Source organism: Peribacillus sp. SRI_006, from assembly GCF_057586375.1.
The window spans coordinates 57,672-115,342 of record NZ_JBYCZT010000017.1 but is presented as its reverse complement, the minus strand read 5'-3'; the positions used below and the strand labels follow the sequence as shown (position 1 = coordinate 115,342).

Sequence of the window (57,671 nt, the reverse complement as noted above, 5' to 3'; positions counted from 1 at the left end):
TTGATCCATCTGAACGTCAACTCCTTTCAAAAATAAAGTCAAACGCCTAAAACACTTTAATTTATCTGTGTATTTGAATACTGCTCATATTATACACTTAACACTGTTAGTGAACACATGAAAAGAAAGGGAGTTGTAAAGATGAAGATTACACAAATTCGAAATGCAACGATAGTTGTAGAATATGCAAATAAAAAGTTTTTAATTGATCCTATGTTAGCAGAGAAAGGTACGTACCCGTCTTTCCCTGGTACGATTAGGCAAGATCAAAACAATCCTTCAGTGAGTTTACCAACCTCTGCTGACGATATTATTAGTGGAGTTGATGCAGTCATTGTGACTCATTTACATTTAGACCATTTTGACGAAGCAGCGCAAAGACTATTACGAAAAGATATTAAAATGTTCGTTCAAAATGAAGAAGAAGCAAAGGAAGTCCAAAATACCGGGTTCCACAATGTAGAGGTATTAACAAAGGACACTGTCTTTGAAGGCATCCAATTAGTTAAAACAAGAGGCGAGCATGGAAGAGGAGAAGAACTATTAAAGCGTATGGGGGAAGTATGCGGCGTTGTCTTTAAACATCCAAGTGAAAAAACATTGTACGTAGCTGGTGATACAGTCTGGTATGAAGGTGTACAGGAAGAATTGGATACCCATAAACCAGATATAATTGTTGTCAATGGCGGAGATAATCAATTGATAGAATATGGTTCTCTCATTATGGGAAAAGAAGACATCTATGAAGTACACAAGGCTGCTCCTAATGCTAAGGTTATTTCTGTTCATATGGAAGCTGTTAACCATTGGACACTATCTAGAGAAGAATTAAAAAACTTTAGTAAAGAAAAAGGATTCTCAAGTAAAATGTTAGTACCAGAAGATGGTGAATCCTACAAATTTTAATATGAACACCGACAAATAGTGTCACGTTCCTATTTAAAAATAAGAAATAAAAGAAGCTCATAATTATCGAAATTTAATTATGAGCTTCTTCTAATGACGATATGAAATGTTCCAAGGATGACATCCAAACATGAAAAGCTACAAGGATATTTCGTTAGGAGGTAAAGTTCATGACAATGTCAGCAAAAGATACAAATGCCTCAACACACCAGCCTATATGGCTGCAAGAATATATTGATTCACCAGAAAGACAAATACACCTTTATAAAAAAACATTAAGAATTTTGATTCTTTCACAAATCTTTGGGGGAGCAGGACTTGGAGCCGGTATAACAGTAGGAGCGCTTCTTGCACAAGACATGCTAGGGACTGAAAATGCGGCAGGAATTCCAACTGCCCTATTTACTTTAGGTTCTGCAGGAGCTGCCCTGCTTATTGGCCGGTCTTCGCAACGTTTTGGCCGCAGAGCAGGACTTGCAGGCGGTTTCCTTGCAGGTGGGTTAGGTGCCATTGGTGTTATAATTGCAGCCTTAACCAACAGCATCCCACTTTTATTTATTTCTCTTTTTATTTATGGAGCTGGTACAGCGTCTAATCTACAAGCGCGATATGCAGGGACAGACCTTGCAACAGATAAACAAAGGGCAACTGCTGCAAGCATGGCCATGGTTTCCACTACCTTGGGTGCCGTTGTTGGTCCTAACTTGGTCAATAGAATGGGGGAATTTGCTGATTCAATTGGTGTTCCAACCTTGGCTGGCCCCTTTATCTTGTCAGCAGCTGCTTTTATTATTGCCGGATTATTTATCTTAATTTTACTTCGTCCAGACCCTTTGGTTGTGTCCACAGCTATTGCGAATGCTAAGAAAAAAAGCGATAGCGTACAGACAGGGACAAACTTAAAGAATGCTACCATAAACAAAAAGGGTGTTGTTGTAGGGGCTTTAATTATGATTTTGACTCAATTTGTCATGGCAGCCATTATGACAATGACACCAATTCATATGGGACATCATGGACATGGTTTGGGAGAAGTAGGATTAGTTATAGGTTTCCATATAGCAGCTATGTATCTTCCTTCACCATTGACAGGTATACTGGTAGATAAGCTTGGCCGTATTACTATGGCTGTTGCTTCTGGTGCTACACTCCTAACCTCAGGATTGGTGGCAGCTTTTGCACCCGTAGGTTCAATGCCACTGCTTACCCTGGCGTTAGTACTGCTAGGTTTGGGCTGGAACTTTGGTTTAATAAGCGGGACTGCTCTCATTATAGATTCAACGCACCCATCTGTACGTGCAAAAACACAAGGATCAGTCGATGTACTATTTGCACTGTCAGGAGCAGCTGGTGGTGGGGTATCAGGAATGGTAGTCGCTCATTCTAGTTTTGCAGCATTATCACTCTCTGGAGCCATTCTGTCACTAGTGCTTATTCCTGTAGTTGTTTGGTCTCGGAAAAGTCCAAGCAAAGAGCTATGATAGTTAGACTAATGTAGATATATCCCTATATAGTGAAATTTAAATATTAACAAGGCAGCTTTCAGCAAGAAACTGAAAGCTGCCTTTATTCATATAGGAAGGTAACATATAAAAAACAAGCTTCTAAAGAAGCCCAGGAGCTGTATAAGAAAATGAGGTTTTATGGAATCTCTTGTTCAACTAACCCGCCCCGTTTGTTCCTTAAGAAAAAGAGCTGCCACAGCAACCCTTTTATTAATGTAAAGCACCCGTTAGCCTAGGATATTAATATTTATTGCTTGTCATCAGGTTCTTCCGCATTGCCCATTGTTTTTTGATTTTTACTAAAATGATTAGCTATATATAAAAGTAAACCAAAACTTCCGCCAACAAGTACCCCGAAACCTGAACCAACAGCTAACCATTCCAAGGCATAAAAAACTATTACTCCGAGAAGAACATATGAAAAAACTGTATCAATCTTAAGCAAATCACATCGTCTCCTTTACTGAAATATAAATTCAAAAGTGTTTTACTGTATCAAATGACCTGAAAGTAATGTATCCAAGCAAAGATACATGGAATGGAGAGATAATAAATATTCATTAAACACCCTAAAATCATTACGTACTTTATGACTCTCTTCTTAATAAGAATTGACAAATATAGTCCAATAACCGGTAATAGAATAACCGCTATTTGAATCGTTATATTTTCAAAAGTGTGCATCCCCCAAGGACTAACATTCATCAGACCCTTACTATTATGGATGAACAAAAAAGTTCCTGATAAGATCCAAATTAAACTAGTAATAAATATATATGTTACATTTCGCATCTTTATCTCCCTTTAAATTCGAATACCATATCTTCTAGTAAGACTTTAACACACAATTACATTAATTTGGTTATTTTACCTGAATCAACCTACTCTCAGCTCCACAAAAAAAGGCTGCCGCAGCAACCTTCCTTTTTAAAGCACAATGTGATCACTTCATTTTTCCAATGCCATATTAACGGATTCGATGGCATGTATGACAGCTGTATCGAATAATGGCACTTCGGAATCCTCGGGTTTTACTAGTAATCCAATTTCTGTGCAGCCTAGTATTATACCTTCCGCTCCATCATCAACTAACCCCTTGATAACCTTTTTGTAATAATCCCTTGATGATTGTTGAATTTCACCTAAACATAATTCTTCATAAATCACTTTATTGATGACTTTTCTATCCTCTTCATTTGGTATCAGGACCTTGATACCATTAGTCTCAATTCGTGTTTTATAAAAGTCTTGCTCCATCGTATATTTAGTGCCAAGTAAACCAACCGTACTGATTTTGGACTTTTGAATTTGTTTTGCCGTTGAATCAGCAATGTGCAAAATCGGTAAACTGACTTTTTCTTCAATATATCCAATCACTTTATGCATCGTATTTGTACAAATTAGAATCATTTCGGCACCAGCCTTTTCCAAAGACAGGGCTGCATCGCCTAATAATTTGCCGGAGCTTTCCCAATCCCCTTCAGCTTGGCAGCGTTCGATTTCCTCAAAGTCCACGCTATATAAAATGCATTTGGCTGAATGCAATCCTCCTAATTTGGCTTTTACCTCTTCATTGATGATTCGATAATATTCCAACGATGACTCCCAGCTCATGCCGCCAATAAGGCCAATAGTTTTCATGAACATTCCCCTTTTCATTTGAAGATGGCTTACTTATCAGTCGAAAAACTCCATATGGGCTTTTTCTTGTTTGTAGTAATCTATTCTATTTTGTAAAGTCCCTGTATGAAACTCAAACTTATGACCATCTGGATCAGTGAAATAAATGGACTTATTATCTTTTTCATCTCTTGGACGTCCTGACAGGATGTTTACATTCAATCCGATCATTTTCTCGTACATGTTCATGAAGTCGGCTTCTTCTATGGAAAAGGCGATATGTGTGTATGATTGGCTTATTTCATTACGGGGAATATCTTTTTCTTCATTCAGGGCAATCCACATTCCATTCAAATCAAAGTAAGCTGTGGTTCGTCCCTTAACTAATAATTTCGCATCAAAAACCTTTTGATAAAATTCTATGGAACTGTCTAAATCAGAAACTGAAAATAAAAAGTGATTCAACCCTTTTATGGACACATTACCACCTCATATTAAGATTTCCTTTTATTCGCCATTAAACGCTTATAGAGAGGATACCCGAACATGTAATACCCGGAAAACGAGAGCAGGATTAAGGATAAACCCGTCATTGTGAGGATACTGTATCTATACCAATCACCAAAGAAGGTTCCATCATGCAAAGTAATCAGGAACGTCGAGTAATCCGGATTTGTGGATAACACTTTTCCCGTACTCACATCCATTTGGACACCTTGACCGTTATTAAAGCGAACCTGGTACACATTTGCGCTTGGCCTATATTCGATTCTAAAAATATCTTCAACCGAATCCGCACCTGGTAGATCCTGAGACACAGCAATGGACACGACCTTCTCCATGGGTATCGCTTGATCTGGACTTGCCTCTTTCCCCGTCCTTAACTCATCAGCCACTCCGAGTGGAATCATATAAACAAGCACGAGGCCCGTGACTGCAATGAACATAAAAAAAATGGATAAAACCAATCCAGTCCATTTATGTACTTTTCGGCTTAATTGATACAACTTTACAGATTTCGACAATTCCATCACGTCCCTTGACTATTTTTCAAAAAATTTTTCTTCATGACCACCCTATCTTCGTTTACAACATAATCATTCTTCAGATAAAATGCTTCTGCAAGCCCGTCATTGGCCGTTAATAGATATAGACTTTTAATCTTTCTCTTCTGCAGTTCAGCTTCTAAAGCTCGAAGCATTTTTGAGCCATGCCCTTTTCCTTGCATTTGATTATTCACACAAAGTTCTGCCAAATAATACGTTAAACCTTGATCAGACACTTTACTATTTCCAGCAATGAAACCAACTGGTTTATGATCAATATGAAATAAAAACCCAAGAAATTTAGGTGTATGCAATAAGTCGGAAAGTCTCTCTTTAGCCGTTTCATAGGTCCATCTTTCATTCCATGGTTCACGATTAAAAACGTTCATGTAGAGTTCGATGCATAGCTCCAAATTCTCCGATGTCAGTGGTAACATTTCTGTCATATTCATGCTTCCTTTCTATTTTTCTTAAAATTATGTATATTAATCCAAATTATATCTTATCCTTGTTGAACTATCCTGTCCCTATAGGACCATAAAAGAAGAGCTGCCCAAGAAGAAGAAATGAAGGGGCATACAATGAGCAGATTAGACAATTATGAGGTTCTAAAGAGAAATATGCTATTCCGGGCAGCATTAGCAATAAATAAAACCCGCTTTAGCTGACAGTCCAGTCCTGCCTTAGTGGATTCTATAAGAAAAAGGTCGACCGGATTTTTACTGGTCGACCTTAGTTCATTGATAACTGTTTCACGAATAAAACTCTATCTTGATTATGTCCGTCATAGTCAGAGTGGACTGAAACACCATCAATGAATGTATCTCCCTCTTCCATTTCAAATCCCATCTTGGTATGATAGGCGATTGAAGATTTGTTGACTGGAGATGTTACACAACGCACAACATTGCGGCCATTTTGATAAACGACATGGAAAAATTGATTATATAACTGTCTTCCGATATCATTTTTTCTGTATTCAGGATGCACTCCGACAAAGTGAATATATGCCTCATCAGGCTGAGATTGAGATAGAATCCCTATTAGGAAACCGACTATGTTCCCTTCCTTTTCGGCTATGAAACTTGTATTTGTAAAATGATCAAAGAATAATTTCGGTAGCATATCAGACATTTGCCTTCCTCCCCACCATTCATTGATTAGCGGCGATATGGCATAGTAATCTGACCCTTTCACTGAACGAATTTCCATCCTTCTCCCCCTTTGATCATTAAAGCCATTTTCACGAATTCATTCAATAATTAACATACCCCGTTAGTTCATTAACTTTTCATACGATAAAGTTACAATTCCACATATTACTGAAACTTCGCCAAATACCTTGATAGCCCTTAATCATATTATATTTTAATGATTTAAGAGACTTCTCTTAATTCCCTTTAAAAAATGTGCGTAACTTTTAATTTTATAGTAGATAAAGTATCATTGATTTTACAAGTAAAGACTAAATATTCTTACATTTCATCCTATTCCCTGCAATCCTTAACAGGCATAGGCAATGAGAAATTCCCCATAAAAATAAATAGGAGTGACTAAAGTGAAAGCACAAATCATTCAATTTTTTGGCGATCCATCCGTATTTCAGCTTGAAGAGGTTTCAAAACCCGAATTAAAACCTGGACATGTCCTTATTCAAGTCAAGGCTTCAAGTGTAAATCCTATTGATACGAAAGTCCGTGCTGGTGCAGTTCCAGCCGTTTCACCCGAGTTTCCAGCCGTTTTACATGGTGATGTCGCTGGTTTGGTATCTGCAGTGGGAGAAGGAGTGACTGAGTTTAAAGTTGGCGATGAAGTGTTTGGATGCGCAGGTGGTTTTAAAGGGACTGGCGGTGCACTTGCAGAGTTCATGCTTGCAGATGCTGATTTACTTGCTCACAAGCCGAAGAATTTGACGATGGAAGAAGCCGCTGCTTTACCACTGGTTGCCATTACCGCTTGGGAAGCATTATTCAATCGGGCACATCTAGCCCCTGGTCAAGATATACTGATCCATGCAGCAACCGGCGGTGTAGGCCACATTGCCATTCAGCTGGCCAAATGGCAAGGCGCGACAGTCTATACTACTGCCTCTTCGCAAGAGAAGCTGGAGATTGGCACGCGCCTTGGGGCAGATGTAACGATCAATTATCGAGAAGAAAGCGTTCACGACTATGTACAAAAATATACAGATGGAAAAGGATTTGACGTTGTGTTTGACACGGTAGGGGGAGAAAACCTTGATCGCTCTTTTGAGGCGGCTGCGGTACATGGAACGGTGGCAGCCATTGCTGCCCGTTCGACTCATGACCTCTCCCCAGTGCATTCGAAGGGACTTTCCCTCCATGTTACCTTTATGTTGTTGAAGATATTAAATAAGGACATGCATAAGCAATATGGAGAGATTTTGAAGAAGGTAGCCAAGGTGGTTGAGGAAGGTAAGTTGCGCCCGCTTGTGGATCCAAACATGTTTACGTTTGATGAAGTCTCAAAAGCTCATGAGTACTTGGAGTCAGGCAAGGCGATAGGAAAAATTGTTTTGAAAAATGATTGGTAATGAATAGGCACTTTAACAACTTTATGTTCATTTAAAATAGGCGGTACGGTGAAAATCTCTAAGATTCTCGCTGTACCGTCTTCTTTTATTTAATAGGACAATACCGCCTCTGATGTTGGGTATTCTTATTTAATAGAATTGCAGAAAACGGTACTCACCCGTGTGATATAAATACCAGGTGCAATTTGGTTTAAATGATTGTTAAAAGGGAGAAAGGGAAAAAAAGGTGAGGTGATAAAATGATTTATCTGGAAATAGCAACGAAGCTGGTGATTGGGCTGGCTGGACTCCTGGCAGTGGCAAGGCTCCTTGGAAAGAAAGAAATGTCTCAAGTGACCCCCTTTGATTTTATTTACGCTTTAGTATTAGGCGGCATTCTGGAAGAAGGCATTTACGATAAAAAAGTGTCGATCTGGCAGATTCTATTTGCCATTTGCCTTTGGGGGATTTCCGTTTATATCATTGAGATTTGCGCTCAAAAAAGTGATCGCATGAAAAAATTGCTCAAAGGACATCCTTCTTTGATTATTCGTAATGGCAAATTGGATATAAAACAAATGAAAAAAAATCACCTGGAAATTGAACAGGTTCGAACCATGCTGCGGAAACAGGGGGTGTTCACTCTCCGGGAAGTGCGAGATTTATATCTTGAGCCTGGCGGGGACATCAGTGTAAAGCTTCATTCTAAGGCGGGAAGCATCACACCAGATATGTTTGACCTCAATCCTAGGGATGAAGCACCTTCTATTTTAGTAATTGAAGAAGGCAAAATAAAAGAGGAAGAACTTCGATCCGTGAAAAAATCAAAAGATTGGCTTCTGGAAGGGCTTCAGAAGAGGAATTATAAAAAAATTGAGGATATCCTATATGGAGAATGGTCAGAAACGGATGGATTCTATATACAGCCGTATCCCAAAGAAAACTCTCATATACACAAAAAAACTTGAAGATTTTTATTTTTCACACCGCTTAATTAAAGACGGTACAGTGAAAACCTCTAAGATTCCCGCTGTACCGTCTGCTTTTAAAAAACCAATAGGCCAGGTCGCCCCTCTTGTTCTTCATTCAAAGCATATTTTCTACTTCAAGAAAAATTCATTTAGTTCAATAAGATAAAAATACCTTAAAGACAGATCGTGAAAAACGTTTTTATTTCTCCCTTCTCCCTTCTCAGTTATCATCTTCTCCAAGATGACTGTTCGAAATTCTAAAAAATTCGACAACCATTTGAGCGGCTCTATCAGTTTTTCAATATGAATTTTAAGGGGTGGCTTCAGGTGTTCTTTCTCAAAAAGCGACAGCTAAATGCAGAAAGTTAATCATTAAAAAATTCCTAAACTTTTGCTCTCTGCATTATGGTTTCCAACTCTCAAAATACCTATTTTTCACAAAAATATTCATATGTAAGATGTGGGTTTTCTTAAAGTTCTCTCACCTTGTTCACACTTTAGAGAAGAAAAAACAAAAGGCAGCATATTTGCTGCCTTTCATTCAGGGTAGGTGAACTGTCTTAATATGATGAAGATTTAAATAAACAGGTTCCTCCCTAGCCGTAATAAGTTCAACAAAATTATCTTCTATCTTGTTAATTTTTCCAATTAAATTAGGGTTTTCTCCTATATTAAAAATAATTAAGCTACCGACCAGTTTTTCCACCTGTACGTCAAAGGTTCTTGCCAATGAAAGATTTGAAGGATGTACAGGAAGATCCTTATTACTTAAACCATAAGGAGTTTGATTGTCCGTATATGGGATTATCCACTTTAAATGAAATAAAGGTATATACATAGTCTTATAAACTGGTGAATAGAATTCAAAATAATTATTCATCACCTTTGTTATATAACCGTGTAAAGGCTGGTTACCAGTTACGTATATTTCCGTGAACATCCCTTTCGCAGATAAAAGAGTTTTTCGTAGTGATAATTCTTCCTCAGCTTCAATTCCAGGTGAGTCTACAGGAAGGGAAATCTCCTCGTTTTCCGTAGTATTTACTTTGCAATTTTGAATATGAATTATTGGGAGATACACAAAATCCTTTCCATTAAAGATAACCACTACATCAATTCCAGTATCAACCAGTGTACCGAAAAAGAATTTCTTTCCGGAAATTTCTATTTTAATTGTTTCTCCTCTGAGCTTTTGTAAGATTTTATTCATAATCACCCCTCCTTCCTACTTTAATAACCAAGTGGTCCAAAAATACAGCGAGATTAAACTTACGATTAACCCTATAGGGATTATCAAAAAGGTAACCCTAAGATACTTTCCCCAGGAGATATTGATGGAGTGTTTCTTCAATATATACATCCAAATTAATGTAGCCAGCGTACCAACAGGCGTTAACAAAGCACCTATATCGCTTCCAATCACGTTAGCAAGATAAGCAATTTGTACAAGGTGAGGATCCAATCCCATCTCCGTTATCGACAAAGTCCCTATCATGACTGCAGGAAGATTGTTAAATAAATTGGATAGGACCGTTAATAATATGCCCATGATCATGGTAGCGTTGAATGGGCTGTCCATTATTAAGGGTTTTAAATTGCTGACGATATAATCATTCAAGCCAACATTCTTCAAACCATATACCAGCACGTACATATTGAAAGCAAATAAAAGAACATGCCACGGTGTTTTCTTTACAATATCGCTAAGACCAGTTTTGGTTTTATACCATCTCAGTATTATTAAAAGGAACGCTCCCACCATACCGATCAATTCCAAGGGAACCCCAAATGGTGTAAGTGCGAAGAAGCTCGCCCGAGTTAAAATGACGATTGCAAAACTCATTTTAAACAATTTCCAATCATTATCTTCGGATTGTTGTTTTACATCGAGTGGATGAGTTTGTACATAGCGTGAAAAGGTATTATCCCATTTTACAGGTACACTGGGAATCTTCCTTGGAAGGTCCTTCTTAAAATAGAGATAAAGTAATAACCCGATGGTTAAAATCCCTATCATTGAAGGAACAAACATCATATTGATATAACTATTAAGGCTCAGTCCTACAATTTTTAGTGCAATCAAATTGGAAATATTGCTTACTGCTATTGGGGCACTCGCTGCCGTTGCAATTAGAGCTCCTGATATTAGAAAGGGGATTTTTTGGTGAGGTTTAATCTTTAGTAACGTTACAATGTGAATAATGATAGGTGTTGTGATAAGGATACTTCCATCGTTATTGAAAAACATGGTCATGAAAAAACATAGGAGATTAGTGTAAACGTATAATCTAACCCCTGAACCCTTAGACCGGATGATGATATTTAAAGCAATCCACCTAAAAAAACCAATGCTCTCAAGTACAATGGACATCATGATGGTGGATAATATGGTTAAAGAAGCGCCCCTGATAATATCAAATATATTTAAAACATCCATCCAAGGAACAATGCCTGCAACTAATACAGTCAAGGCACCTATTGTAGTAGGTATCGTTTCGTTAATCCCAAATGGTCTCCATAACATGAGAATAATTGTTAAAGTGAAAATTATTGTCATCAAGACAATTTGTGAACTAAGCATTTACCTCCGCCGCCTTGTTTTTGGATGGTGTAATTTTCACGGTATCAGGAGTGGTATGATTTTGAGGTTTTACAAAAAAAGAATAGAAGACTCCCCCAATTACAGAAAAAAACAAAATCATCATTCCATGTCCTCCTTTCAATTAGCCTTGAATTGTATCTTAAGGCTTTAACCGTTTTGCCTTCAATTTCCCCTGCATTCTTTCAGCAAATTTCGTTAATGAATAATATTCGTTTTTTTGATTTCCGTTGTCTGTATTCATTTTTTCAGTGGACTTCATTAATTCGTAACATTTCTTATCTATCAGTTTTCTTTTTTCTTTTAAATCATTTTTCTTCGCGGATTGTTCGTTCATTTCTTGAGGGTTTGATTCCCTGAATACTTCAGTCAGGTTTTCTTGGATTTCGTCTTTTCTATCTTTATTATTAGTTACTGAAGGGTTTTCCTTCTTACTTTCTTTTTTCTTTTTTTCACGTGATTTTTGTTTATTATTTTTATCCGTACTTTTCTTTACATCCTTCTTACTTTTATTTTTGTTTTTTTCAGTGGATTTTTGTTTCTTATATTTATTAGTACTTTTCTTTACATTGGATTGATTTTTGTTCACTTCATTTACTGAAGATTGAACAGTCGGTTCTTCTCTTACATCGGATAAAACTTCTGCATGTGTACTTCTTTCAGTTGGTGAAGCTGGTCCTTCTTTTCCAATAGTTAAAATGTCCTGTTCTTGTTTCTGTCCAACCTGCTCTTCTTTCATGACAGATAAAATTTCCGGATGTGCACTTCTTTCAGTTGGTGAAGCTGGTCCTTCTTTTCCAATGGTTAAAATGGCCTGTTCTTGTTTCTCTTCAACCGGCTCTTCCTTCTCTTTGGAATTAACTTCAGCGTCTTCCATCAGCTTGGAATCACTTTCCTTAGCTTGATCTCCTTCTGCCTGTTTACTTTCAGTTTTTTCGTCTTTATTTTCCTGCTGTTTGTTATCAGATGATTCCTTATTATCTATCCCTTTGAAAATATAAAGTATATTTGATAATTGGACATAAAGTTGCTTATCCTTATTTATTAAAACGATATAATTATTAGTTACGGTACTTAAAAATCCATCAAAGGTTAAATTATTATCCCTTTTTACTGTCACCCAATGGCCTTTGAGTTCATTTATTAATTCTGTAAAACTTTGTTTTTGTGTTGGTTCGTGGTCAAGTATTTGGGCCTGGAATTCTTTGGTGTTTTTTGATAAGGCATACACCTGATTTAAGTTAAAATAACATGGTTTATCTGGATTCATTTGAATGACAATAAAGTCACTTTTCACATCCAGTACCACCCCATCATGAACGGTTTTATCATCGGAAATGATACTTACATTAAAACCTATCAGTGAATGAAGTGCCTCTTGAAAATTTTGTTTTTTCATCTGATGTCCCCCCTTATTAGTTGGATGGTCGCTTCTGTTCAGAAGCGACACATCATTTATGGGATATACTATTTTTCTTTTTCTTCAGCTTTATTATCTTTATTTTTTTCCGATTTTCCATCGTCTTTATTATTTTTATTTTTTTCCGATTTTTCATCTTCTTTTTGTTTCTCTACTCTTGCCCCGTAACTGATACTGCGGATATGGAACATTGACAGGCGAATAACTTCTTCGTTTAGTATTAACGTTACAAATTCATCATTAATATCATGAAGTACGCCTTCAAGCTTCTCAGGACCGCCTCGGTTAATATTTACCCATTGATTTCTAAGGTCATCTAGTAAGCCTTTAAAAGTTGCAGCTGTTTTAAAAGTAAAATCTTCGGGAATTTCCAATTGAAATTGGAACCCCTTCTTTACATTCTCAGTAATACTTTTTATATGGTCGGTTTTATAGTAGATAACACCTTCTTGTTCAGTTAAAATCGATAAGTGGTCATCATATACCCCTAATAATAATCCTGTCCGAGATTCAGGCCCTCCTCTATCTACCTTTAGAACTTTCCCAACCAAATTAGTTAACCATTCCTTATTCATAATGTTGCGCCTCCTATATAATCATTTACCCTGTATGTATATGTGTCATGGAATGACATTGTGTCGTGGTAAATGTCCAACTTCTATCCATAACACTGAAATCCATCAAAAATGTGTATATACACTAACCTTTTGAATTTCCTGGGGTTACAGGACGGAAAATACTGTATGAACTCTATGTCCAGAATAATGGATAGTTAAAAAAGCACTTTATTCGAAGCAAGAACGCCTTTTAAAATAGCTGAAGTATATTGAATACAAGAGGGTAAAGAGAGTGGATCGCTGCGAATGTACCCAGAGTTACAAAAAAAAGACCCCGGCGCATAACCGGAGTCATTTTAAGCAGCAAAACTAAAAAGTGTTTTTATGGACTCTAAAAACCTGGTGTTTTGTCACCATTTTTCTATTTCATTTTTATACAACTTGTGCAAGTTTAGATTTTTGATGCCATTCATAACCGCTTTTCCCCGCTGCTCCTGAATTGACGAAGGAATAGTGAACAAATTCGACATATCTGAAGTCAGAGCTTGATGTTGGACAGAAATACCCGGAATAATTCTTGGAAGCTTGAAATGTGCTGCTAAATGAAATCCCCATAAGCCAAAAGAGGGGACAATAACATTGTATTCAAGTGTATTAAGACCGGCCTTATTAATAGTTTTACCAATACTCCAAAATACTGTTGGTGTATCTTCTGGTGAATTGGACTGACAAACTAACACACCTTGTTTGGATAATATTTTTGCTGTTTGACTAAACAATTCAATTGTATATAATGAGCTAATGACTGGGTCAACGGGATCTGGAAAATCAATAATTATTACGTTGTAGGGCTGCAATTCCCTTAAAATAAATTTCTTTGCATCTTCAAAATGAATATTTACCCTTTCGTCCAATAGAGAGCGATTATTTTGAGTTATTAATTTTGGATTTGTCTTTGCAAGTTCAATCACCTGAGGATCAATATCAACAAGATCGACATGTTTTACGTTGGGATATTTAAGAACTTCACGTAAAGCAAGTCCATCTCCACCTCCTAATATGAGAACCCGTTCATGATCAGAAGCCATCTCCATCGCAGGGAATACTAATGCTTCATGATAATGCCTTTCATCCAATGAAGAAAATTGTAACTCTTGATCTAAATATAACCGCAAGTCATTGGCCTCAACTAAAGTAATATCTTGGAATTGACTGGAACCATGATAAAGAATATTATGTTGTCCTTCCACAAGTTCTTTTAACTGTATACTATCATATGCATTTCCGCGATCATCCCGTAATTCTACAATCCTTTTACTATCTTTCTTTTTACTGCCATCATAAGTGAAAATAAGATCTTTAATGGCAGGTTCATTTTTTGATTCATGTCCGCGTGAAAGTTCATAAACACAAGCGGAACCCGCTTTCATTTCGATAAGAAGCTCTTCTAATACTGGCCATAATTCCTGATTTCCGCACGTATATAAATCTAAAGCTGCATAACGGTGTTCCGGCCATGTATGAATCGAAAAATGTGAAGTTGAGAGAATGATGGCACCCGTTACCCCGTGAGGCAAAAATGAATGGAAATGAGTATTTAAAATCTCCATTCCTAAATCAGACACCGCTTTAGTTAATAATTTTTCCAACAACTTCGCATCATTTAGAATTTCCGCCTTGCATTCCTTAGCATCTATAATGAAATGCTGTCCATATGAATCCAACTATTCCACTTCCTTTATAGGTAATGTATGGAGTTATACAGTTTATGATAGAGGGAACTGTTTCCTACCATGCTTGTATAGCTATTTTATGTTCAATAAGATAAATGGCTTGTACCATTTCCATAAAATGGTCACTATTCACTTTGGAGTGTTATGGAACCTGTCCATATCATTTCGTATTGGTTTTACATAAGTTATATAAAAAAGGATTTGGACGAGATATGAATATGAAGGCCAAAAATACAGTGATCTCCATTGTCGGAAGCGCTGGCGGAGTGGCAAAGTCATTACTCGCTATATTAAATAAATCGATACTTGATAAAAAAGACCCGATTTACGATACCATTTTTAATGACAAAATACACTTAATCGATGTGAAACAAAAAGAACTAGAGTATTACCATAATCTTTTCCCTAATTTAGTCAATAAGCTTTTGCTACACGAATTTGATTTAATGGATACGATGACATTTAAAAAACATCTGGAGAATACAAAAACAGATATTGTGGTTGATCTTTCCTATGCTGACACAGTGGAGATGCTAAAATGCTGCAATGAGCTCGGTGTGAAATATGTTAATTCTGCCTTGGAGAACACTATGATTGACGAAAATGAAGATTTGTATGCGGGATTCCCTTTGATTGAGAGAATTAGATACTTTGAAAAATTCAAAAAAGGTTTCACCAATACGTCCGCTATCGTTTGCTCCGGAATGAATCCAGGAGTCGTTCAATGGATGGCGATAGAGCTTCTCAACAAATATGCCCAAGAATCCCCAATTGCCTGCTATATTATTGAACAAGACACTTCTTTTTTTAAAGATAAGAAATTGGCAAAAAAGAACGTCATCTACACAACCTGGTCACCAGAATGTTTCCTTGATGAAGCGATTATGAGCTACCCGATGTTTATTCAGCACCACACACCTCTCTTCTTATACGAGCAAGTTTATAACCTTGAATTCAAAGTGAATTTAGGCGGGAACCAGTTTTATGGTTGTTTGATGCCTCATGAAGAAGTATATACGTTATGTCAGTTGTATGATTTGGAAGGTGGCTTTTTATATAAAGTAAATGAACATACCACTGAGTTGATCCGTTCCCATCTGGATGACGTTGATGAATTATGGAACCATGAAATGAAGGTTCTTGATCCGCTTGAGGCGCCAATGGAAGGGGAAGACTTGGTGGGGGTGCTTCTTGTGTTTAAAGACAAGGAGCGATATATGTACAATATATTAAGCAATGATGTGGTGTTTTCAGAATATAAAACCAATGCGACTTATTTTCAGGTGGCGTGCGGTATCTACGCTTCATTAACCGTACTTTTGCTGGACCAAATACCTAACGGTGTGTATTATGTGGACGAGTTATTGTTAACTACAAACAATCATTATGCTCAATATTTGACCTATTACATGACGGATTTTGTGACAGGGGAAAATGAAAATACAGATGGTTGTTTGCTAAATAGGATGAGGAAGTTTCGCGACTGAAATTACTCTTTTAGATATGGATAAAAAATCTTAGCAAAAATAAATGTGTTGGAGTCTAATCAAGTTTCGGATTTTTTTCATAAGTTAAACAAGAAAATAAATTTAATAAGATGGTGAAAAAATGAAGAAAAAATCTAATAAAAAAGATCAACCAGTGCCTGCAACTCAAGATGTAACAGAAGGAAAAAACGTCAAAGAAAAAAAAGGACCGAAAGATAGTACAGCCTCCACCGAATCAGTACAAACCGAGGAGCTCTCTGAACCTAAAGGCCATAAAGGTTCAAATGAAGGAGGAGACTCAGCGGGAACCGGTGACGTGAACAAGGACAAAGGCGCCAAAGGGAAAAAAGGGAAAAAAGGACCGAAAGATGGCACAGCCTCCACCGAGTCAGTGCAAACCCAGGAGCTCTCTGAACCTAAAGGCGATAAAGGTCCTCATGATGGAGGAGATTCAGCGGGAGCCGGTGACGTGAAAAAGGACAAAGGCGCCAAAGGGAAAAAAGGGAAAAAAGGACCGAAAGATGGCACAGCCTCCACCGAGTCAGTCCAAACCGAGGAGCTCTCTGAACCTAAAGACGATAAAGGTCCTCATGATGGAGGAGATTCAGCGGGAACTGGTGACGTGAAAAAGGACAAAGGCGCCAAAGGGAAAAAAGGGAAAAAAGGACCGAAAGATGGCACAGCCTCCACCGAGTCAGTGCAAACCGAGGAGCTCTCGGAACCTAAAGACGATAAAGGTCCTCATGATGGAGGAGATTCAGCGGGAACTGGTGACGTGAAAAAGGACAAAGGCGCCAAAGGGAAAAAAGGACCGAAAGATGGCACAGCCTCCACCGAGTCAGTGCAAACCGAAAAGCTCTCGGAACCTAAAGGCGATGAAGGTCCTCATGATGGAGGAGATTCAGCGGGAACTGGTGATGGGAAACATGGCAAAGGACCCAAAGGGAAAAAAGGGCCGAAAAAAAGATAGCATCAAAAAGAGAACCATGGGATATAAATATTTTTGTGTAAATGTGGTTTTAACCTTTTGAGCCCGGCGATGTCTTTCTTTTGGAGGGTATCGCCCAATCGCATTACGCCCACAGACATTTTTGAAGTTAGGAGCTGTCAATCAAGACAGCTCTTTCGTTATTCAATTAACACCCGTGGTTCTTCTTTGGTATTGTCATTTTTTGGAGGTAGGGATGTTTATTTTAATGGTAGTTTAATAACAGATTTCTATTTTGGTTTGGTTGGGATAATACATTGAATTAGTGATTTCAACGAATGCTACAGGCGTAAAAACATATTAAATTTCATTCGTATAACAAGCCATTTTAACTAAAAAATATTTACATACCGTTTATGATTACTACACTGAAAAGACTGATCGTAATTCCTCCATTTAAATACTCAACAAATTATCATCCATTATGTCCTTATTAAAGAAAAAGCTGCCTTAAAGGCAGCTCTGATCTTTTTTAACGTATTAAGAATTCCAGCAAATCCTACTGGACACCATTACATAACCGACCGATATTCTCGACTTCAACAACGACTTCATCACCCGACTTAATCATGCAGCTGCCAGATGGTGAACCCGTGGCCAAAATATCACCGGGCTCAAGTGTCATTACCTGTGAAAGCCAGCTGATTAAAAATGGAATGCTTAGAGACATTTCATTGGTATTTCCGTCTTGGACGACGCGGCCGTTTAAAGTGGTCACAATCCTTAAGTTTGTAGGATCTACCCCGGTAACGATGCATGGTCCCAAAGGTCCGAATGTATCAAATCCTTTGCCCCGCGTAAACTGTGGATCTTTTTTTGTAAGATCTCTTGCTGTCACGTCATTAAATATCGTGCAGCCGAATACATAATCAAGCGCATCTTCTTCTTTAATGTTTTTTCCGCGCTTTCCAATGACAAGGGCCACTTCCCCTTCAAGTTCCACTTGATTGGATAGCTCGTTTGGAGGAAGGATAATATTCTCCTTGTCTGCAATAAGCGAAGATAATGGCTTTAAAAATAGGAATGGTTCAACAAGATTTGCCTCTCCACCCGTTTCCTTCGCATGACCTGCATATGTCCAGCCGAAATTAACCACTTTCGAAGGTTTTACAGGTTCCAAGATTTTCACGTCACTATATTTCAGCTCAACCCCGTCATACTTTATTTCCTTGTTGACAAGTTCAGCAAAACTGCTAGACAGTTGTAATATCATGTCATCCTCAACAATACCGTAATGTATATTGCCCTGTTGATTCTGATAGCGAACTATTTTTTGTGTTTTTTGTAGCACATGCATTATGAATAAACTCCTTTGATGATTAAGATTACCACAGATATTATAAAATCCGGTTCTACTATACTATAACATGCCTGTTCTTTTACGGGAAAAAAGAGCTCTCGTCGCGACTCCATCTTCTACTAAACCGACCTTTAGTTCAATAAGAAATTATTTAACTATGTATTTTATGGAACCTATCATTTTTTATAATTTTATCTGTGCATTGCCTTATATAGGCTGCAATACATATTCCGATTGGCAGCCCCAGTAGTACATTCCCCATGAAATGTTTACACCCAAACTTGTATAATATTTTCTAAACAAATCCAGTATATTAAAGACTTATTGCTTATTGATTATCTCAAAATATCAAAACTTTTGTACTGGTAATTCGTCCCTTTTCAGCCAACCTGCCTTGTTAGTGCCATAAGAAAAAGTGCCAACTTCTCTTTAATAGAAATTCAGCACTTCGTTTCTTTGTATACGTTATCGAGTCGCTTTAGGCGGTTGGCACACATCGCATTTACGTTGGTTATTATTTTTAAATTTCTTAAATGTTTTTTCAAAGTTGCTTCCACATGTACATTTAAATAGTAACTTTTGAGAAAAACCATGATATTCCGTCGTCAGCAACTTACTTTCCGAATTCTTCTCAACAAATTCTTTAATTTGACCAATCGTCCATTGTTTATTCATTCTCTTACACCTCCATATTTTATCGCTATGCGGAGGCTTTTCTAGGCATCCGTTCAAAATAGTAATTTTCGTAAGTTATTCATTATAACATGAGCCGGCACTCAATCAAACAACTCGTTTGTTGCATAACCAAAAGGAGCTGCTGAACAGCTCCTGGAAATGCACCCGTTAGTTCAACAAAATCACTTAGCCTTATTATGCAATTGAAATGACTCTTCAGAACCATCCCATTTTACATTTACTTTTATAACTTCGCCTTCACCTATTATTGCTCCATTTTCTGATCCACCTCTAATTGTAAATACTTTTTCACTAGGTGGTTCTTTGTATGCCTCAGTTTTAGTTCCGCTTGAAGTGGTTGTTTCATAAGTATATTCCAGGTTTTTCATGGAATATAACTCTTTCAAAGCCCCCTTATATTTTAATACAAGTTCATAGCTATCTTTGCTAGAATGAAGCATTAACAAGGATTTTAATTCGGATAACACTAATTTGGAAACCACTAAAAAAGATACTAATTCGGAGGAAATGACTGAGTATAATTATCAATTTACAGGAGAAAGCGAACATTGGGAAGCTGTATATTTTTATGAAGGAACTGAATTATGGGGAGAGAAAAACGAACAAACCACTAGAAAAAGAGCTGCCAAAAAGCAACTCTAAAGATAAAACCTCTTTTTTGTAATTAACCAATCGTCTTCAGAATATTTTTGACTTGTACGATATTGTTCTGTTCGCCGTCGTTCATCTTATAAACGAAAACGGTATTAATGACATTGTTAAAGCTTAATTTGTAAAAGTGAATGTTTGTATAGTTATATAAATCTATAAGCTTAGTATTCAATACTGCAATGGTATTACTGATTTGCAAAAAATCTTGGATACTGCTGATTGATTTTATTTCCTTTAATTTATATGGTATTTGATTATTCATAAGCCATTCGGTCACAGCTCTTGTATACATACAACCTATACTCAATACGAGCAATGTAATAGGTGTTTTCCAATCAAAATTGATGATATGGTCCTTACTTGAAATGATCTCGAATGTTTCGGATGCAACGATGTCATAAGTTAAGTCGGGATATTTCTTAATAGGTTCACTAATGAGTGCACAATCTAATTCAGAATTGTGCACTTTTTGGTTTATGGCATTACTGGAATCTACGGTGAAATCCACATCCATTTGAATGTCGTTCTTCATATTCAAAGTATTCGCGATATGGGCACCATAGATTTTCAAGGTTGTATGTGATGTGCCAAAATCCACTTTAGAGTTAGTTTGAATGGCACCAATGTTTTGTAAAAATTCTTCGTACTCTTGTGAAATAAGTTGAAGATAGTTTTTATACTGTATTCCTACGCTAGTGATTTTCAATCCTTGGGGCGTGCGTTTAAAAACAAGTTTCCCAATTTCCGACTCTATTTTTTTCACTTTAGCCGTAAGGGCGGATTGAGTATAGTTCGTGATTTCTGCAGACTTACTTAAATTTTGACGGTTTAATATTTCAATTTTCAATGCTATTTCTTTGATGTTCATATAGTTGGCACACCCTATAAAAAAAATTTATGAACCCTATCATTTTCCTCCATTTTACGCTTCTGGGCAGTCAGAGTAAACTCTAGTTAGTTAATAAGTAAGGGAGACTAGATAATGCTAGAAGCTAAAAATAAGAATTTATCCCACCGAATTATTATTGAACGATACATCAAGCATAGGGGGAGAATTTCTTAATGCATACATATTATAAATGGTTAATCGTATTGGTGGCCACGTTATCCCAAACTGCAGCAACCTTTGTGACATATGGCATGGGACCCATCGCTGCATTTTATCAAATTGAATGGAATTTAACACCACTTCAAACAGGCTTCATTGTTTCAGCGGTCAATATTGGTCCGATGTTTTCAATGCTGGCTTTCGGTTACTTGATGGATAAAAAAGGGGAAAAACACATTATCGGGTGGGGGACCATTTTATTGGGCCTCTCAGCTTTAACGCTAGTTTTTGTTAATGATTATATTGTATTGCTGCTTTTATTATTGTTGGTCGGTATATGGTACGGAAGTGCTCAAACCGGTGGAAGCACGGCCATCGTAAAATGGTTTCCAAACGAACATAGAGGTCTGGCTCTAGGGATAAGACAGACGGGAATACCGCTTGGAGGATCTTTAGCCTCTATAGTTTTATCCTATACATATTATCATTTCAATTTGTCATCAGTACATATAGTACAAGGAATCGTAGCAATAATGGGAGGGCTGCTTTTCCTAATATTATATAACGAACCAGAAAGAACGGGTAAAACGGGATCGACCTCGGTCGGGTTCAAGGAGAAAATGAGTGTCATCAAGAATAATAAAGAGTTATATCCGATGTATATAGTGGGTGTTGTGATGATGTCATTACAGATGATTATCATTGGGCATTTTATGAGTTATTTGCATAACGAAGGGGGCTATGCATTAACAGAGGCAGGAAAATATTTAAGCGTCGTTTTAATAGGCGGTATGGTTGGACGGGTAGTCATCGCATGGGCGAGTGATCAATTCTTTGAAGGTAAAAGGGAAAGATTATTGCTTATTGTGATGGCTGTTACCGTAATTCTTACAGTGATGCTGCCACTCATCCTGACTGTTGAAATGGAAATCTTGATGCTATTATTTTGTTTTCTTTTGGGTTTTGTAGCCATTGGTTGGTATTCCATTTTTATTGCTTGTATCACAGAGCAATCGGATTCACGTTTTATAGGTTTAACGGTGAGTTCAGCATTGACATTAAATCAATTATTCATAGTCATAGCACCCTCTTTATTCGGTTTAGTCGTTAATCTATTGAACAGTTATCAACATGCCCTATATTTGGCCGGAATATCTGTAGCTTTGGGAGCGATTAATTTATACAGAGTAAAAATAAAAAAAAGAATGGATCATGGGATCACCACAAAGTTTGATCAAATTAATACAAACAACCTTGATAAATGAATAAATAGAAAGGGCATGTTTTGAAAAAAGATTAATCAAAACATGCCCTTATACTATTAATAAGATTGATCATTTTTGTGTTCCTTAATCAGCTAACGCACCTGTTAGTTCATTAAGGAAAGCGAACCTTATTCAAGAATGCAGCTGATTGATGAACAAAAAAATCCTGTGCATCAACACAGGACCTTTGATAAAACATTTTAAAAACGATCAGGCTTTATGTAGTAAACAACGTTCCATTTAGTGCTTTAACGTACCTAGTTGCAGATTTTTGAACTTGGTTATGGGCTTCTTCTTTAATTACTCGGTGAAAAGCGTCATATAACCGACCAAACTTAAATTCATTAACCCGATTTGCGATTCTTTCTACTGTTACACTGGGCATTGGGATGAAGTTTGGATAACTATACATAAAACTTACCCATTGGCGATCAGCAACAATCCGAATGATATCCCCAGTCAGTAATATTCCGTTCTGGCTGAATCCGTTTTTCCATTCTAAAACGGTGCCGCCTTTAAAATGTCCACCAATTCTCTGAAGTATGACACCTTGCTGTAATTCAAGCGATTCTCCAGACCAGAAAATGATTTTTTCGCTTGGCCTCGTTACCCAGTCTTTTTCATCCTCATGAATATAAATCGGAGCGTCAAAAGCTTCGGCCCATTCCACTTGACTAGAGAAATAGTGAGGGTGAGATAACGCTATAGCATCAATTCCACCTAAATCTTCAATTTGCGTAATCGTATCTTGATCAATATATGTAATACAGTCCCATAATAAATTAAAATTCTTATCTTTTATTAGATAAGCAGTTTGTCCGATTCCAAAATTCGGAATAGTATTTATGCTATATAACCCCTCTTCGTCAAGATTAATAGAATTTTTAAATATCCCATCTTTTTTCATCATTTCTAATGTTGTCCATGTTTGCCCTTTAGGACTAACATATTGTCTTTCTTCCCCGCAAATCAAACATTGATTAGGTACTTCTTTAGAGCTTTCATATTGGACTCCACATGTCTCACAAATATAATTAACCATAACCTTTTTCCCCCATATATACAAAATCTTAACATTAATTATTATATATGATAAAAATTTTAATTTAATGCTCAATTCCACTTCCTTTATGTTTGAGTTATATATAAAAAAAATACAAATTCTTTAATGGTCATTTATTCAACAATCTGGCCCAATTGTTGAACAAAGAGTAAACAGCTTCAATTTAATAATAAGGGTTAATTCTTGTAATTAGGCATGTTCTTCTATCTTGACATGTGTAATTACTTGAATCGTTGTTTTTTAGACTCTAGAGGATTTTTCGGAAAAACGGGTACAAACCTAAAGCCTTTCTTAAACGTGATACATAAAATACAGTACAACATCACAGGAGGGATAGATGTAAGGGGGGGACAAGAGTGGACTTGCTCAATAAACGGGTTAGGTCGTCTCATGAAAACATCATGAAAACTAGCTAGAAAGAAGGAGAAAAATATGCAACCGATGGTTTGGATAACCGTTTTATCTTTTTTGGTTACCCTCGGATTGATTCTTTGGAGGCCTAGAGGCATTAATGAAGCTATACCTGCCACGATAGGTGCGATTATTGTCATACTCAGTGGAAGTGTTTCTCTATCAGACCTGGGTTTAATTGCAGAAACGATAAGCGGTGCTGCGATAACTATTATGGCAACGATTGTAATGGCGATTGTCTTAGAGAGTTTTGGATTCTTTAACTGGGTGGCAGAGAAGCTTGCGGAAAAAGCAAATGGGTCTGGCATCAGATTATTCTGGTATGTCAATCTTTTATGTTTTCTCATGACACTTTTTTTCAATAACGATGGAAGTATCTTAATTACAACCCCAATTCTAGTCATGTTATTAAACAACATGGGCTTAAAAAACCATCAAAAAATTCCGTATTTGCTGTCTGGAGCCTTAATTGCGACTGCTTCGAGTGCTCCAATAGGTGTAAGTAACATTGTCAATCTGATCGCTCTAAAAATCGTGCATATGAGCTTGTATATGCATACGGCGATGATGTTTGTTCCTGCCACGCTTGGTTTACTACTGCTGGCTTGGCTCTTGTTCCTTCGCTTCAAAAAAGTCTTACCGAAAACCGTTCCTACTAAGATTACTGGGCGGTCACACCCTTCTTACCATCCACTTAAGCCAAGTCCTATGAAACATGGTTCAGAGAAGGAACGTACAAGGTTTATGCGAAACGTCCTGCTGTTTGTATTTGCAGTCCGTGTCAGTCTATTTGTAGCTTCGTTTCTTTCCATTCCAGTTTCTCTTATGGCTGTAATTGGCTCTCTGGTCCTTTTAGGATGGAGATGGGCTTATTTAAAAATACCTCCAACCGATATGCTGAAAAAAACGCCGTGGTATATTATCGTGTTCGCTTTTAGTATGTATGTGATTATTTACGGTCTAAATAATATCGGTCTAACAGACTGGTTGATTCAATTTATGCGTCCAATGGTTTCTGGAAGCCTGCTCAATGCAAGTGTAATGATGGGTGTACTTCTATCAGTACTCTCAAATATTTTTAATAATCACCCTGCACTCATGATTGGAACCCTAACGTTAACGGAAATGAATCTAGATTTACTCTCCTTGAAAATCGCCTATCTGGCAAACGTTATTGGCAGCGACATGGGTTCCTTACTACTTCCAATGGGAACGTTGGCTACGCTGATGTGGATGCACATTGTAAAGCGTGGAAAAGTAAGAATCACATGGTGGGAATATATAAAAGTAACAGCTGTCGTTATACCGCCTACTGTATTATTCACATTAGTGGTTTTATATTATTGGGTTTCTTGGCTCTTTGGTGGAGCACTTTAAGGATAAAGCAATATGAGGAAAAAGGAGAATAAATATGCTTTCTAATTTTGAAGATTTAATGGGAAAATATATCGAGGTGGAAATTTCCGGAGGAGAATTTCGCAAGGGAATCCTAATAGATGCTGGGTTGGACATCATTGTTTTAAACGATGGCAGGACAAATTCATTCCTCTACATTCCATTTGTTCATGTTCAAAGATGGAAAAAAGCCAGTTTAGATGAAGAATATACCTCTTTTAACCCTCCTTCAGAAAAACCAATTGAAGCTGATACCATTTCGTTTCGTAAAGTATTAACTATTGCTAAAGGTTTGTTTGTCAAAGTTTACGTCACAGGGAATAAATCCATTCATGGTTATATAACCAGCATTATGAACGACTATTTTGTCTTTCACTCCCCAGTGTACAAAACAATGTTTATTTCGATGAATCATGTTAAGTGGCTAATTCCGTATTCTCCTAATACAATACCATATTCTTTAAACAAGGAAAATCTACCCCTTGTGCCTATATCCACTCCTTTATCCAGATCCTTTTATGAACAGTTGAAAAGATTGGAAAATCAACTAGTGATTATTGATGGTGGAGACCATACTGAAAAAATAGGCTTACTCCAAAAGGTTCGAAATAACAAAATGATGCTGATAACAGCTGAAGGGGAAACGGTTTATCGGAATTTAGAGCATATCAAAACAATACAATTACCGTAAATACCTTATGTAATTGATAAGGAACTTAATAAACTCATCTTTATACAAGAATAAGTAGGTAGGTGATGTTCACATGAGCAAACAATATAAACAAAAAGAATAATCCACCCTGTTTTTGCTGACGAGGATGGATTACTCAATTACTTCTATAATTGTTTGTTGGATCGTGACGTTTGAGTCACGATCTTCTTTATGGGGTACCACATATTGTTATTATATGTTGTTTGGTTGAATTTTGTTTAAGGTAGAAAAAATTTTGTAGTTCTATTCTCATGTATTATCTCCCCTAAATTAATTAAGTCAATCTTAATTGGCACACCCAATAAAATAACTTTTGAAAATCCCTTGTATTTAAATATTTATGCATTTATTCTTCAACTAAACTCCCCCCCGATAGTTCCATAACAAAAAGCTGCCTTAAAGACAGCTCCGATCTTCAGTTAACGCAACCGTTAGGTCAATAAAAAAGCTTACCACTATGGTTGATGAGGTGTATTTTTATTTTTGCCTACTTGCTAAATTCAGCAAGTAAAATATTTTTAAAAGGATTAGGACTGTTATCCCTGCCCAAACTGTTCAAACTGACGACCAACGTATGCTTGCCTCCAAGTGTACCTCCAGCAATAGTAGAAAACCCTAGAATGCCACCTGTGTGTCCCCATATCGAGACACCGTTTGGAAGCTTGGTTTCAAATATTCCAAGACCATATCCATCAATTCCTGCTCTTCCTGTAGGAACTGTAGTAAGCATTTGTTTTAGTTGCTGTTCCTTCAGTAATTTGCCACCAAGCAAGGAAGAGAAGAATTTATTTAAGTCGTCAGCAGTAGAAATCATATCTCCAGCCGAGCTACCTGCACTTGGGTTATAATAGGTAACGTCTTTTATCTCACTTGCTTCGTCTGGTTGGGAATATCCCCGAGCGTGCTTGGTGCCTGGAATAACGCTTGAATTTCCAGGCAGGAATGTCTCCGACAATTCAAGCGGTTCAATAATCCGATTTTCAATCTCTTCCGCGTAGCTGTTTCCGGTTACTTTTTCAATAAGAATACCCAGTAATACGTATCCTGTGTTTGAATAGGACCAGCCCTTTCCTGGGTCAAAATCTGGGGGCAGTGAAATCCCCATCTTCACTAGTTCTTCAGCCGTATACGATTTTTTTGTATCCATAAAATCAGCGTCTTTTGACCTTGAGTATTCAGCGATACCACTTGTATGGTTCAATATCTGCCGGATGGTAATCTGTTTATCATTATATCCGTTTCCTTGAATGACACCAGGCAACCATTTTTCGATGGAGTCGTCTAGACTCAAGCGGTTCTCTCCAGCTAATTGAAGTACAACCGTTGCGGTGAACGTCTTCGTCACGCTGCCAATGCGAAAGCGAAAATCTGTTTTCATTGGTTTCTTGGTGCTCAGATTCGCTACCCCAGCGGCATGACCCCATGTTTTTCCATCCTCAGAAGTTTTAGCAAGTATCCCTGGGAATCCAAGTTGCAATGTATCCCGCATTGCTTGCTTGACGGAATTATGACCGCGTTGAGTGCTTGTTTGTAACGAACTAGATACATTTTGAGTAAGCTCTACTTTTGCAATTGAGGGTTGCGATGTGTATAGCAGGGAACTTCCCGTTATTAATAGGGCCAGACTTGCAAATGTAATTTGACTGCGAATTTTCATAAGGCATTCCTCTCTTTCTATTAATATTGTATGGGTGGTTGCTTGTTGTTCCATATGAATCACACAGCTATACTTTGTATAAAATGACTATCCTCGTCTTCATCTTGATACTCATCATTCTCATATTGATTTTCAATGTTCTTTTTTATAAGGAATTGCTCCATTTCTTTTACATAATTTTACCATAAAACCAGATAATTAGATTTAAATATCATTTTTCTATTCTCATGATTTAGTATTTATTGCATAGTTCGAATACAATATGCTTGATGAATATCCTGCCCCGTTAGTTCCATAAAAAAAGGTTGCCTCAGCAACCTCCTTATTGAAGTAAAGCACCCTATAGTTTAAGTATTTTTATTCACAAGATGATTCAAAAACCACTCCAAATCATATCCAATCTATTTGTTAGTTTGTCCAATCCTCTATTTAACTTTTGAATAAATTATCAAATGGAGGTGTTAAAAATGGATAACGAAGAAAGTATGGATGAATGTAAAATGAAAAATGACAAAATTGCTAAGGACAAAAATTCGTGTATTCTCGGTCCCTTACCTCCTGCTGAAAGACGCGAGGAGGCATTTGATATTCGTAAGGATGCTGCGAGATTCTATAAAAATCAGCCATTAGTTCACCATCCCTGTAATGGGGATGAAGATAGGTATCCAAATAAAATTGCCAGTTATACAAAAGCATTTCCGCATAATCAGTTAGGCGAGGTAAACATCCAAGCTTATAATAAATATTTAAAAGCATTGGAAACAGGAGACCCTAACGACTTTGAGAAGATTCCACTGGGTGGCGTTGTTAAACTAGTAAATACACAGGGTGCTTATGCATTCGAATTAGTCGGACCTGATAGTCACCAATTGGTTATTCCTGCACCACCAGCCTTTAGCAGTGCTGAAATAGCTGGAGAGATGGTTGAGCTTTATTGGCAAGCATTGGCACGGGATATTCCTTTCAATATATATAATCAAGACCCATTAACAAATGATGCTGCAAAAGAACTTTCCAGCCTGCCTGTTTTTCGGGGACCGAAAAAGAATGGACTAGTCACGACAGGTACCTTATTTCGAGGGAACCTTCAAGGCGACTTAACAGGGCCATATATTTCACAATTTTTATGGAAAGATGTCCCTTTTGTTTCAACCAAAATTATCCAGCGATACCGTACCACTGTTCCTGGGGACGACCATCTAACTTCTTACGACGGCTGGCTGGCTGTACAAAACGGCTCCAGTCCTCCTACCCCAAATCGTTTTGACCCCCTACCTCGCTATATTCGAAATGGCCGGGATTTGGGAGAATGGGTACACAGGGATAGTTCCATTGATGGCGGGTTAATTGCTTGTTACATTTTGCTCAGTTTTGGCAGACAAGCTTTGGATCCGTCCAATCCTTACTTTAACTCTGCAACCCAGGTTGGTTTCACTACCTTTGGACCACCGCATATCTTGGACTTTGTGACAAGAGCTTCGCGTCCGGCTCTTGAGGCAGTTTGGTTCCAAAAATGGCTGGTCCATCGCAGTCTCCGTCCGGAGGAATTCGGCGGCCGAATTCAAAATCAGAAATCGGGTGTTGATTACCCGATCAATCCGGTAGTTCTGAATTCGGAAGCACTTGCCGAAACTTTTAATAAATTCGGCACCTATTTGCTACCTCAGGCATATGCAGAAGGAGCTCCTGCGCATCCATCCTATGTTTCCGGTCATGCAGCACTTATTGGAGCAATGGTAACAATACTGAAGGCCTACTTTAATGAATCGTTTGTAATCCCCGATCCGGTTGTTGCCAGTTCCGATGGTCTTTCCCTCATACCTTACGAAGGTCCGCCGCTTACGATAGGCGGGGAACTAAATAAACTTGCATCAAATATTTCCATCGGCCGGTCGTTCGGTGGTATTCACTACCGCAACGATTATTTCGATGGAATTATGCTCGGAGAATCTATGGCCATTGGGATAATGAGGGATTACAGAAAAACCTATAACGAGTTTTTCAAAGGATTCTCTCTCACAAAATTTGATGGGACAAAGATAACAATCTGAGAAAATAAAAGACACCCTGTATCTTTAAACTTGGTGTCTTTTAGCTTTGTGTCCTTTTTGATTTAACTTCAGATTTGCCAACCAATTTTCACCTCCGCTTCACCATGAGAAAAGCTGTGAAAAAGGCTACCTTATTGAAGTAAAGCACCCGTTAGTTGAAGAGTGGGTAATAGATTATTAAAAAAACTCCTAATAAAATAAGACCAAAGATAATGATTAATCCACTTGTATCTAGTAAGACACCTAATATTACCCATAATAAATAGAGAATTTTATTTTTTGGACTTTCACCCTTATTATTATTTTTGTAGGCTTCTTTAATTAGCCACCCTAAAATGCTACAACCAACAACAACCAATATTATGCCAATAGTCATTATTTTCATAAATTTACCCTCGGTTATTAAATAATTTTTTTTATATTTTATTTAACTATTCTGCCCCGTTAGTTCCATAAGAAAAAGCGATCCTTCTTAATGAAGACCGCATTCGTTAGTTGAAGTTCAAGGATATGTTTTTATGTGCTTATAATTTATTAACTCACCCCTTGTATCTACAACAACCTCATCTATTCCATAACTATTATGAGCATCATAATAAGGGTGGACTTTTAGAGTTATCTCATATCCTGCACCAACTCCGTACAGTTGCTTAATTTTGATTATTTCTGTGTCATACGAAGCCCAAGTAAGATTACTTGGTGCATCTTTATCATTTTTATATATTTCAGCAATTGCTTTATCTACTGGTTGTCTAAGACTATTTATAAGTGCATATTTAAGTGTTTCACATAGTTCCGTATCAGCTTCATTTATTGTTTTTGAATAAACTGGCTTATTAGAGCTTATTAAGAATATTGCTATCAAAAGCATTACTGTGAAATTTTTCATTTCATCACCCATTTTAGTTTCCTAAGAACTGTTAAGTTTTATTCAATTATTTCCCCCAGATAGTGAATAAAGAAAAAGCTGCCTTATAGACAGCTCCGATCTGCAGCTAACGCATCTGTTGTTCAACAAGAAAATCAAATCACAAAAATCGATAGTAACTATCTAATAATTCTTCGCTTCCGTTTTCTGCTTCTTTCTCATCCATTTCCTTATCTTCTAGCCATGGATTATCTCATGAGCCATGCTGCTTAAAATTGCCCATAAAGCATCATTTTTTCCTCTTTCTGAAACTAATTCTTCATAATCACCTGTTTCAATTCTTATGTATGGTTCAACAGTTTTATCATAAGGTGCAAAAAAAGTAGCACTTGCCAGTTCTCTTGTATCTCTCGTTTTAAGTTGATAATCCGTTTTTAGATATACAACAACCCTTATAAGAAATTCCATATATGTACGCAACCAAACCGCAAAGCTTAAGCACGTCCGTCTTACTGATGGATTTACATCCTTTTCACATTTGACTCTTAACCCTGAGCGAAGATATTGCAAATCATTTGTTTTCATAATCGCTTCTGAAACCCTTCCGCGACCCGGTGACTTCAATGTTTTCCTCTCCTCTCTCTTCTAAATCCACAGATGGTATTAATTTCAATTAATCATTGCCTTAATTTATTTTGAAATCTATGTATATAACTCTTAACAATATCAAAACCTATAACCAGCAACACATTATATTCATAGGAGCTGACAACATGGCTAGAAATAACAACAATAATCAATTAGTAGTTAATGGTGCAGAGCAAGCTCTAGAACAAATGAAATACGAAATCGCTAGTGAATTCGGTGTTACACTTGGCGCTGATACAACATCTCGTGCAAACGGATCTGTTGGTGGAGAAATTACAAAACGTCTAGTGCAAATGGCTGAACAACAATTAGGCGGAAGAACTCGTTAATCGAAATCATATGTATTGTTAGGGATAGTGATTGGACTATCCCTATTTATAATTCTCCAAGTAGCCATTTACAAAAATATTAATGTCTATGTGTAGTTTTAAATCAAGATTGACCAAAATCCCCTCTTGAATGTAAAAATATTGAATAAATGAATTCTTTCCTTAGATACAATTTTTATAAAATAGTTTGATTATTTTTAGTAATCCTTAATGAACTACCAAAGTTCTCACGATAATCACCAATTCACATTTGTGTCGATGACTATATTATCATGAGATGCCTGGAACTAAATTGCCGTGGTCATACCCCTTATTCAATATGTTTTAGAAAGTCTTCAATCGTTTGTAACAACTTTTCAGGGTACCCCCCATTGATAGCATGAGAGGCGTCTTCAAATAACACCATATTACTGTATGGATTCAATCCTGCCCCGATAGTGCCATAAGAAAAAGAGCTGCCAAAGCAACTCTCTTATCGATGTAAAGCAACTGTTAGTGGGACAAGGAAGGATTAAGTGTATAGTTCTTTTTTTAAAGCCTTAATTCCATCAAGTACACTTTTTACATTTTCATCAGTATTCAATTTGTTTCTTGCATGGAGCAAAACTGGTCTAACAGATTCCACAGAACGTCCAAAATCGTACATCCATTCATATCGAGGAACCATCCAAGTATGAAAATGGTGGGTAGTATCTTCATTATAAAAGTAATAAACATGTTCTATCCCTAATACTTCCCTTTGAGCTTTTCTAATCTTAGATAATAAGTTTATGTAATCAACCTTTTCTAAGTCATTTAGCTCGTCAAAGCACTTAATATGGCGTTTAGATGCTAAAATTACTAAACCTTTAATGGGATATGCAACGTCTTGGTGAGCATGAAAATATTCAGTTTCGATTATTACACCACCATCCGGTTCTATTTCCCCACTTGTTAAAGCACAACTTAAACATTCGACTTCAACTGTTTTTCCATTAGACAAAGTAATTCCCCTCATAATTCCCTCCAATATATAAAATTATCTCTCTTAAAAAGATAAAAATAAACAAACCCTTGTTGAGCTATCCTGCCCCCGTTAGTTCATTAAAGGTAGTTTTTCACTTGAATATGAAAGTATGATAATACTAAGAATCGTATTTCAAAAGGCCGCCAATTGGCGGCCATTTAGAATTTAAACTAACTCTAAGATTTCTTTGAAGTTATTCACTACAAAATCTGCTTGTTTTAATTCATCTTCTTGAGCAAAGTCAAAGTTCACACCAACTGCAATAAGTTCATTATCCTTAGCAGCAGATATATCCGAAGACCGGTCTCCGACAACGTAACCTTTTCCAATTTGATTTTTATTTTTCACCATTTGCACTAAATCTGATTTATTCCCAGATTTAATTAGTTGGATACTATATGTATCTTGAATAAACCTATCCAAATTATAAGTTTCTACAATTGTTTGTAAATATTCTATCTGACCATTGCTGGCAATAAATAAGGGATACTTTTTACTTAACTCATTTAATGTGCTCTCCACACCAGCATATAATGCACCTTTTTGTGCTTGGATTAGTTCTATAAGCTTTTTATGAAAAATCTCATTGCTCTTTACTCGTATTTCCAGTGAGTGGTTTGGGCAAAGTGTTTCCCATACAACCGGTAGTGGCACACCCATAATTCCCCTATATTGTTCAATCGGTGTTTTTTTATCCCATAAATTTTCTTTTCGTAGTACTTCAAATGTTGCTTCTAGGGCAGGTTCTAAAATTAAATTTGTTTGGAATAAGGTTCCATCCATATCAAAAATGATTGCTTTACTCATTGAAAATTCCCCCTCAAATTATCTCTCATTAAAACATTTTTAAAAATGCTGCCTTAAAGAGTTCTGACCTTCAGCTAACGTCACCTGTTAGTTCATTAAAGCTAGTTTTTATTTGTGATTTTTTAATTTTTGAACCTCTTCTTCTAGTTTTTCGATTTTTTGTTGAAGTTCTTTCTTAGGTTCTAAAATTCTTCGACCTAATATAACGAGGAATCCGGTAATAGCAATAACTCCCCCAGCTGAAGCTATAAACAAAATCAAGGCAATGTCAAACATAAAAACAACTCCTATTTTATTTTCTATACTGCAGGTAAGCCACTTAATCACTATAACCAGGTTAATTTTACCATTAAAAACCCATTCGTTCTTAAACGATCGTGCCCCGTTAGTGCCATAAGAAAAAAGGCTGCCGCAGCAACCCTTGTAATAAGGCACCCGTTATGAATACACTAATCTTCCCTTTTCAATATGAAAGGAGCTGCGGAAGCAACCCCCTGTCCGTTAGTTTATACCGCACGCCCCAAAAGGAAAACGTTGCGAGAATGGACATATTTTCGAAAGAAAAAATGGCCATTCTTTTGGTAATATAGAGGCAGCTACTTATCATGAGGCATTTATAACATACGGAGATGATGAAAAAATGACAGGACCCGTTTTGATTTTGACCATTATTATGACGATATTTAAACTAGTTGTTACCTGCCTTCCAACCGATGTCGTCAATTGGCTTTTGAATAAATTTAAGATGCATCCAACACTTAGTGACGAGAATACCGTGATCACGATGGACGGAAAACGATTGGAAGGGGAAGAGAAGAACCAAGTGATTCAGGATGTTAACCACGCGATGATTTTGAAGAAAAATCATATATTTCCCGGAAACGATTCCTTGTTTTTACATCCAGAGAGCGGTGTTAAGCCATTGGTCATCGATACGAAAAAAGGCAAAAAGGATATTCGGTTATTGGTGTTCGTGTACGGTGACCATGTGGATGTCGTAAAACAGGACAAGAAGAAGCTCGTGGCATATAGCATGCGTTCCGAAAGCCTCCAAGACCGTTCGATGATGAAGGGAATGGATGTAAAAGAAGCATAAAAGGAAGAAAAATGAAAACCACACCATGATGTGTGGTTTTTTGATTGGGAATTATTTATTTTCTGACACGACTTCTTCTTCACTTATGAGGATGCCTTCATTTTTTGGCTCGCTCACCTAGATCGCGGTCTCATCAGTGACCATTTTCTAGTACGACGTGCACTTTAGCTGAACAAGGGAATTTTTTTTCTTGATTTTAATGTATGATACTGTAAAGAATCGTACATTTAAAAGGCCCTAAAATTGGGGGCCTTTTCATTTAATTTATTTTCTTTTTATAAATATATAATTCAATATTAGGAACGTTAATTACTTCTAAAACTACGCATTGCTCTCCGGCGGTCGTGCAGTACCATCAGGATGATTATTCCCATCATCACTCCCAAGACGCTACCTAACTCGGTGGTTAGTACATATGCAAGCGGGTTCTCTAGAGCAGGTTGTGCATCGGGGCGAGTGGCGGCCAAGCGGTTAAAGAGGTTATAAGAGAACAGCATTCCCGACGAGATCCATGCTGCTGCCATAGGAGGGAGGAACCGCTTCGACCCGCGGCGAGTGGTCAATACCAACAAACCCCACGCCCCCGCGAAGGCCCACACACCGGTACTCAACGACAATAGGTGCCACCATAAATCGCGGTTATCCAACATGGCTGGGTTGATGCCAATAGTTCCGCCAAATGCCCAGAATAGCTTAATAAATCCAAGCAGGATACAGCCAGCCGCGACAAGCCTAGCCAAGGTGATATGCAGTTTCTGGCTGTTGCCCGGGAGTAATTCAATGTCGATTGGATCAGCAAATGCCTCTGGCCAACGCGCTTTAGCGTATCCAGCTAAGGCGAAAGGTAGGCAGATGCCGACTCCAACCAGTGAGGCCATTACGAAGATCTGCTCATATACCCAAACGTTAGCAGCACCTGCCTTCTGATCGCGTATCATAGCAGCAGGACCAAGCACAGGTGCCAGCAACAGCATGGGAATAAGTAAACCAGTACCTACCCAGACGGGCAAGGCAACCAACCAGGCGGGCAGTCGCTCACCCCATGTCATGCTAAACGCCAATGCTAACAAGATACCAACTGCAGCTAGAACCATTGTTACTGCGTTTGCAGTGCGCCAACTTGGGTCGCCCATTTGTTCGGTCGGCATGAAGAAACCGAACGTCCAGGCTATTTTGATTAACAGATAAGGCATTACCGCTATAGCGGCACCATAACCCCAAAATCTACGCTTCTTCATCAAATGTGAAATTGGCTGCTTTTTCATTTCTGTCATGAGGTCACCTCGGCAGCCAGACCAGTGAGTTCGTAAATCTCTACCTCTACAATGAACAGAGCGCTCCCAATTAAACTCTCATGTTTATTTCTATTTATAACTATAAATAAACACCCCTTAAGAATTATCATTTAAACTGTTTTAGTTTTAATGAATCATAGGACTTTTCTCGAAGATAATCATTTCCCCCATTTCGCTCACCATCAATACCCTAAAAACTGCTCTGCTCGCTTTAACTTTAACATAATATTCCAATTAGAAATCCCTTATTCTAAAAAAAATTGACACAAGAAGACTGTCTTCATTGACGACCTTCTTGTGTTAATTCTTCTTGAACTATCCTGCCTCGATAGTTCAAGAAAAAAAGCTGACTTAAAGATAGCTCCGATCTTCTGCTAACGCACCCGTTAGTTCATTAAGAAAAGCGATTCTTATTAAAGAATCGCTCCCGTTGCAGAAAATATGTAACTTCCTTTTATATGTTGATCCAAAGATAGTAACAGGAAAATTATCGGTTTAAATCCATATATTATTTTCAGCAGTTAGTTTAAAATTAGTTTCACCAGTGTTGACTACACCTTTAGGCTCTACCAGCATTATATGGCATTCCTTTTCAGCATAAGGCTTATGCTCCACACCTTTTGGTATCACATACATTTCTCCTTTGGAAAGTTTAACCTCTCCATCGCGGAATGCGATGGACATCTCGCCGTCTATCACGATGAATGCCTCATCGGTGTCTTTATGATCGTGCCATACAAAATCCCCCAGAATCTTAACTAACTTAAACTGATAGTCATTCATTTCACCAATGACTTTGGGCGACCAGTGTTCACTGAATTTGGACAGTTTCTCGCTAAGATTAATAGCATTATAATTGATATAAATCCCCCCAGAACTATTCTTACCTTTATTTTACAACTCCCATAGATTAATTACTATTTTGATTAAGACCTCAAAAGTTTCTGCTGATTTTCCACAAAATGGTCCAATTGTTGAACAAAGACCAAACACTACTCTTGAATCAACCTGCCCCGTTAATGCCTTAAGAAAAAGAGTTGCAGCAGCAACCTCTGTATTTGCCCCTAGTTAATGATTGATATACTTAATGATGAATGATTCCTGCCAATGTCAAAGATGGGACTCAGACTTCCACTTTTCGCCTATCCATAAAAAAATTTTACAAAAAAAGACTTCCATACACAGTATGAAGTCTTTTTGGAAGGCTCTTTTCGTAAAGATTGATGTTTTTAAAACGAAACTATTTAAGGTTGATTGGAGCGGAAGTGCGAGACTCCTGCGGGAGCAGCGGGACAGGTGAGACCCCACAGGCGTTTACGTCGAGGAGGCTCACCGCCCGCACCAAGGAAAGCGAGCATCTGGAGGGGAAATCAACCACAACTCACTACCTGGCAAATAGCAACAAAGTATGTGAATACAGCCTTTTGGAAAGAGAAGAGTATTACGGTTTTAAAACGACTTTTATACATTCATCCTCACGATTATTAAAAATTCGATAACCATGACTCGCTTCTTCAAGGGACATTTTGTGTGTGATAATTTCTCTTGGGTCAAATTCGTTATTTGTTATTTTTTTAAACAATTCAGGCATAAAATGAATGACTGGAGCCTGTCCCATTCTAAGATTAATATTTCTAACCCAAAATGCACCTAATGGAAATAGATTATAGTTACCTCCGTAAACACCAGTCATTTGCACTGTCCCATACTTTCGGACGGCTTTAGTAGAAATTTGAATAGGCCCAAGGGTTCCGCCCTGCAGTTTGAATTTTTGTTCCAGAAACTCTAGGGGTGATTTCTTTCCATCCATACCAACACAATCGATGACGACATCTGCCCCACCATGTGTGATCTCTTTTAAATGTTCCCCCATATCAGGGTATTTTGTGAACTCAAATACCTCAACATTGTTCATCTTTTTCGCATGATTGATTCGGTAATCCAAGTAATCAACTGCTATTACACGCTTTGCACCTTCCATCCAGGCAAATTTTTGTACCATCAGCCCAACAGGTCCGCATCCAAGAACAATAACTGTATCGCCTGATTTTACACCTGCATTTTTTACACTCCAATAAGCTGTTGGCAGAACATCCGATAAAAAGAGCAGTGACTCATCCTCCAATTCGCATGACTCGGGGATAACAAAGGGAGTGAAGTTTCCAAAAGGGACTTTTAAATATTCAGCCTGACCACCTGGATGGTTACCGAACTTCTCAGTATAACCAAAGTATCCGCCAGAATCATAATGAGGGTTTGAGTTATCGCATTGGCTTTCCATTTCATGTTGGCAATAAAAGCAATGTCCGCATGAAACATTAAAGGGAACGACAACACGGTCTCCCTTTTTTACTTTTGTCACTTCAGGTCCAACTTCTTCTACAATCCCCATTGGTTCGTGGCCAATAATATATCCTGGGGGCAATGGCATGTTACCTTGATATAAATGCAAATCAGATCCGCAAATAGCAGTAGAAGTAATCTTAACTATAATATCGTCTTTTTTTTCTAATTTTGCATCCTCTACTTGGTTAACCTGTACATGATTTGGTCCTTGATAAGTTACAGCCTTCATAAATGCAGGGCCCCCCTAAATTCTAATACTGTTAACACTCTTAACTATGGTCAACAAAGAAAGTAAATAATATACTTATTCACTCTTAGCGTAATTGTTTTATGTAAGTTAAAGGAGTCGCACCTTTTTGACTACGAAGTAATGGTGCTAGCCTTCGAATTAGTTATTGTAAGTGTATATAGCGTGAATTAATTCGGGGAAATAATTACTAGTAACTGACCATTCCATAACCCTTACTGAACTGAACTAAACTGACCTGCCCCCATAGTTCAACAAGAGAAATGAACAAAAAAAGAACCCCTTTGCAATAAAGAAGTCCTTATTTATTCATTCAATTTCAGTTGCAAATTGAAACAATTCCGGGTGATCTGCCATGTCTTGCATCGCTTTTTCTCTTTGTTTTTTGGCTGTTTCAATGTCATCTTCAACTAATGTGTCATTTCCGGGTAAAAGAATAACTTCTTCATCTACTGGTACTGGCGCATTTGCTAAATCAGATTGGAAAGAAAAAAGACCTATGAAAGTTACTCCAAATAACATAAGGATTTTCTTAAATTTAATCTACCTCCTTAGGATATGTTTAATTATACCATTTCCTGGCCCTCTTATGGTGCTAACATCACCTGTCAGTTCATTAAGGGTAGCACCAGCAAAACGCTAAGTAGATGTGTAAAAAATAACCGGTTTTCACCACGGTAAAGGTGTAACCGGTACTTATTATTACTATTATGGGTTGTTCAACTGAGTAACCCTTTTTTTTGATCTAATCGATACTCAAAAAAGTAATACTTTGTTAACTTTGTTTCTCTATTTTATCTCTAATTTCCGCAATGGTTAAACCAGATTTCTTTAAACTTTTAATAGTCTCGACTCTTTCCACTGCTGCTTCTCGAGGGTAACGACGTGTTAAGTTTTCATCTAATTGTTCAAATGGAATTAAATCAGCTTCGGTATAATATTTTAATGTACTGTATCTCAAATCAGTTATTCGAGCCAGTTCACCGATAGATATATACTCAGATTTCAAAATATCTTCTAATGAACGTCTCCTTGACACTTAAATCCCCCCTTATGAACCTGCCGAAGCAGAAGCAATGATCGTAGTAATTGTGTGTGATAACGCATCAATCATTGCAAAGATTTCTTTGTTAGCCGTATCATTGCGAAGCATAGATAATTTGTCATTAAGGTCTTCTTCCTCGAATTTACTGAAATAGTTCTTCAACATACGACTGCCTATTAACAAACTTGAAAGAACAACTGTATCGGTTGAAACAGGTCCCTCTTCTAATAATTCTGCACGAATTTGTTCTACAATTAGTTTTTTTGCACCTTCACTGGGTATAAAGTGGTTGGATCGTCCTAATAGGCCAGCATTTGTTTTGGAGACCAAATCCAACTCCACTAAAGAATCACCGACCGCGTTGAACAATTCCTTGAATACATTTCGTTTAGTGACCATTCCCCTTGCTAATTTTTTCAGGGATATTGGATTATCTTCGGAAATCATATTATAGATTGAACCCAAATACTCTTTATTACTTGGTAAATCTTGTTTTACCATCACTTGATTCTCCGAAAACGAAACAATATCTTCTGCTGTAAGTTCTAAAATGCCACTTGCAACCATAAAAGCACGAACCCTCATACTACCGATAGTAGCAACACTGCCTTTATCATTTAGTGCTAATAATAAATATTTTTGCGAAATTTCCATATCCTTCATAAAGAACACCTCTCATTAGTTTTAGTCCCATTCAATAATGTGACTTACTGTTATCACTTATCACTTACCACTTATTACTTATCACTTACTACTTATGATTTAAACTATGCATTTTATTTCTTTTTGTGTCAAGTAAATTTAACATTTGGGAGCAAAAACTAAAATCATTTTTTACGATTTTTGAGACAGCCCCTTCTTTATTGATCATTAGAAAATCAGAAAGAAATGTATTTTAAATTTTAATGATCCCTGAGACCGAAAATAAAAAAATTATGAACTGATACACAAATTACTCCATAATTTTCAGGCTTAGTGATTATTTGAATAATTAAATCCCCATTCTCATTTATATCCTCAACTTACCCGCCCCTTTACTTGCATAAGAAAAAGGCTGCCGCAGCAACCCTTGTTATTGAACTAACGCACCGGTTAGGTTTAAATCAATTTATTTTTACTCTATCTATCTTCATTATTACTTCTCTCATTATTTTGAAGATAAATCTTTTTTAGAGTTGAATTTATATTATTCAATGCAATTAGAATAACCCCCAACATTACAAAGGTTACTATTTCCCCAGTAAACGTAGATACTATTCCTAAAATTACAGCATAAAGAATGAATAACCAATTACTCATTTATTCAATATCCTCCCTAATCTACATAGATAACAAATCTTACCTCAAAATTTTAATTTTCATTATGCTACTAACCTGCCACTTTGGCTGCATAATGAAAGAGCTGCCTTAAAGACAGCTCCGATCTTCAGCCTGTTAGTTCTATAAGAAAAGCAACTTAGTCAAGAATCGGGCCCGATTACTGAAGAACGAATATAAAACCTTGATACCCTATGCCTTGTCATTTTTTTATGATACGGTTCACCGAATCGAATCGAGCCGTGTTTTTTCCACTTTAATTCGATGCCGTTGAGGAAGCAGCGGCTTGATCAGCCTTCACACAATCAATTGCAACAACGAGTGCAATAATGATGGTTTCCATCTCTTCATCTATTATTTGAACCTTGTAGCTATCGCCCCAAGTGAACCACTCCTTGCCCACTTTACCTACGATTTTACCATGCTGTAAAACTTTAAATTCCATATCCCACCAATTTCCATGTACTTCAATGCCTGCTGCATCAATTGTATATCGTGCTTTTAAGAAGGAAAATTCCTTCTTTATTGTTAATACCTCTCGACCATTCACCTCGACCAAAAACTTTGGTAAAAAGCTGAACACCTTTTTCGTAATGAGTGCTATCTCATCTCTTGCTGTATTCATAATGGAGAAAGTCTTTGGAACTTGCATAAAACTTCCCTCCACGTAATATATATCCTTCTCCTGCTGATCCTTTACTGTAAATTTCCCGCTAAGACTGAATACCTTCTGCTTTATATAAAGCTGCCTCATATTATGCCTCCCAAACTTAAGTCTTTTACTTTACTTACGTTTGAAATGGACATCGGTTCCAATAATAAGCATTAAATCCCAAATAATAACTCCACTCAAAACCCTTCTTTTTGGTTCACTTTTGTAGCACTCTACAATGTACTTGCATTTATCCCATTTGGAATTTATATCAGTATGCTGAAACCAAATTGGTCTTTCTTGAAAAGGATTACAGTAATAGTAGGAGTTAGTTTGTTATTTGAAGGATTGCAATTCATCTTTGCTATAGGAGCTAGTGATATAACTGACTTTATGGGAAATACATTAGGTGGAATTATGGGAGTTGGAGTTTATATTGTTTTTTGTAAGCTGTTCAGTACAAAAGCAAATAAAATCCTTAATGTTTTAGCTTCAATCGGAACGATATGCATTGTTGCATTATTGCTGTTATTAATATATCTCAGGATTAGTGGTGTTATTATTTATAAAGTTTCCTAAGTAAACGGAGAATTGCTGTTCATGAAAATTAACAGAGGGTAAACATCAATGACTTTTATACAGCAGGTTCTTTATTTATAAAACAAGAATGACAAATATCACAAGCCGCCTATTTTAAGGGTGGTTTGTGATATCCAGTAAACAAAGTAATGTATATCCCCTACATTTCCAGTTCAAGGGTTTAAGCCCAACAACCATTAATTACCCCTAATTTATTTGATTTTCTCCGCCAACTCTAAAATAATTCCCTCTGGTCCACGACAGTAGCATAACTTATAACTATCTTCATATTGTTGTATCTCACTAAAGATTTCCGTACCTTTCTTTTTCAATTTGGCAACAAGAGCTTCAATATCTTCAACAGCAAATGCAATATGCCGGATGCCCAGGGTATTTGCAAAAGGTTGCTGACTATCTTTTTCATCTGACGGCGTATAAAATTTAATTAGTTCTATCCATGCCTGACCATCTGGCTTCCCCAAGCCTACACATGCTACTTTAACGTCATTAAGCCCACTCATCCGATCCATCAAATCTCCTTCCATTTCCCATTCCCCTTGCACTTCAAGTCCAAAATCGAGAAAAAACTCTTTAGCAGCAGAGAGATCATTTACGATTACACCTACATGATCTATTCTGTGGATCTTCATATTTCATACCTCCTTTGTTCCTGTTATTTTGCAATATCCTGTATTCTTACATTCTAATTCTCGAAAAAAAGAAAATATCCTTCTTGTTGAAGAAAGGCAAAGAGCACTCTTCAATATCCTGCCCCGTTAGTGCCATAAGAAAAAGAGCTTCTGATCAGCTCTTGATTACTTTTAGTCAAATTTTTTTGGTAAAAGAAAAAGCTGCGTTAGAACGTTTTCCCTCCCGCAACTTTTACTTTATACCATTTCGTTTTTTTAAATTCTGGGGTTAACGATGGATGTGTTAGCTTTGGTTAGTCTACCTGCTCCCCAAACTTCTTTCCGAATTCTTCCATTAAATCAATAATAGGAATGAGTTCTTCCCCTTTTGAGGATAATGAATACTCAACACGAGGAGGAACCTCTGGATAAATTTTGCGATTAACTAAACCAGCTGTTTCTAGTTCTCGAAGTTGCTTTGTAAGAGAACCTTGTGAAATATCCCCTAAAAAAGCTTTGATTTCACTATAACGGCGCTCTTTGGACTTTATAAACCAAAGAATGAGATATTTCCAACGTCCAGATAGTATGTTTTGGGTATAGGCAATGCCATATACTTCTCTCTGTTCCTTTATACACTTTTTGTCAAATCCATCCTTACATATTCTAGACATCTATTCACCTGCTTTCTACTTTTAGGTACAAAAAAATGTACTATGGCAATTTTTATTGCCTTCTTCAAAGAAATGAGAATTGGTTATATTCTAGTATATGTAATAAAAACACTCAATATTTTTAATATCGAATAGATAAAGTGGTGATATTGATTCAGATAAAAATATCATTGTTAACTTTAAGCAGAACAACTCTTTGATATACAAATTCTTTAGGAGGAGAAATGATGAAATTTGGAATTATAGGTGCTGGAACAATCGGGTCGATTATTTCTAAAAAATTGGTTAAGAATGGACATGATGTAAAAATTGCAGATGCACGAGGAATTGAACATTTAGAAGGAAAAGAGCTTGCTGGAACACCTGTCCTTATAGAAGATGTAATGACCAATATTGAAGTTCTTATAATATCTCTCCCTTTAACAGCACTGCCAAGCATTCGGAACATTATCGAGCAAGTTGGGGAGGAAGTAATCGTCGTAGATACTTCAAATTATTACCCTGGCAGAGACCAAAAAATTGCAGAAATTGAGAACGGGATGGTTGAAAGTGATTGGGTTTCCAATCAATTAGGTAAACCTATCATCAAAGCTTTCAACAACTTGTTAGCCCATACTTTAGAAAATGAGGGAACCCCCGAAGGTACTAGCGGACGCATTGCCATGGCGATTGCTGGTAATGACGTATCACAAAAACAAATAATCATGGACGTAGTAAACCAGCTAGGCTTCGACACAGTGGATAGTGGTTCTTTAAGTGATTCGTGGAGACAGCAGCCAGGAACTCCTGCATACTGCACAGAACTAACAAAAGAAGAACTAACAAAAGCATTGGAAAAAGCAAATAAAGAAAAAGCCCCATTCCTGCGGGATAAGGTAATAGAGAAGTTATCAGCTTCTAGCTTCCCCCTCGCAAATAAAGATATCGTGAATATGAACAGAGAAATATATAATTCATAAAACAAAAAGGTGCACTCAGTTTAAAGTGTACCTTTTTGTATATTGCCACCAAACAATCCACAAAAGCCTTTCCAGTCCGATCTCGATTTTTTTCATGATAAAAAGCTACCCATTAAGAGTGGGTAGCTAGTATTACATGTTATTTGAAAACAATTTGCAGTTTTCCAGATACTCTTCCAGAAGAGTATCCATCTTTCACATCTACATAAAATTTACCGATTCTCATATCTGTGAATAAGGTCTTTCCGCCAGCTAAGCTATGATAGCCTGTGCACTTTCCAGTACTGGCATTGCAGAGACGGGACCATATGTTACTATAATTAGTCAACAACTTACTTCCAGAAGAAGTCTTTAAATAGATTGGGGAAACCAGTTCTACCTGTAAGTCACTACCTCTGTTAGGATTTCCAATTTCACCATCCCATTTTCCATCTTCTGTTTGAAAAGAATACTGAGGAACACTTGCTTGTGCAGAAGAATTGCCTAATACCATTCCACCTACCAGAACTAACACAAACATACTTAAGATTGAAAATAAGTTTTTTATGTTATTTCCTCCTCCCATTTTATCCCTTTTATAATATCAGAATAAACTGATTATTAAAATGATTAAAAATGACTATACCTTCTTAGCTTCAAGCATGTTTTAAGTTTCGTCATCTTCATCGCTTTACAGTTCCAGTCACTTCGTTTTGAACGATCCTGCATCTATTTTCTTTTGGAGCGCATGCCTTTAAGTTTTGTAATGTCCTCTTGCTTAAGCAACTGGTTATACATTTCACTGTTAACATCATATATCGCAATTTTCCCTTGGTTATTATAATGAATTCCCCAACCATAATTTTTCACTAAAGGAGAAGCCCTGAAGCACGCCTTGGATTTTGAAAAGAACTGTTCTCGAAGTTCAGCTGCATTTTCGGCTTCCATTTGATTTTTGATTAAATATGTTTTGAATTGGACGTCTTCTTGTGTAAATTTATAGGGGTTATTGTTAATCAAATCATGCTCAATATAAGCAATGGTCGGTTTTTCGTTTCTGATGACAGGGACCTTTGCTGAAGAAACCTTTGAATCCTCTGAAATGGTAATAAGTGTGTTCTTATAACTCATATAACAACCTCCTTAGTCTACATACCATATCATACCATTATTTCCCTCCTCCATCCTGCCCCTTTGGCTCTATAAAAAAGCGTCGCTTCGTTATGTCTTCATAGCAATACAGATGATGAAAGGCTTACGTTAATGGGCGTTAAAGAAGGGTCACCATAACACTCATTATAGGAATTAATCCACCAAAAAAGGCTACTTAACGTAACCTTTTTTAGCACAATCATTTTCTATTTACCTTTGACTTTAAGGGCCTTAATTACTTCTTCTGTCGCCTCAGCAATAAGCTCGTCGTTATAATCAGCCTCTTTTTCATCACGACTTGAAAGTACAGCAAGAACAATAGGATCTCCTTTTGATGGCCAAATGATCGCAATGTCATTTCGCGTACCATATGATCCTGCACCAGTCTTATCAGCCACTGCCCAACCTTTCGGCACTCCAGCACGAATTAACGCATCTCCAGTAGTATTTCTCTTCATCCAATCTATTAAAAGTTCACGTTTCTCAGTTGGAAGTGCATCTCCCAATGTAAAAGCCTGAAGACTAGTAGCAAGTGCTATCGGTGTACTCGTATCATGCGTTTCACCAGGATTAACTACATTTAAATCTGGCTCGATTCGCTCAGGCTTGGTAACATTATCTCCAATTCCCTCCAGTGCTTTTTTAAATCCAGCCGGTCCCTCCAGTTGTTCAAGGATAAGGTTTCCAGCAGTATTGTCACTGTATCGAAGTGAAGCATCAGCAAGCTCCTTAAGAGTCATCCCCGTATCAACATGCTTTTCGGTAATCGGATTATAATTAACAAGATCCTCACTTGTATAGGTAATTCTTTGATTAAGGTCTTCTATTGATTTCTGGTGTAAAAGTGCCCCTACAGCCAGAGCCTTATGAGTAGATGTAAACGCAAATCGTTCGTTCTCATGAAATTCCACGGTTTTTTTCGTTCCTGTATCAATGGCATAGACCCCAAGCTTTGCATCATATTCCTTCTCAAGTTGTTCAAATTTCTTGATTGTGGCTTCTTTTGCCGTATTATTTTCCGATGTTTGGTTAGTTCCCCCGGTTTGTTCTGTTTCCGACTGTTGTACAACCTGTTTTTCCTCATCTGAGCAGCCTGCAACCATAAGCACCAAGCCTATTGGTGCCAGTATTTGATAAAACCATCTTTTGTTCATCATGTAAACCTCCTAATTATTTGATTAGACTCTTATGTACGAATTGAAAAAACAACCTCATGCAAGGAGTTTTAACAGATTACGTTTGTAGTCCGATTACATCTGTAGTATAGTATTACATATGTAATCAAAGAAAGTCAATTCTTTATTTTTTTACCATCAAGCCACTATAAATTTGCTATAAACCTGTTTTATAAATTTAAAAGTCAAGAGAGGTGGTATTGAAGGACATGTTTTTAACCTACTTTATAATAGGTCTATTGGTGTCTTCATTTTCCGTTACTGTTATCCTCCTTATACGAAAATGGTTTGGAAGACAATTAACTGCAAAATGGCACTATCATTTGTGGATGTTTCTTTTTATGGCTTTAGCACTTCCTTTCATACCTACTGATTTATATAATTTTAGTTCTCTCTTTAGCAGCGGGGACATAAATCAAATTAATGCACCCAGCTCTAATATGGAAAAAACCGGGACCGATATGATGCAGGGCCTGCACCTCATACAAGACTTTTCTGTATCGGTCAATCGGCCGGACCTGTCCTTACTTAATAGGGGAGTGATGGGTTTATGGTTGTCAGGGATGCTTTTATTTACCTTTACTATGGTTCGTGGATGGCTCACAATCAGAAGGATTAAGAATGATTCTTCTCCGTTTTCCAATCAAGAAGTCCTCGTGCTTTTCGAAGAATGCAAGAAAAGACTGCAGATAAGAAAACCAATAGAGATTGTTATTTCGAATAGAGTCCAATCTCCAATGATATTCGGGCTTTTTCAAACATATATCGTCTTACCTTCTCAGCATGAAAACTGGCTTAGCTTGAAAAATTACGAGTACATCTTTCTTCATGAACTGAATCACTATAAAAACAAGGATTTGCTGACAAATTACGTGATATTGTTCTATCAAATCATTTATTGGTTTAATCCCCTCGTTTGGCTTGCTTTTAGAGAAATGAGATTGGATCGGGAAATCGCATGTGATACATCTGTTTTACAGGTACTGGATGATCATTCCATTAGTGAATATGGAAATACTATCATTAATTTTTTGGATCTTTCAAAACGGTCAAGTAATCTACAGTTGGTGACACAATTAAACGGTTCGAAGCTTCAAATCAAAAAACGAATTGAACAAATTTCTGCCTATAAGCATTCCGCAAAAAAATCATTAAGAAAAAGCGTCTTCATTTATGTGTTGGCCAGTATCATTTTGATAATCCAATTACCTTTCGTTTCCGCATTTGCGACGGAAAACGACCGATACTATTTTAAAAATGACGGAGTAGTTCATGAGGATTTACAGCAATTCTTTAAAGGGTATGATGGAAGCTTTGTTTTATATGATCATAACGCACAGCAATATCGCATTTTTAATGAAGAGAAAAGCACTTTGCGGGTATCACCTGATTCCACATATAAAATCTATAGTGCCTTATTTGCTCTAGAATCAAATGTGATATCACCCGAAGAATCCAAACTTTCATGGGATGGGACGGAGCAACCCTATGAAGCTTGGAATATGGATCAGGATGTTTCATCTGCTTTACAAAAATCTGTAAACTGGTATTTCCAAGAATTAGATCGTCGAACAGGATTTGAAACAATTCAATCCAATCTACAAGAGATAAACTATGGGAATTCCGATGTATCTGGGGAACTTAGTGAATTCTGGAACGAATCCTCATTAAAAATTTCTCCAGTCGAACAAGTCCAGCTGCTGCAAGCCTTTTATAACAATCAATTTGGATATAAGGAAAGGCATATCCAAGCCGTGAAGGAAGCACTGCTCATAGAAAAGAATGAAGAAGCTCGCCTATCAGGAAAAACAGGCACAGGAGCAGTGAATGGAAAAAACATCAATGGTTGGTTTATCGGGTATGTAGAGACGAAGAACAACACTTATTTCTTTGCTACCAATATACAAAATGAAGATGATTCATCCGGAAGCAAAGCGGGAGAAATCACTTTATCAATTTTAAAAGATTTAGGAATCTATAATGAAAATGAAGGGGAGAAATATGGAGAAAAACATTCCTAGTATATCAGAATCAGAATGGGAAATCATGAACGTACTTTGGGATAAAGCCCCTCAAACAGCGAATGACATCATACTTTCCTTACAGGAAAGTACCGATTGGAAACCGAAAACCATACGGACCCTTCTCGATCGATTGGTTCAAAAAGATGTAGTAGGTGTCAATAAAGATCAAAGAGTTTACACCTTTTACCCGCTCTATTCACAGGAAGAGTGCCAGCGTGCCGAGACCGAATCATTTATCAAACGTATCTATGGAGGGACCATGAAATCCATGCTTGTCCAATTCATTCACGAAGATACCCTATCTGATGATGATATCAATGAACTGCGCACTATTTTAAATAAAAAACCTAAAAAGTAATTCTATTAAAAAAGTCGATTTGGAAATTAAACACCTATAAGAATAAAGAAAGCCTGCGATCCTTGTTATGTAAGGAAGGGGGCTTTCTTTTATTTCAGTTATTTTGACTTTTCTCTATTTTTCAAATGGAACTCGGGGATCTTCGTCTTTATATCGAGAATAGGTCGTGCCTGCGCTTTCCATTTCTGAGCATTGTTCATTACTGCAAGCAAACAGATAAGTTTGTATGTCAGTACGGACACTTACTCCAAAATAGTAGGGGAACTTTCCACCTTTATTTTTATCCATGTTTGCATCAATAGCGATAATATTCTCTTTTTCTGCTAACTTTTTATACTCTTTACTCTCAACTGTTTTCAGCACCATTTCACTTAAAATGACCTGTTCACTTTCGGACGGTTCATAAGCATGTTCAAAAATAAACCATCTGCCAAATAAAAACAAATTAAACCCTATACTGATTATCAATATTGTTATTAAAATCTTATTCTTCATATATCCATTCCTGTACCTCTGTCTATCTCGATAGTCCCCGCCTCCTGTAATTCATTTAAACGACTTAAACTCTCTTCTTTATTAAAAGAACTATGCCAACGATAATCATATTGATCCAATATACGGTAATGGTTACTAATCAAATTTTGTTGCAAACGAAAATCCTCTCTATACTCGATCTCTTTCCACCATATCTTACCGCCCATTGTTTTTTCTTTAGGCGTACCACCATTTTTGCTAGCAATTAACTGAACAAAATCTACTGGATTGTCACCTATTGATGATATCAACAATTCGCTATGATTAAACAAAGCACAAAATGCAACAACGGTGGTCCAATTGGCTTCTGTTCTTCTTTTTTCAATTTGAACTAGTGTTTTTTTTGAAATCCCTAGAATTTCAGACATCTTATCTTGAGAAAAACCTTGTTCAGTTCGGACAAGTTTCATTTTTTCTGATATTAAATGGATGAACTCTTCTTTTTCCATATATACTAAACACTCCTTTTTAGTGTAATTTTACACTAAAAGTGTTATTTTTCAACAAGAAATACCCTTTTTGAATAAAAAGCAACTTTAAAACACAAATAAAAAAGCAAGAAATAACCTTGCTCTAAATAAGTTTGAAATGAAAATGTTTCTTAATTAAGGCTTGTTGAACTAACCTGCACCTATAGTGCCATAAGAAAAAGCTGCCTTAAAGACAGCTCCGATCTTCAGCTAACGCACCCGTTACTTGAATTAGAAATTTAATTAGCTTTTCTTGGTCCTCTTTAAAAATAAATAACCTAAAACACCTAAAATTAATGCTATACCTCCGAAAACAATAACTTGAAATATAATATCCCCTATAAACATAACCTGTTCCTCCTGTTTCTAAAAACCATTTTCCTATATCTGTATACGAGATTTTTCCTAAAAAAGTTTCAACGGATAGTTTGATTCTAAAAGTCTTAAACTAAACTGCACCTTTAGTTCCATAAGAAGAAGAGCTCCAAAAGCAACACCATTATTGAAGTAAAACACATGATACTTTAAGAATTTATTAGGCACTAATAATACTGTTTTTATTTTTTAAGTAAATAAACAAATTAAATATGCTTAACCCTAAAATTATAAGAAATAAATATGAGGAAATAACGTCTCCTGCTAAATTTAATTCATCAGCTATGTACCCCATAATAATAAGATTAATACCAGAAACAATTATTGAAATTATCGAAGTAATACTAACTGTGAATCCATTAACTAGGTTACTTCGTTTCTTTTGAACCAATAAAATAATAGAAATTACAATTAAACTAATTATAAAAGTAATAAAAACTAATCTTAAAAAATCGTATATTTCCAACCCCTCCATAGTCACCCTCCCAATTATCCTTTTACTACTTATTTTACCACAAAAAACCATTACTCTTATTAAACTATCCTGCCCCTTTAGTTGCATAAGGGGTACTTTTTTTAACTAATTTGAGTACGATAAGTGTAATGATTGTACATTCAAAAGATAAATAAAATAAAATACAAATTTATACCTAAATGTATATATATGTTAAAATTAAAGTGATTTATATTGGATAAGGGGGAATGCATTTATGAGTAATAAAGAAGTGGAAAAACATAAAATAAAAAAAACTTCCCTAGATAGAGCAGGTCTAAGAGCTTTTATGGGAAATCCTGAGGACTTCGAACTTTCTTTTTACGGTATCTTTATGGCTTGTATCCCAATCATCATATTAGGAGTTGTAGTTTGGTACAATTGGTAACTAACCAACTTCTACCTATTATTGTTTGTTAACTTTAAACTCCATGTACTTCCACTCTTTATCCTACTAGTAATTCAATCAAACTCCACCCTTTTTCGAGGGTATTTTTTTTTAGAAGCAACCTTAATAAAAATGAATAAATAGAAAGGGCATATTTTGAAAACGATTAATCAAAACATGCCCTTATACTATTTAATTAGATTATTCTTTTATAAAAAAGATTAATCATTTTGGTATTCCTTAATGAACTAAAGCACTGTTAGTTGAAGTACATTCCTTCACAATCTTTGTAAATTGAAGGAAATATCACTCCATTTAAATTAACCTTTTATTATCTAACAATTCCTCCTCATCACATTTTATATTGATGAATTTAATTAAAGACGCAGTTACATACTTACCTTTTCGGTAAATGAATACTGTTTTGACTTTTCCGTATAGATTCGGTATTGAATGTTGTCTAATGATTCCGTCTTGTATATGCTTTGTAATCACATGAGCATCAGTTCCTCTTCGGATTCCTCTAAAAATCGCGATGCACCTAGACCTCCTACCGCGATTTTTACACAATCCGAAATAATACGATGTAGACTAAATCTTATATATATCTTCTTCGTTTGGTAGCGAAGAAATCGCTCCTACCTTTGTACACACGACGGCACCTACTTTATTTGCAAAAAGAATGATCTCTTTAAGTTTACTAAAATCACTAAGAATTGTGTCATAGGACTCAAGGTTTGCAAATTGAAATAAAGCAGCACCGACAAATGCATCACCAGCACCAGTTGAGTCAATTGAATTTACTTCGACACTGTTTATTACACTCATTCCACTTCCATTTGAAAGAAGAGTGCCTTCCCATCCAAGGGTAACAGCCACTATTTTTGCCCCTAAATGATGGAGCATTGCTATTCCATCATATTTATCCATTTTTCCTGTGATTAGTTCAAGCTCTACTTCGCTTACTTTTACAAAGTCAGCCATTGATATACCCTTTCTGGCTAAACTAATAAATTCAGCCACTCTATTTTTCCATAAATCATGTCGGAAGTTAGGGTCAAACGATAGGAAGATTCCCCTATTTCGTGCAAATTCCATTGCCTTTAAATAAGTTGTTTTAAAAGGGTTTTCCAGAAATGCAGTTGCAGATCCAAAGTGAATGATCTTTGCACCACTTAATCTATCTAGGTATAAGTTATCCTCTGTTAAATTTCGATCCGCTCCTCTATTGAATACAAAATCCCTTTCACCATTTGCTTGTAAAGAAACAAATGCTAAAGTAGTTGGTGCCAAATCATCAGTAACAATCATCGATGTATCAACCCCCACCTCTTTTATCGTTTCTATTAAAAATAATCCAAATGGGTCATTTCCTACTTTTCCAATAAGACTTGCTTCCCCACCTAGCCTTGAAATAGCAGCTGCGACATTCGCTGGTGCACCCCCGGCTTTCTTTAGAAAATGATTACCTTCCATTAAATTAACATCAATATCTGTACAATAAAAATCGATCAAAATCTCCCCAACGCATATGACTGCGCGGTTTGTTTTATTCATTTACATTACATCTCCATTCTTGTGATTTAGGTAAAATGAAAGGCTATCGATCATTTTCGACAGCCTTCATAAACTCTCACTATCAACCCATCTTTAATAGGATTGAAATGTAGTCTTTATCTTTTCCATATACTCTTTAAAGGGTATATTTTCAAAGACTTTAATGTAACTTCTCCACCCTTGCTATAAATTTGTAATCCTTTACTTGATGGATCCGGGAAAATTTGATCAGAAATAACCGTCTCACCTTTGTTTCCAAACACTTCTACAGCAGATCGGTCAATGAAAATATGCATTTTCACAGTCCCATTTATTGCATGTAACGGTCCGTCATGCTTACCGGCCACATTGTTCCCATAATCAAAGCTTCCTGAATTTGAACGGTCTACGAATAATTGTTTGGTGGCAACATCATAGCCAATAGTCGTATATTCAGTTGCTCCTTTACGAACTTGAAAGCCGAATTCAGTTGCTTTTATATCATCTACATCAAACTCAGCTATCATTTCAAATGTATCTTCTGATAGTTTGGATAGGAGATTACTTTCACCAGATATGACTTTATTTTTATATGAAATTTTTTCACTCTTATCTCGAATGGTTTTTAAAGAAACTGGTGTTTGTTTTAAACGTAAACCTTCATCTGTCTGAGTTAGCTCCATCTTTCTAGGCAATGTCGTTGAACTTCTCCAAGTCGAAGTTGGTGTATGATTTGCATATAGCCAATTACTCATCCAGCCAATCCAATATTTTTCGCCATTCTTCCCTTCAATTCCGCTCCAATCAACTGCGGCATAATAATCTGCACCGTAGTCAGTCCATAACACTTGATTGGAAGGGTTTTCATTTTTAAACGTTTTCCCGTCAAAGGTACCTACAAAATATTGCATACCTGACCCGCCTGCAGGAGCGCCATCATTAATGCTTACCTGTAGTACCCATTTTGTTTTTGAAGGGTCGCCATCAATTGGTAATTCGATGAGAGTAGGACATTCCCAAATCCCTCCGTTACTACCATGAGTAGAAGGTATCCACTCTCCAGAAACAGCAGACCAGTCTGTAAGGATGCCGCTTTCTTTCGAATCGCCTTTCTCAGGCTCTTTGGCAACTTGGTCTACTTCATTTGGCATGGCCCCTTCATTATAAACATTAACATCATCCATGTTTATATGACCCCAACCACCTGTAGCTTTGTCTACAGCTTTAATATATAACACTTCTCCAATGTATTTAGAAGCATCCCAGACGTATTTTTGATATTTTTCTTCTTTAAATTTGGTATTGGCTTGTCGAATTAATTCTTGATCATCAGAGGCTCTCACTAACGAAACATAGCGGTTGTTGATATCATTACCACCGCCCAACAGAAAGTTGATTTCTCCAGAGCCACCTAGTTTAAAATATGAGGAGTGCAGTTCACCTGTTGCGTCATCTCCCTTTTGAAGATCAGTAAACCCCCATAGGTGGTAGTTTCCTTGGTGGCCGAAATCCCCTCCCCAGTAAGATGGTACATTTGTCACATGATCTTTTGTGAAAGCATTACCTTCGATTGTACTCCACCCAGTTAGATCACCTGTCTCAAAGTCATGATTAGTAACTTCCTTCTCATTTGTCATGATGTTCTTACCAACTTGAACATCTTGGAATAACGTGGATGAATTCCAAACATTTAAGCCAAAATGTCCTGACGAAAAAGTTGAATCATTTACATCATGAATGAGATTACCATCTAAAGAAATTTTAATATTTTTTCCATGAGTGCTTGCTTTTAAATGGTACCTTTTATCTGTATCTAGATTTATTGTTTTTTCAGCTAGAATGGATATGTCTCCATTTTCGATTTTCATGATTTTTATTGTATCGTTTAAAGCATCGATATTCGCCATATAACCGTTTGTTGCATGAGGATCTGCACGAAAAACGAGCGAGCCGGCTCCATTGCCGCCTTTTTCCCCAGATATCTCAATGTTTGCTTCATAAAAAAAGTTATCCCCTGTTTGACCACTCATTACAAAAGCATCCTCCGTAGAGGTTCCACTTTTTCCATCCATCGTGTTCTCCCAGCTGCCGTTTACATTTGTCCATTTTGATAAATTGGTCTCAAAGTTAGATGTATTCTTGAACTCCACATTTCGAAAGGCAGCCGTTGAATTCCACGCTGACAATCCATAGTATCCATAATCGAATTCTATATCTGTTTTTTTTATAACGGATTGATCGTTTACAGAGACTTGAATTTGATCCCCATCTGTTTCCACCTTCACATGGTAGGTAGTTGAAGTTTCGAGGGTAAAAGGTTTTCTCGCAATTTCCTCGTTTGTTCCATCTACATTCTTACTTAATGTTATGACATCGTTTTTGGCATCTAAGCTCGCAACATAGCCGTTCTTTGCACGCCTATCTGACCGAAAAACTAAACCGCCTGCCCCTTCTCTCCCATTCTTTTCATTAAGGGTAATATCTCCCTCATAGCTAAATGATTCACCTGTCTGGGATGACATGCTATAAGAAGTTCTGTCTAAGCTATTAGCTTGTATTCCACCATCTTCACCGAATTCACTTGCATACTCCCACTCTTTTAAATTAGGTGAGGTATAAAACATGATCTTATCCTTAGCCGCTAACGACATAACCCATTGGTTTGATTCTTCATGCCAAAATACTTTAGGATCGCGCCAATCTTGTAAAGGAGGGTCTGGCATTACGGGATTCCCTTTATATTTTTCCCAAGTTCTACCTTTATCTAAGCTATACGCTATACTTTGGACTTGCTTATCCCCTGAATGCGTAAAGATGGCAACCATTGCTTCTTTTCCAAAGCCAGCCGTATTGTTCCAATCAATAACGGCACTCCCCGAGAAAATCTGGCCGTTTTCATCCGGCGATAAAGCAATCGGCAAATGCTCCCAATTAACAAGATCTTTACTGACAGCATGCCCCCAATGCATCGGTCCCCATGTCGTTCCATACGGATGATATTGATAAAACAAATGATATTCACCTTTATAAAAAACCATACCATTCGGATCATTCATCCAGTTAGCTTCAGGAGAAAAATGAAATTGATTACGGTATGGTTCATTATAATACCCAGGATCTTCTGCATATGCACCATTAAATGGTAAACAAGTGACAGTTGAACATATTAGTAGAGTACTAATAATCCTCTTCACCTTTATTTCACATCCCTTTTTTTAAAATCTAAAATGACATGTGATCGTTATGCTGGACTATTTCCGCGCAATCGATCTAATAGAACGGCTGCTACAATGACTCCACCTTTTACAACTAACTGCCAATAATAGTTGACATCCATTAGAGTTAACCCATTACTGATTACCCCCATAATTAAAACCCCAATAATTGTTCCTATTATTTTCCCTTTTCCACCTGTTAGACTTGTTCCTCCTAGAATAACAGCAGCAATTGCGTCTAATTCATACATTTGACCAGCAGTTGGCTGTCCAGAAAACAACCTTCCCGCTAAAACGACTCCTCCTAAACCAGCTAGTAAACCACTAATCGAATACACATTGATTAAAGACTTTTCAACCTTAATTCCAGTTAACCGAGCTGCCTCTTCATTGCCACCAATCGCATAAATATGACGACCGAACATCGTATATTTAAGAACAAAAAACATCACGACATATACTAAAGACATGATATAAATAGGAGTGGGGATTCCGAAAATACTTCCACCACCGATGAATTTAAATGTTTCGTTTTGTAAAACAATTGGATAACCGCCACTAATGACATAAGCGAGTCCACGAACATATGTGAAGCTGCCTAGTGTAACAATAAATGCTGGTAACTTTGCTTTGGCTGTAAGAAACCCATTAATCAGTCCTACTGCATATCCTACTAGTACGCCTGATAACATCGCAATTATAGGATTAACTCCTGCAGAAGAGACCATGACCGAGATAACGCCAGATAGAGCAACTGTTGCACCAACTGATAAATCAATACCACCAGTTAAAATAACGATTGTCATCCCAGCAGCTAAAATAGCAATAATGGAAACTTGTTTTAATACATTCAATAAATTGGCTGTATCTAAAAAATTTGGTGCTGTAAATGAAAGTACTACACACAATAATAATAAAATCATGATCATGCCAAGCCTATTCCATAAAGAATAAAGGACATTTCCTATATTTAGGCGTTGTGAATGTGTAATAGTTTGCGTATTCCCTCTCATTTCTCTCTTCCCCCTATGGTAGCTAAACGCATAATAGTTTCCTGTGTAGCTTCTTCCTTCGAAAGCTCGCCTGTTAACCTTCCTTCACTCATGACAAGTATTCGATCACTTACCCCCAATACTTCAGGAAGTTCAGATGATATCATTAAAACGGCCAATCCTTCATCAGCAAGCTTTGAAACAATCTTGTGGATTTCAGTCTTGGCACCTATATCAACCCCTCGTGTTGGCTCATCCAATAGTAATACCTTTGGTGCAATTGATAGCCACCTAGCGATCACTACCTTTTGTTGATTCCCGCCACTTAAGTTTGATACTTGCTGTTCTGGGGAAGCTATTTTTATATTTAAGTCTTCAATATATTGGTTAGCGCTTTCATTTGCTTGCTTCCAACTAACAATTCCTGCTTTAGCGTGTTTTTTCAATTCAGCCATTATGATGTTTTCTTTTACGGACATTGATAAAAATAGCCCTTGTTCTTTCCTGCTTTCAGGTACATGTGCAATCCTATTAGCAATAGCATCTATTGAGGATTTGATTTTAACAGATTGACCATCAACCAATATTTCGCCACTTTTCAACTCGGACAAACCGAAAATGGCCCTAACCAATTCTGTTCTGCCAGCACCAACAAGCCCCGCTAAACCAACAATTTCACCTGGGTAAATTTTTAAGGATACATTCTTTACAATTGTGTTATCAGAAACATTTTTCAATTCAAGTACAGGTGAAACTTCCTTTGGATTTTTTGTGCCAAAAGCTTTTGACCGATTAAACAAGTCCTTTAAATCCCGTCCTACCATCAGCTTTACGAGATGATCAGGATTTGTCTCTTCAATCGGCCCACT

General features: G+C 37.0%; 62 protein-coding genes and 1 pseudogene (2 of these 63 cut by a window edge). 18 read left to right on the top strand and 45 right to left on the bottom strand.

What is annotated here, in order from left to right; genetic code table 11:
- Window positions 1–9 carry the start of an Lrp/AsnC family transcriptional regulator gene (locus AC2YHV_RS22780; RefSeq protein ID WP_034304420.1) on the bottom strand. The gene continues 399 nt to the left of window position 1, outside the view, so the window shows 9 of its 408 coding nt (coding positions 1–9); its start codon is at window positions 7–9; its stop codon lies off the left edge, out of view.
- A 132-nt stretch (window positions 10–141) separates the two neighbouring features.
- On the opposite strand from AC2YHV_RS22780, the gene AC2YHV_RS22775 reads away from it, so the two are divergent.
- Together AC2YHV_RS22775 and AC2YHV_RS22770 are read left to right on the top strand one after the other, a co-directional pair.
- On the top strand, window positions 142–906 hold the full coding sequence (locus tag AC2YHV_RS22775; RefSeq protein WP_487374231.1) for an MBL fold metallo-hydrolase: 765 nt from the start codon (window positions 142–144) through the stop codon (window positions 904–906).
- 170 nt (window positions 907–1,076) lie between these two features.
- Window positions 1,077–2,387 carry an MFS transporter gene (locus AC2YHV_RS22770; RefSeq protein WP_098866345.1) on the top strand — a complete coding sequence of 437 codons (1,311 nt, stop codon included), beginning with the start codon at window positions 1,077–1,079 and terminating at the stop codon, window positions 2,385–2,387.
- Between the two features lie 271 nt (window positions 2,388–2,658).
- Here AC2YHV_RS22770 and AC2YHV_RS22765 read toward each other — a convergent pair whose 3' ends face one another.
- From AC2YHV_RS22765 to AC2YHV_RS22740, 6 genes are all read right to left on the bottom strand, one after another.
- Complete coding sequence (locus AC2YHV_RS22765) at window positions 2,659–2,856, bottom strand: hypothetical protein (protein WP_063575108.1); 198 nt, start codon at window positions 2,854–2,856, stop codon at window positions 2,659–2,661.
- A gap of 503 nt (window positions 2,857–3,359) precedes the next feature.
- Window positions 3,360–4,052: an aspartate/glutamate racemase family protein gene (locus AC2YHV_RS22760; protein WP_106027919.1), complete on the bottom strand. Its 693-nt coding sequence runs from the start codon at window positions 4,050–4,052 to the stop codon at window positions 3,360–3,362.
- 36 nt (window positions 4,053–4,088) lie between these two features.
- Complete coding sequence (gene fosM / locus AC2YHV_RS22755) at window positions 4,089–4,511, bottom strand: FosM family fosfomycin resistance protein (protein WP_487374230.1); 423 nt, start codon at window positions 4,509–4,511, stop codon at window positions 4,089–4,091.
- 14 nt (window positions 4,512–4,525) lie between these two features.
- Window positions 4,526–5,056, bottom strand: a complete 531-nt coding sequence (locus AC2YHV_RS22750) for a PepSY-associated TM helix domain-containing protein (RefSeq protein WP_161784819.1) — start codon at window positions 5,054–5,056, stop codon at window positions 4,526–4,528.
- Window positions 5,057–5,061: 5 nt separating this feature from the next.
- Window positions 5,062–5,523, bottom strand: a complete 462-nt coding sequence (locus tag AC2YHV_RS22745; protein ID WP_098936265.1) for a GNAT family N-acetyltransferase — start codon at window positions 5,521–5,523, stop codon at window positions 5,062–5,064.
- A 286-nt stretch (window positions 5,524–5,809) separates the two neighbouring features.
- Entirely contained in the window at window positions 5,810–6,289 is a 480-nt protein-coding gene (locus AC2YHV_RS22740) for a GNAT family N-acetyltransferase (protein ID WP_034304445.1), read from the bottom strand.
- 346 nt (window positions 6,290–6,635) lie between these two features.
- Here AC2YHV_RS22740 and AC2YHV_RS22735 point away from each other — a divergent pair, with 346 nt between their 5' ends.
- Both AC2YHV_RS22735 and AC2YHV_RS22730 read left to right on the top strand, forming a co-directional pair.
- On the top strand, window positions 6,636–7,631 hold the full coding sequence (locus AC2YHV_RS22735) for a zinc-dependent alcohol dehydrogenase family protein (protein ID WP_487374229.1): 996 nt from the start codon (window positions 6,636–6,638) through the stop codon (window positions 7,629–7,631).
- Window positions 7,632–7,870: 239 nt separating this feature from the next.
- The gene (locus AC2YHV_RS22730) at window positions 7,871–8,578 is read left to right on the top strand and encodes a DUF421 domain-containing protein (RefSeq protein WP_487374228.1); all 708 of its coding nucleotides are present in this window, start codon (window positions 7,871–7,873) and stop codon (window positions 8,576–8,578) included.
- Window positions 8,579–9,122: 544 nt separating this feature from the next.
- Here AC2YHV_RS22730 and AC2YHV_RS22725 read toward each other — a convergent pair.
- From AC2YHV_RS22725 to speD, 6 genes are all read right to left on the bottom strand, one after another.
- Complete coding sequence (locus AC2YHV_RS22725; RefSeq protein ID WP_487374227.1) at window positions 9,123–9,791, bottom strand: DUF2642 domain-containing protein; 669 nt, start codon at window positions 9,789–9,791, stop codon at window positions 9,123–9,125.
- Between the two features lie 15 nt (window positions 9,792–9,806).
- A complete protein-coding gene (locus AC2YHV_RS22720) occupies window positions 9,807–11,162 on the bottom strand; it encodes an arsenic transporter (protein ID WP_487374226.1) in 1,356 nt (451 codons plus the stop codon).
- Entirely contained in the window at window positions 11,155–11,286 is a 132-nt protein-coding gene (locus AC2YHV_RS22715) for a hypothetical protein (RefSeq protein ID WP_487374225.1), read from the bottom strand. Before AC2YHV_RS22715 ends, AC2YHV_RS22720 begins: the two co-directional genes overlap by 8 nt.
- Window positions 11,287–11,322: 36 nt before the next feature.
- Window positions 11,323–12,579: a DUF2642 domain-containing protein gene (locus tag AC2YHV_RS22710; protein WP_487374224.1), complete on the bottom strand. Its 1,257-nt coding sequence runs from the start codon at window positions 12,577–12,579 to the stop codon at window positions 11,323–11,325.
- A gap of 68 nt (window positions 12,580–12,647) precedes the next feature.
- On the bottom strand, window positions 12,648–13,175 hold the full coding sequence (locus AC2YHV_RS22705) for a hypothetical protein (RefSeq protein WP_370020592.1): 528 nt from the start codon (window positions 13,173–13,175) through the stop codon (window positions 12,648–12,650).
- 392 nt (window positions 13,176–13,567) lie between these two features.
- A complete protein-coding gene (speD, locus tag AC2YHV_RS22700; RefSeq protein ID WP_487374223.1) occupies window positions 13,568–14,881 on the bottom strand; it encodes an adenosylmethionine decarboxylase in 1,314 nt (437 codons plus the stop codon).
- A 221-nt stretch (window positions 14,882–15,102) separates the two neighbouring features.
- On the opposite strand from speD, the gene AC2YHV_RS22695 reads away from it, so the two are divergent.
- Both AC2YHV_RS22695 and AC2YHV_RS22690 read left to right on the top strand, forming a co-directional pair.
- Complete coding sequence (locus tag AC2YHV_RS22695) at window positions 15,103–16,377, top strand: Rossmann-fold NAD(P)-binding domain-containing protein (protein ID WP_459541167.1); 1,275 nt, start codon at window positions 15,103–15,105, stop codon at window positions 16,375–16,377.
- Between the two features lie 121 nt (window positions 16,378–16,498).
- Window positions 16,499–17,347: a hypothetical protein gene (locus tag AC2YHV_RS22690; protein ID WP_487374222.1), complete on the top strand. Its 849-nt coding sequence runs from the start codon at window positions 16,499–16,501 to the stop codon at window positions 17,345–17,347.
- A gap of 517 nt (window positions 17,348–17,864) precedes the next feature.
- On the opposite strand, the gene AC2YHV_RS22685 is transcribed toward AC2YHV_RS22690, so the two are convergent.
- From AC2YHV_RS22685 to AC2YHV_RS22675, 3 genes are all read right to left on the bottom strand, one after another.
- Complete coding sequence (locus AC2YHV_RS22685) at window positions 17,865–18,662, bottom strand: fumarylacetoacetate hydrolase family protein (RefSeq protein ID WP_034304454.1); 798 nt, start codon at window positions 18,660–18,662, stop codon at window positions 17,865–17,867.
- A 468-nt stretch (window positions 18,663–19,130) separates the two neighbouring features.
- On the bottom strand, window positions 19,131–19,340 hold the full coding sequence (locus tag AC2YHV_RS22680; protein ID WP_034304456.1) for a hypothetical protein: 210 nt from the start codon (window positions 19,338–19,340) through the stop codon (window positions 19,131–19,133).
- A 182-nt stretch (window positions 19,341–19,522) separates the two neighbouring features.
- A complete protein-coding gene (locus tag AC2YHV_RS22675) occupies window positions 19,523–19,747 on the bottom strand; it encodes a hypothetical protein (protein WP_487374221.1) in 225 nt (74 codons plus the stop codon).
- Window positions 19,748–19,832: 85 nt separating this feature from the next.
- Between AC2YHV_RS22675 and AC2YHV_RS22670 the strand changes: the two genes are divergently transcribed.
- Entirely contained in the window at window positions 19,833–20,003 is a 171-nt protein-coding gene (locus AC2YHV_RS22670; protein ID WP_187050083.1) for a hypothetical protein, read from the top strand.
- A 22-nt stretch (window positions 20,004–20,025) separates the two neighbouring features.
- Here AC2YHV_RS22670 and AC2YHV_RS22665 read toward each other — a convergent pair whose 3' ends face one another.
- Window positions 20,026–20,880, bottom strand: a complete 855-nt coding sequence (locus AC2YHV_RS22665; RefSeq protein WP_187050084.1) for a LysR family transcriptional regulator — start codon at window positions 20,878–20,880, stop codon at window positions 20,026–20,028.
- A gap of 194 nt (window positions 20,881–21,074) precedes the next feature.
- Between AC2YHV_RS22665 and AC2YHV_RS22660 the strand changes: the two genes are divergently transcribed.
- Complete coding sequence (locus AC2YHV_RS22660; RefSeq protein ID WP_440970193.1) at window positions 21,075–22,325, top strand: MFS transporter; 1,251 nt, start codon at window positions 21,075–21,077, stop codon at window positions 22,323–22,325.
- Between the two features lie 217 nt (window positions 22,326–22,542).
- Here the strand turns inward: AC2YHV_RS22660 and AC2YHV_RS22655 are convergent, their stop codons facing one another.
- Entirely contained in the window at window positions 22,543–23,367 is an 825-nt protein-coding gene (locus tag AC2YHV_RS22655; protein WP_106027935.1) for an MBL fold metallo-hydrolase, read from the bottom strand.
- Between the two features lie 462 nt (window positions 23,368–23,829).
- Here AC2YHV_RS22655 and AC2YHV_RS22650 point away from each other — a divergent pair, with 462 nt between their 5' ends.
- Window positions 23,830–25,176 carry an arsenic transporter gene (locus AC2YHV_RS22650; protein WP_106027972.1) on the top strand — a complete coding sequence of 449 codons (1,347 nt, stop codon included), beginning with the start codon at window positions 23,830–23,832 and terminating at the stop codon, window positions 25,174–25,176.
- 34 nt (window positions 25,177–25,210) lie between these two features.
- Complete coding sequence (locus tag AC2YHV_RS22645) at window positions 25,211–25,885, top strand: DUF2642 domain-containing protein (RefSeq protein WP_487374220.1); 675 nt, start codon at window positions 25,211–25,213, stop codon at window positions 25,883–25,885.
- A 508-nt stretch (window positions 25,886–26,393) separates the two neighbouring features.
- On the opposite strand, the gene AC2YHV_RS22640 is transcribed toward AC2YHV_RS22645, so the two are convergent.
- Window positions 26,394–27,563: a serine hydrolase domain-containing protein gene (locus AC2YHV_RS22640; RefSeq protein WP_487374219.1), complete on the bottom strand. Its 1,170-nt coding sequence runs from the start codon at window positions 27,561–27,563 to the stop codon at window positions 26,394–26,396.
- A gap of 467 nt (window positions 27,564–28,030) precedes the next feature.
- Between AC2YHV_RS22640 and AC2YHV_RS22635 the strand changes: the two genes are divergently transcribed.
- Complete coding sequence (locus tag AC2YHV_RS22635) at window positions 28,031–29,614, top strand: vanadium-dependent haloperoxidase (protein ID WP_487374218.1); 1,584 nt, start codon at window positions 28,031–28,033, stop codon at window positions 29,612–29,614.
- Between the two features lie 502 nt (window positions 29,615–30,116).
- On the opposite strand, the gene AC2YHV_RS22630 is transcribed toward AC2YHV_RS22635, so the two are convergent.
- Both AC2YHV_RS22630 and AC2YHV_RS22625 read right to left on the bottom strand, forming a co-directional pair.
- Window positions 30,117–30,515: a DUF3888 domain-containing protein gene (locus AC2YHV_RS22630; RefSeq protein WP_487374217.1), complete on the bottom strand. Its 399-nt coding sequence runs from the start codon at window positions 30,513–30,515 to the stop codon at window positions 30,117–30,119.
- Between the two features lie 204 nt (window positions 30,516–30,719).
- On the bottom strand, window positions 30,720–31,106 hold the full coding sequence (locus tag AC2YHV_RS22625; protein ID WP_487374216.1) for a hypothetical protein: 387 nt from the start codon (window positions 31,104–31,106) through the stop codon (window positions 30,720–30,722).
- Window positions 31,107–31,255: 149 nt separating this feature from the next.
- On the opposite strand from AC2YHV_RS22625, the gene AC2YHV_RS22620 reads away from it, so the two are divergent.
- Window positions 31,256–31,459 (top strand): alpha/beta-type small acid-soluble spore protein, encoded by a 204-nt coding sequence (locus tag AC2YHV_RS22620; RefSeq protein ID WP_034315006.1) that lies wholly within the window; start codon window positions 31,256–31,258, stop codon window positions 31,457–31,459.
- A gap of 511 nt (window positions 31,460–31,970) precedes the next feature.
- On the opposite strand, the gene AC2YHV_RS22615 is transcribed toward AC2YHV_RS22620, so the two are convergent.
- The 3 genes from AC2YHV_RS22615 to AC2YHV_RS22605 all read right to left on the bottom strand — a co-directional run bounded on the left by AC2YHV_RS22615 (window position 31,971) and on the right by AC2YHV_RS22605 (window position 33,548).
- Entirely contained in the window at window positions 31,971–32,456 is a 486-nt protein-coding gene (locus tag AC2YHV_RS22615; protein ID WP_400448882.1) for an HIT family protein, read from the bottom strand.
- Between the two features lie 174 nt (window positions 32,457–32,630).
- A complete protein-coding gene (locus tag AC2YHV_RS22610) occupies window positions 32,631–33,272 on the bottom strand; it encodes an HAD hydrolase-like protein (RefSeq protein WP_063575089.1) in 642 nt (213 codons plus the stop codon).
- A gap of 108 nt (window positions 33,273–33,380) precedes the next feature.
- Window positions 33,381–33,548 (bottom strand): hypothetical protein, encoded by a 168-nt coding sequence (locus tag AC2YHV_RS22605; protein WP_156500246.1) that lies wholly within the window; start codon window positions 33,546–33,548, stop codon window positions 33,381–33,383.
- Between the two features lie 364 nt (window positions 33,549–33,912).
- Between AC2YHV_RS22605 and AC2YHV_RS22600 the strand changes: the two genes are divergently transcribed.
- Window positions 33,913–34,368 (top strand): YfmQ family protein, encoded by a 456-nt coding sequence (locus AC2YHV_RS22600; protein ID WP_063577605.1) that lies wholly within the window; start codon window positions 33,913–33,915, stop codon window positions 34,366–34,368.
- A 305-nt stretch (window positions 34,369–34,673) separates the two neighbouring features.
- Here the strand turns inward: AC2YHV_RS22600 and AC2YHV_RS22595 are convergent, their stop codons facing one another.
- The 8 genes from AC2YHV_RS22595 to AC2YHV_RS22560 all read right to left on the bottom strand — a co-directional run bounded on the left by AC2YHV_RS22595 (window position 34,674) and on the right by AC2YHV_RS22560 (window position 41,372).
- Window positions 34,674–35,642 (bottom strand): hypothetical protein, encoded by a 969-nt coding sequence (locus AC2YHV_RS22595; protein WP_487374215.1) that lies wholly within the window; start codon window positions 35,640–35,642, stop codon window positions 34,674–34,676.
- Between the two features lie 516 nt (window positions 35,643–36,158).
- Complete coding sequence (locus AC2YHV_RS22590; RefSeq protein ID WP_034304537.1) at window positions 36,159–36,524, bottom strand: cupin domain-containing protein; 366 nt, start codon at window positions 36,522–36,524, stop codon at window positions 36,159–36,161.
- Between the two features lie 580 nt (window positions 36,525–37,104).
- Entirely contained in the window at window positions 37,105–38,238 is a 1,134-nt protein-coding gene (locus tag AC2YHV_RS22585; RefSeq protein WP_072273612.1) for a zinc-dependent alcohol dehydrogenase, read from the bottom strand.
- A 327-nt stretch (window positions 38,239–38,565) separates the two neighbouring features.
- Window positions 38,566–38,778, bottom strand: a complete 213-nt coding sequence (locus AC2YHV_RS22580; protein ID WP_487374214.1) for a hypothetical protein — start codon at window positions 38,776–38,778, stop codon at window positions 38,566–38,568.
- A 253-nt stretch (window positions 38,779–39,031) separates the two neighbouring features.
- Window positions 39,032–39,295: a helix-turn-helix domain-containing protein gene (locus AC2YHV_RS22575; protein WP_283929369.1), complete on the bottom strand. Its 264-nt coding sequence runs from the start codon at window positions 39,293–39,295 to the stop codon at window positions 39,032–39,034.
- Between the two features lie 12 nt (window positions 39,296–39,307).
- Window positions 39,308–39,964, bottom strand: a complete 657-nt coding sequence (locus AC2YHV_RS22570; protein ID WP_487374213.1) for a GPP34 family phosphoprotein — start codon at window positions 39,962–39,964, stop codon at window positions 39,308–39,310.
- A 456-nt stretch (window positions 39,965–40,420) separates the two neighbouring features.
- Window positions 40,421–40,600 (bottom strand): hypothetical protein, encoded by a 180-nt coding sequence (locus AC2YHV_RS22565; protein WP_063575085.1) that lies wholly within the window; start codon window positions 40,598–40,600, stop codon window positions 40,421–40,423.
- Window positions 40,601–40,874: 274 nt separating this feature from the next.
- Window positions 40,875–41,372, bottom strand: a complete 498-nt coding sequence (locus tag AC2YHV_RS22560; RefSeq protein WP_413010278.1) for an LURP-one-related/scramblase family protein — start codon at window positions 41,370–41,372, stop codon at window positions 40,875–40,877.
- Between the two features lie 75 nt (window positions 41,373–41,447).
- Between AC2YHV_RS22560 and AC2YHV_RS22555 the strand changes: the two genes are divergently transcribed.
- On the top strand, window positions 41,448–41,849 hold the full coding sequence (locus tag AC2YHV_RS22555; RefSeq protein ID WP_487374234.1) for a VanZ family protein: 402 nt from the start codon (window positions 41,448–41,450) through the stop codon (window positions 41,847–41,849).
- Window positions 41,850–42,061: 212 nt separating this feature from the next.
- Here the strand turns inward: AC2YHV_RS22555 and AC2YHV_RS22550 are convergent, their stop codons facing one another.
- Together AC2YHV_RS22550 and AC2YHV_RS22545 are read right to left on the bottom strand one after the other, a co-directional pair.
- The gene (locus tag AC2YHV_RS22550; RefSeq protein WP_098186383.1) at window positions 42,062–42,499 is read right to left on the bottom strand and encodes a VOC family protein; all 438 of its coding nucleotides are present in this window, start codon (window positions 42,497–42,499) and stop codon (window positions 42,062–42,064) included.
- 293 nt (window positions 42,500–42,792) lie between these two features.
- On the bottom strand, window positions 42,793–43,152 hold the full coding sequence (locus AC2YHV_RS22545) for a winged helix-turn-helix transcriptional regulator (RefSeq protein WP_057277250.1): 360 nt from the start codon (window positions 43,150–43,152) through the stop codon (window positions 42,793–42,795).
- Window positions 43,153–43,379: 227 nt separating this feature from the next.
- Here AC2YHV_RS22545 and AC2YHV_RS22540 point away from each other — a divergent pair, with 227 nt between their 5' ends.
- On the top strand, window positions 43,380–44,111 hold the full coding sequence (locus AC2YHV_RS22540; protein ID WP_487374212.1) for an NADPH-dependent F420 reductase: 732 nt from the start codon (window positions 43,380–43,382) through the stop codon (window positions 44,109–44,111).
- Between the two features lie 139 nt (window positions 44,112–44,250).
- Here the strand turns inward: AC2YHV_RS22540 and AC2YHV_RS22535 are convergent, their stop codons facing one another.
- The 3 genes from AC2YHV_RS22535 to bla form a co-directional block, all read right to left on the bottom strand.
- Complete coding sequence (locus AC2YHV_RS22535; RefSeq protein ID WP_194719387.1) at window positions 44,251–44,676, bottom strand: hypothetical protein; 426 nt, start codon at window positions 44,674–44,676, stop codon at window positions 44,251–44,253.
- 143 nt (window positions 44,677–44,819) lie between these two features.
- A complete protein-coding gene (locus AC2YHV_RS22530; RefSeq protein WP_268938172.1) occupies window positions 44,820–45,221 on the bottom strand; it encodes a DUF6157 family protein in 402 nt (133 codons plus the stop codon).
- Window positions 45,222–45,448: 227 nt separating this feature from the next.
- The gene (bla, locus tag AC2YHV_RS22525; RefSeq protein ID WP_487374211.1) at window positions 45,449–46,396 is read right to left on the bottom strand and encodes a class A beta-lactamase; all 948 of its coding nucleotides are present in this window, start codon (window positions 46,394–46,396) and stop codon (window positions 45,449–45,451) included.
- A 230-nt stretch (window positions 46,397–46,626) separates the two neighbouring features.
- Here bla and AC2YHV_RS22520 point away from each other — a divergent pair, with 230 nt between their 5' ends.
- The gene (locus tag AC2YHV_RS22520) at window positions 46,627–48,438 is read left to right on the top strand and encodes a BlaR1 family beta-lactam sensor/signal transducer (protein WP_487374210.1); all 1,812 of its coding nucleotides are present in this window, start codon (window positions 46,627–46,629) and stop codon (window positions 48,436–48,438) included.
- A complete protein-coding gene (gene blaI, locus AC2YHV_RS22515; RefSeq protein ID WP_034304552.1) occupies window positions 48,419–48,799 on the top strand; it encodes a penicillinase repressor BlaI in 381 nt (126 codons plus the stop codon). Before AC2YHV_RS22520 ends, blaI begins: the two co-directional genes overlap by 20 nt.
- 114 nt (window positions 48,800–48,913) lie before the next feature.
- On the opposite strand, the gene AC2YHV_RS22510 is transcribed toward blaI, so the two are convergent.
- The 3 genes from AC2YHV_RS22510 to AC2YHV_RS22500 form a co-directional block, all read right to left on the bottom strand.
- A complete protein-coding gene (locus tag AC2YHV_RS22510) occupies window positions 48,914–49,294 on the bottom strand; it encodes a hypothetical protein (RefSeq protein ID WP_098937195.1) in 381 nt (126 codons plus the stop codon).
- Entirely contained in the window at window positions 49,291–49,782 is a 492-nt protein-coding gene (locus tag AC2YHV_RS22505; RefSeq protein WP_487374209.1) for a helix-turn-helix domain-containing protein, read from the bottom strand. The genes AC2YHV_RS22510 and AC2YHV_RS22505 overlap by 4 nt, the downstream gene beginning before the upstream one ends.
- A 556-nt stretch (window positions 49,783–50,338) precedes the next feature.
- Window positions 50,339–50,653, bottom strand: coding sequence for a hypothetical protein (locus tag AC2YHV_RS22500; RefSeq protein ID WP_487374208.1), 315 nt, complete (start codon window positions 50,651–50,653; stop codon window positions 50,339–50,341).
- Window positions 50,654–50,888: 235 nt separating this feature from the next.
- On the opposite strand from AC2YHV_RS22500, the gene AC2YHV_RS22495 reads away from it, so the two are divergent.
- Window positions 50,889–51,059 (top strand): hypothetical protein, encoded by a 171-nt coding sequence (locus AC2YHV_RS22495; protein ID WP_170956545.1) that lies wholly within the window; start codon window positions 50,889–50,891, stop codon window positions 51,057–51,059.
- Between the two features lie 591 nt (window positions 51,060–51,650).
- On the opposite strand, the gene AC2YHV_RS22490 is transcribed toward AC2YHV_RS22495, so the two are convergent.
- From AC2YHV_RS22490 to AC2YHV_RS22470, 5 genes and pseudogenes are all read right to left on the bottom strand, one after another.
- The gene (locus tag AC2YHV_RS22490; protein ID WP_487374207.1) at window positions 51,651–52,616 is read right to left on the bottom strand and encodes a carbohydrate kinase family protein; all 966 of its coding nucleotides are present in this window, start codon (window positions 52,614–52,616) and stop codon (window positions 51,651–51,653) included.
- A 116-nt stretch (window positions 52,617–52,732) separates the two neighbouring features.
- On the bottom strand, window positions 52,733–53,746 hold the full coding sequence (locus AC2YHV_RS22485; protein WP_487374233.1) for a glycoside hydrolase family 32 protein: 1,014 nt from the start codon (window positions 53,744–53,746) through the stop codon (window positions 52,733–52,735).
- A gap of 1,407 nt (window positions 53,747–55,153) precedes the next feature.
- Window positions 55,154–55,780: pseudogene (locus AC2YHV_RS22480) on the bottom strand (glycoside hydrolase family 32 protein); the annotation flags it as partial.
- A 56-nt stretch (window positions 55,781–55,836) separates the two neighbouring features.
- Window positions 55,837–56,739 (bottom strand): ABC transporter permease, encoded by a 903-nt coding sequence (locus AC2YHV_RS22475; protein WP_225988884.1) that lies wholly within the window; start codon window positions 56,737–56,739, stop codon window positions 55,837–55,839.
- Window positions 56,740–56,819: 80 nt separating this feature from the next.
- Window positions 56,820–57,671, bottom strand: the 3' portion of a protein-coding gene (locus AC2YHV_RS22470) for a sugar ABC transporter ATP-binding protein (RefSeq protein ID WP_057277232.1). Its footprint extends 714 nt past the window's final position; the window shows 852 of its 1,566 coding nt (coding positions 715–1,566); its start codon lies beyond the right edge, outside the window; the stop codon is at window positions 56,820–56,822.

Bases quoted from the DNA above. Each gene is read 5' to 3' on its own strand.
- AC2YHV_RS22775 (WP_487374231.1), top strand. From the start codon at position 142: ATGAAGATTACACAAATTCGAAATGCAACGATAGTTGTAGAATATGCA.
- AC2YHV_RS22770 (WP_098866345.1), top strand. From the start codon at position 1,077: ATGACAATGTCAGCAAAAGATACAAATGCCTCAACACACCAGCCTATA.
- AC2YHV_RS22760 (WP_106027919.1), bottom strand. From the start codon at position 4,052: ATGAAAACTATTGGCCTTATTGGCGGCATGAGCTGGGAGTCATCGTTG.
- AC2YHV_RS22745 (WP_098936265.1), bottom strand. From the start codon at position 5,523: ATGACAGAAATGTTACCACTGACATCGGAGAATTTGGAGCTATGCATC.
- AC2YHV_RS22740 (WP_034304445.1), bottom strand. From the start codon at position 6,289: ATGGAAATTCGTTCAGTGAAAGGGTCAGATTACTATGCCATATCGCCG.
- AC2YHV_RS22730 (WP_487374228.1), top strand. From the start codon at position 7,871: ATGATTTATCTGGAAATAGCAACGAAGCTGGTGATTGGGCTGGCTGGA.
- AC2YHV_RS22725 (WP_487374227.1), bottom strand. From the start codon at position 9,791: ATGAATAAAATCTTACAAAAGCTCAGAGGAGAAACAATTAAAATAGAA.
- AC2YHV_RS22720 (WP_487374226.1), bottom strand. From the start codon at position 11,162: ATGCTTAGTTCACAAATTGTCTTGATGACAATAATTTTCACTTTAACA.
- AC2YHV_RS22715 (WP_487374225.1), bottom strand. From the start codon at position 11,286: ATGATGATTTTGTTTTTTTCTGTAATTGGGGGAGTCTTCTATTCTTTT.
- AC2YHV_RS22710 (WP_487374224.1), bottom strand. From the start codon at position 12,579: ATGAAAAAACAAAATTTTCAAGAGGCACTTCATTCACTGATAGGTTTT.
- AC2YHV_RS22705 (WP_370020592.1), bottom strand. From the start codon at position 13,175: ATGAATAAGGAATGGTTAACTAATTTGGTTGGGAAAGTTCTAAAGGTA.
- AC2YHV_RS22695 (WP_459541167.1), top strand. From the start codon at position 15,103: ATGAATATGAAGGCCAAAAATACAGTGATCTCCATTGTCGGAAGCGCT.
- AC2YHV_RS22690 (WP_487374222.1), top strand. From the start codon at position 16,499: ATGAAGAAAAAATCTAATAAAAAAGATCAACCAGTGCCTGCAACTCAA.
- AC2YHV_RS22685 (WP_034304454.1), bottom strand. From the start codon at position 18,662: ATGCATGTGCTACAAAAAACACAAAAAATAGTTCGCTATCAGAATCAA.
- AC2YHV_RS22680 (WP_034304456.1), bottom strand. From the start codon at position 19,340: ATGAATAAACAATGGACGATTGGTCAAATTAAAGAATTTGTTGAGAAG.
- AC2YHV_RS22665 (WP_187050084.1), bottom strand. From the start codon at position 20,880: ATGAACATCAAAGAAATAGCATTGAAAATTGAAATATTAAACCGTCAA.
- AC2YHV_RS22660 (WP_440970193.1), top strand. From the start codon at position 21,075: ATGCATACATATTATAAATGGTTAATCGTATTGGTGGCCACGTTATCC.
- AC2YHV_RS22655 (WP_106027935.1), bottom strand. From the start codon at position 23,367: ATGGTTAATTATATTTGTGAGACATGTGGAGTCCAATATGAAAGCTCT.
- AC2YHV_RS22650 (WP_106027972.1), top strand. From the start codon at position 23,830: ATGGTTTGGATAACCGTTTTATCTTTTTTGGTTACCCTCGGATTGATT.
- AC2YHV_RS22645 (WP_487374220.1), top strand. From the start codon at position 25,211: ATGCTTTCTAATTTTGAAGATTTAATGGGAAAATATATCGAGGTGGAA.
- AC2YHV_RS22640 (WP_487374219.1), bottom strand. From the start codon at position 27,563: ATGAAAATTCGCAGTCAAATTACATTTGCAAGTCTGGCCCTATTAATA.
- AC2YHV_RS22635 (WP_487374218.1), top strand. From the start codon at position 28,031: ATGGATAACGAAGAAAGTATGGATGAATGTAAAATGAAAAATGACAAA.
- AC2YHV_RS22630 (WP_487374217.1), bottom strand. From the start codon at position 30,515: ATGGGTGATGAAATGAAAAATTTCACAGTAATGCTTTTGATAGCAATA.
- AC2YHV_RS22620 (WP_034315006.1), top strand. From the start codon at position 31,256: ATGGCTAGAAATAACAACAATAATCAATTAGTAGTTAATGGTGCAGAG.
- AC2YHV_RS22615 (WP_400448882.1), bottom strand. From the start codon at position 32,456: ATGAGGGGAATTACTTTGTCTAATGGAAAAACAGTTGAAGTCGAATGT.
- AC2YHV_RS22610 (WP_063575089.1), bottom strand. From the start codon at position 33,272: ATGAGTAAAGCAATCATTTTTGATATGGATGGAACCTTATTCCAAACA.
- AC2YHV_RS22605 (WP_156500246.1), bottom strand. From the start codon at position 33,548: ATGTTTGACATTGCCTTGATTTTGTTTATAGCTTCAGCTGGGGGAGTT.
- AC2YHV_RS22600 (WP_063577605.1), top strand. From the start codon at position 33,913: ATGACAGGACCCGTTTTGATTTTGACCATTATTATGACGATATTTAAA.
- AC2YHV_RS22595 (WP_487374215.1), bottom strand. From the start codon at position 35,642: ATGACAGAAATGAAAAAGCAGCCAATTTCACATTTGATGAAGAAGCGT.
- AC2YHV_RS22585 (WP_072273612.1), bottom strand. From the start codon at position 38,238: ATGAAGGCTGTAACTTATCAAGGACCAAATCATGTACAGGTTAACCAA.
- AC2YHV_RS22580 (WP_487374214.1), bottom strand. From the start codon at position 38,778: ATGTTATTTGGAGTAACTTTCATAGGTCTTTTTTCTTTCCAATCTGAT.
- AC2YHV_RS22570 (WP_487374213.1), bottom strand. From the start codon at position 39,964: ATGAAGGATATGGAAATTTCGCAAAAATATTTATTATTAGCACTAAAT.
- AC2YHV_RS22565 (WP_063575085.1), bottom strand. From the start codon at position 40,600: ATGAGTAATTGGTTATTCATTCTTTATGCTGTAATTTTAGGAATAGTA.
- AC2YHV_RS22560 (WP_413010278.1), bottom strand. From the start codon at position 41,372: ATGAGGCAGCTTTATATAAAGCAGAAGGTATTCAGTCTTAGCGGGAAA.
- AC2YHV_RS22550 (WP_098186383.1), bottom strand. From the start codon at position 42,499: ATGAAGATCCACAGAATAGATCATGTAGGTGTAATCGTAAATGATCTC.
- AC2YHV_RS22545 (WP_057277250.1), bottom strand. From the start codon at position 43,152: ATGTCTAGAATATGTAAGGATGGATTTGACAAAAAGTGTATAAAGGAA.
- AC2YHV_RS22540 (WP_487374212.1), top strand. From the start codon at position 43,380: ATGAAATTTGGAATTATAGGTGCTGGAACAATCGGGTCGATTATTTCT.
- AC2YHV_RS22535 (WP_194719387.1), bottom strand. From the start codon at position 44,676: ATGGGAGGAGGAAATAACATAAAAAACTTATTTTCAATCTTAAGTATG.
- AC2YHV_RS22530 (WP_268938172.1), bottom strand. From the start codon at position 45,221: ATGAGTTATAAGAACACACTTATTACCATTTCAGAGGATTCAAAGGTT.
- bla (WP_487374211.1), bottom strand. From the start codon at position 46,396: ATGAACAAAAGATGGTTTTATCAAATACTGGCACCAATAGGCTTGGTG.
- AC2YHV_RS22520 (WP_487374210.1), top strand. From the start codon at position 46,627: ATGTTTTTAACCTACTTTATAATAGGTCTATTGGTGTCTTCATTTTCC.
- blaI (WP_034304552.1), top strand. From the start codon at position 48,419: ATGGAGAAAAACATTCCTAGTATATCAGAATCAGAATGGGAAATCATG.
- AC2YHV_RS22510 (WP_098937195.1), bottom strand. From the start codon at position 49,294: ATGAAGAATAAGATTTTAATAACAATATTGATAATCAGTATAGGGTTT.
- AC2YHV_RS22505 (WP_487374209.1), bottom strand. From the start codon at position 49,782: ATGGAAAAAGAAGAGTTCATCCATTTAATATCAGAAAAAATGAAACTT.
- AC2YHV_RS22500 (WP_487374208.1), bottom strand. From the start codon at position 50,653: ATGGAGGGGTTGGAAATATACGATTTTTTAAGATTAGTTTTTATTACT.
- AC2YHV_RS22495 (WP_170956545.1), top strand. From the start codon at position 50,889: ATGAGTAATAAAGAAGTGGAAAAACATAAAATAAAAAAAACTTCCCTA.
- AC2YHV_RS22490 (WP_487374207.1), bottom strand. From the start codon at position 52,616: ATGAATAAAACAAACCGCGCAGTCATATGCGTTGGGGAGATTTTGATC.
- AC2YHV_RS22485 (WP_487374233.1), bottom strand. From the start codon at position 53,746: ATGCCAAATGAAGTAGACCAAGTTGCCAAAGAGCCTGAGAAAGGCGAT.
- AC2YHV_RS22475 (WP_225988884.1), bottom strand. From the start codon at position 56,739: ATGATCATGATTTTATTATTATTGTGTGTAGTACTTTCATTTACAGCA.